We start from the raw sequence: 57,671 nt of genomic DNA on the forward strand, positions 1-57,671 counted from the left end.
CCATGCTTGACGACGTTGTTCTCTCGTGGTCATGTGGCAACCTCCTTCATTGGGTTGCCTTCATTTTCTCATGAATGGTTTGGACGTTGAAGGTGGGCTGGATTTGACGCTTACGTTTAAAGAACTCATCGAACCCAGAAAAGTTTGTTGCAAAGAAAAAATCTGTAGGCAAAAAAGTGAAAAAAGGGAAGAGAACAAATACATTATCCATGAGTTTGACGTCTGCGGAAGTCCAAGACTTGCAAAAAGACGCGGATGTTGCGTTCGTCGAATCTGATTCCATCGTCAATATTCAATCAAGAGATGGTGCTGAAAAAAATCATGATTTCGCCAAGAAAGTTAAGAAGAATGCGGAAACGATTCCGTGGGGTATTCATGCGGTGGGTGCAGATTTAACCAAAAATAAAGCGAGTGGAAAAGGAGTTAAAGTAGCTGTACTTGATACGGGAATTTCGGTACATCCCGATTTAAAAATTACTGGAGGCGTATCTTTTGTTGATGGAATCTCCAGCTATTCGGACGATAATGGTCACGGAACTCATGTAGCAGGAACGATTGCTGCTATTCAGAATAAAGAAGGTGTCGTGGGGGTTGCCGATAAAGTCGAGATCTACTCCGTTAAGGTTCTTAACGAATCGGGATCCGGTAGCTACAGTCAAGTTATCCAAGGCATCGAGTGGGCAATCGAGAACAAGATGAATGTCATTTCGATGAGCTTCGGCGGTGCCCAATTCAGTCAAGCATTGAAAAATGCAATTCAAGCTGCCGATCAAGCAGGTATTATTATCGTCGCTGCTGCCGGAAACTCAGGAAAGGGAGAAGAGACAGAATTGTACCCTGCACTCTTCTCCGAAGCGATCTCAGTAGGGGCTGTGACAAAATCGAATCAACTTGCGGGATTTTCGAGTACCGGTAATGAAGTTGATTTAGTAGCACCGGGGTCGGAAATCGTAAGTACGTTAAATGATGGTACATATGGTGTAATGTCAGGCACCTCTATGGCAGTTCCTCACGTAACGGGGGCTGTGGCTGCCTTATTGTCTGCCAATAAAAAATGGAATAGTGTACAGGTTAAAGACGCGTTATTTAACACAGCTACGCCTCTAGGTGATCAACACGAGTACGGACACGGCATGATTAACTTGGCCAGGGCATTGGGAATTAGCAACAGTCCGATCCCACCTCTTGAAGATAGTGTCCCCAATGAACCAACGACGCCACAGGAACCTGAGCCAAGTCCCACTCCTCCAAGTAACTCAGAAGGCTTCGATATTTTAAAAGCAGATGAATCCATTCTGCAGGCCTTTAATATGCTAACATTTTTAAGTGATCAGGCCAATGCGAATAACAACTTGGATTTAGCAAAGATAATTGAAAACAAAAAGAATGATTTTATCAAGATCAGCACAGAGCTGCATAGTATGCCTGCACAGATTCAAGACATTTCTAAAGACAATGTAGGGAGTTACACAGCCTCTCAGCAATCGTTCTTCTATGATAAAAGCGCAGATTTTACTAAGTTAATTGATCAAATGAATCGGGCTATCTCCGAATTCAAAAAACAACTCCCAAATTTATCAGATGAGACAGGTATTCAAGCGTACGATGTGGTTGGAAACAACCAACATATATATCCCGGTGATTCAGCTACCGTCTCGCTGAAACTCTCGAGTTCAAAACCATCAGTTACAATTGGTGTGTTTGATCCGAGCGGTACCAAAATAACCGGAACGGTTTTATCAAATGTATCAGCCAATGTACCGGTAAGTTATACTTGGACTTCTTCGTCCTCTGCCGTTACCGGAACTTATCAAATCAAATACTACTACGACACGACTAATCCTGCAGACTTATTCTACGTATACGTCGATCCTAGGCCGGCACCTTCGGCGCCTACAGGTCTATCCACCTCAGCTACGAATAATAGCATTACCCTGTTTTGGTCCGCATCATCGGGAGCGACTTCTTACACTGTAAGTCTAAACGGAAGTCCTCAGGGCAGTACGACCAGTACATCGTATACGTTTAATAATCTTACGAGCGGCGCTACTTATACAGTTGGGGTAGCAGCAGTCAATTCGAGAGGAACCAGCATCTATTCAACAACAAGTCGTGAAACACTTCCAAATGCACCGGGAGCACCTGCCGGCTTATCCGTTACCCCAAACACTAATGCGATTACCTTGACTTGGAACGGAGTGAGCGGAGCTACTTCTTATCGAGTGTACTTGAACGGATCTAACATCACATCTGTTAGTACGACGAGCTACACATTCAGCGGACTCGCGCAAGGAACTTCATATACATTAGGGGTCGCTGCAGTAAATACAAGTGGTGTAAGCGCGATTTCCACAATAAATGCTTCAACCACGATGCCGGGAGCACCAGTGGCTCCGACAGGTCTCGCTGCGACTTCTACGACGTCAAGCATCACGTTAACTTGGAATGCCGTATCGGGCGCGACTTCTTATGCTTTGAGACTGAACGGAACCAATGTTACGACCACAAGTCTTACATCGTATACGTTTACTGGTTTGACGGCGAACACAACTTATTCGCTAGGTGTCGCAGCAACTAACGCTATTGGAACGAGTGCTTATTCCACGTATAGCAAAGCGACACAAGCGGTAACAATACCGACTTTAACCTTGAACACCCCAATTGATGTCGATTTGGCATCAGGTTTAAGTCAGGTATATACATTTACACCGAGTGTTGCAAATATGTATCAGATATATACAGGACCTTTTGGCGGTACTGGAGCAAATAACGATACCGTTCTCGAGATATATTCCGATGCAGGGCTCACGTCTCTACTAGCTTCAAACGACGATTCTAACGGAACCAATTTCTCTACAATTAAAGTAAATCTTGCTGCGAGCACAACTTATTATGTAAAACTGAAAGGTTTCTCTTCGACTGCTGTTCATGCAAGAATAAATGCCATCATTGCCCCGCCGGAACCAATCGTAATTAACCTAAATAGCTCAGTAAACGTGGACGCCGTTGCTAACTTGTACAAGCTGTACAAATTTACTCCGAGTACGTCCGGAAGCTACAATATCGCTACAGGCTACTATGGTGGATCTGCTTCTTCGGGTACGAACGATACACTACTATACGCTTATTCGGATGCAGCATTATTGACTCAGATTGGTCATAACGATGACAGTAACGGAACAACTTTCTCGGAACTAAAACTTAATTTAACGGCTGGCGTTTCATATTACATTAAAGTAGCGGGATACGGGGGTCGTGCCGTTCATGCCAGTCTGACTGTCACGGCGAACACGTCCATCGAGTTCACGAATATGACAAATAAAGTGAATTATGAAATGACCAACGTTGCCGGTCAAATTTCATACTTTAAATTTACAACTCCTTCTACAGTAGGAGCAGGAAACTATCGTTTCTATACATCCCCTTACCAAGGAACGGGTGCTAATAACGATACGATAATCGAAATCTATTCTAACCAAGCTTTAACAACTCTCATTGCTAGTAACGATGACGTACCTGAGAATCCTTTCGGGGGCTATTTCTCAAAAGTGGAGCTTTGGCTATCTGCTAATACAACATATTACATCAAGGTAAGACCTTATAGTAGCACTGGTACTGTCCTTGCCCGTTTCACGGTCGAAGACGACTTTGATTCAACCCCTTCACTTGCAATTCCTGCTACATGGGAACAAATTTATTCGCAAGATCTTTCTTCTCGATTTGATACCGATTATTACAAAGTTGTTGTTACAGAACCTACATCCGTCCATCTGAACGTAACGGTAAATACGATTACTTTATTGGACAGCAGTAGCAATGTGATTGGCATTTTCACCCCTGATAACGTAGATTCTTTTGATATCACTGCGGGAACATACTATGCAAAGGTAGCTTATAACGAAGACTATGCTAGCAACTTATTATCTGCAACAGATGAAGCAACAACACTTGGCCTAGGCTATGAATTATCGCATAAGCAGGCTACCGTAAGTTACGCTTCTGCGGGCATCTCATCACAAGCGCTTCAAAGCTTTATTGATCCATCTAAAACGGATCTCTCGGACTATGCGACTATTACTTGGGGCTACTCTAGTGACCATAATGGAACCCTTGTCCAAGTCATCGACCAGCAAAACTATGTCATATATGAGGAGACATTGGGCTTCCGAGCCGGCAGTTGTACTCCTTACGGTGCACCTGATTATGTCAAGGTATCTCCATGTAAACATTCATTTGTATGGAATGGGAAAGTAAACAAAAATGTTTCCAGGGCTATTCCAGTTTACAATGTTTACAATGGTGACCTAGAGTATTACTACGCTAAGAATGGCAAGTATAGCGTCAAAATCAAGCCAACCGACCATTATTCTCAGCATGCATCGGTCCAAAAAGTTACCGTTATTAATCAGGCGACAACATTAACGGGACTCATTCCAGCTCCACCGATTAAAATGCAAAAAAAATCTGGTTTGGTGAACGTGACGGCAAGCAACAAAGATAAGTGCCTTGAATGCCGCAATTATTTCTACAAATATATCTGGAACAAAACATCTTCAACCCCTCAAGAAACACAATATGTCGGTTGGTCAGGATCCATTTACGGTCTGAATGGGCTTGAGCGGTTCTGGAAAGGCGCAGAACTGTTTGTCTACGATCCGAATAAGTCGGTGCTCGATAATGTTTTGAATCTTTCATCTATTGCAGGTATGTTTGTACCTGTATTTGATGCGGGCAATGCGGTTGTATATCTGATGAAAGGAGATGAAGTCAACGCTAGCATTTCGGCAATATCTGCTATTCCTTTCTATGGGGATGGAATAGCGGGGACTAAGCTTATACGAAGACTTCATTACTTATCAGGGTGTATTAACTGTTTTACTGCTGGTACGAAAGTAACGACGCCAGACGGTGAAGTATCCATAGAGAACATCAAAGTCAGAGATCTCGTACTTTCCAAAGATCCAGTCACAGCAGTTACAGCGTATAAGTCTGTTGAACAAGTGTTCCAGAAGGATATCGATGAATCCTGGAAAATCACGGTCGGCGGAGAAATTATCACGACAACATCAGAGCACCCATTCTGGATACTTGACAAAGGGTGGGTATTAGCCAAAGATCTGACTGTAGGGGATCAGTTCGAAACTTATGACGGCAGCAAAGTATTCGTAGAAAATATTGAAAATGTGAAAGAACACAATGTCGTCTATAACTTTGCTGTTCAAGACTTCCACACCTACTATGTCACTAATCTTAAAATTCTGACTCATAATGCCGCCTGCTTAACGGCTGCGGACTATATCGCCAAAAATATTTCAGAATACACTTCGCGTCTTACGTCGGTTACATCCGGAAATATTTTGGCCAAGGAGCTGGAGGCAGCCAATATTTCCGCTCCTGCCATTCCTGGAGTGGATAAATGGGCGGCGCATCATATTATTGCAAAAACGGTAAACAACAATCCAAACATACAAAAGGCTCAAAATATTTTTTCAACGCACGGTATCGATATCAACTCCGCAGCCAATGGCGTCTGGTTGCCGATGCGCAAAGGGGAGTCGGCAATTGACATTGACGGGACTTTCGTTTCTACTCATAACGGCTATCACGTCGGCGACTATTTCAAATATGTGGCAGACACACTGGAGCCTGTCAAGAACAACAAACAGGATGTGCTGCGTGCTATTGAATCAATCCGACAAGATCTTCTGACTGGCAAAATTCGATTAGGTAACATTGAGTAATAGAATTAGTAATTTATAACACACCCTCTCTGTGCGATAATAGTATTATCGTGCAGAGAGTCTATAATTAGTGAGGGATGAGACTATGAAAGTATGGGAGCTTGACAGCGGAAGTAAAGTTCAAATTACAACTAAAGATTTTGATGTCGATTTCAATGGTTATTTTGACTATCAGTTTATGGGAAGCCCAGTAGATAAGTGGAAAGAAATTGAGATGCATATTTACAAAGGAAAAGGGGTTGCTTGCGATTCTTTATCCTTTGTCTCGGGGAAATTGATATGGAGCAAGAAAGCAATTGACCTGCTTCAGCCGGCTATTTATGGACGCGCAGAAATTTTGCCCTTACAGCTCGAGGATTTCCCTGTCGCTGCTGTTAATGTCACTAACATTGTCGATGCGATTAACTGTGAGCAAGCAGTTGAGAAAACATTATCCAGCGGAACGTTCATTGGCTATGAATCTTATGCTTTCCATCCGGAGCGCTTGCAGGGTGAGTTTATTTTTAAAATTCCGCAGCAGCTCAGCACAAAAGTTTTCGTAACAGATGCATTTAAAGATCTCGTAGAAAGCCATCGGCTGATAGGTTTTGTATTCCATGAATTATTTGCATCGGAGTATATGAACACGCCAATACCGGCTGTATCTGAATCTGTGCCTCAATCTGGCGAGTACACTTATGAAGAAGCGATGAAGATCGTGGAGGAAGGCCAGTGGGCGGTTGTTAGCGGCGATTATAAATGGCAGAAAAACGCTAACGGAAAGGTTGTATTGGGGGATCGGCTTCCGGATGGATCATATGCTTGGTCCGTACCGGTTTATATTCCTATTCCGTTGTTAGAGATAAAATGGAAGGTGTCACCTCGATCCAACCTATAATAATAGAAGTAAGGACGTATTGCTGGGCGTTTGACCTTTATTAGGTCAAACGCTTATTTATTGGAAAATCCTCATACCAAGCATATTTTCCGTCAAATGTACTAAATGGTAAGTACTACATTCTCCAGTTTTACTTAAATCAGGAGAGTAAAACTTACTTTATTCTCTGTACCAAACATTTATTTTTAATACATTTAATTTTTCAAGATTTGATAAATTAAGATACATATAAGGTGCACCTTTATATTTTGGTAAAAAACCAAACCTACTCCAAAAATTCTCTGCTCGAGCATCTATAGCATGGAGGATGATTCTGTTGAAGCCAATGTTCTCAACGCTACTAATAAATGTATAAATTACTTGTGTTCCCAAGCCCTTTCCTTTTGGGGTTATAACTAGATCATGGATTTCAATGGCAGGAGAGTCAATATCGTAGCAAATAGTTGTAAACTTTTTTTTGGTTAAGTAAACTTAGCCAGAAACGAATCCCACCACCATTATAGTACACTCGCCAAAGTTCATCTTCTTTAATTAAATTTACAGTAACATTTGAGTTCATAATTTGTGAAAATTTATGAGCAAGAACATGAAATATTTCATCATCCATAAACTTTAACACTTTGGTTACCTTTGGATAATAAAAAAACCAACTTGTTTCCGCTAATCTAATATGACCGTCATGTCGGAGCGCACCATTGAACGGGACGGTCAGGTGCTCCTTGTCCCAGAGATCGAGCTGGCACTTTTCTGGACGACACTTAAATGCTCGGAGGAACAAATCGTCGAGTTGTACAAGGACCATGCCACAAGTGAGCAATTCCACAGTGAGATTAAATCTGAACTTGACCTTGAACGACTACCGTCAGGCAAGTTCGCTACGAATGACCTCATCTTACATATGGGATTATTCGCTTATAGGTCTGGTTGCCTTGACCGACCAAGATGCGCCAAAGAAGAAGAAGATGGTTTTCCGCCAGCGTATTCGGACCGTAATCCAAGATCTTATGCTCATTTCGGCGCGTTATGTGAAACATGCTCGAAGCTTCAAGCTTTGTTTTGGAAGATGGAGCCCTTGGTTCCGGCAGTTGCGTCGTCTATATATACACTTCGGTTAAAGACAAGCATTTCATACGACTAAGCAGAACGCTTGAGAGCAAGGGTTCTGTTTTGAGTTACCCTGAAACTGCTGAATTCGGCTATTGGGTCAGATTGGAAGATGATCCATGTGCCATACGGTTGAGATTACTGAGGTGTCACGGATTCAGGCGTTAAACAAGACAGTTATTGTCTTATTTATGGAATAAGATAAAATAAAAGGTACTGAGGGAGAGTGAGGCTGCTTATGCAAAAGTCACAGCGATTAATTCAACTAATTATGATGATCAATGCGAGGAAGTCTTTTACCGTAAGGGAGCTTGCAGATGAATTTGGTCTGTCAACCCGGACCATTACAAGGGATTTGCAAGACCTGAGCGAGCTAGGCGTTCCCATCTATTCCATACAGGGCAGAGGAGGCGGCTATAAGCTGCTGCAAGAGCGATTGCTCCCGCCGATCAGCTTCTCGGAGGGCGAGGCCATCGCTATCTTTTTTGCTTGCCAGTCCTTGAACTATTTCAGTTCTTTGCCCTTCGGCGAAGGGGCTGGCTCAGCGCTTCATAAGTTTTATCATTATTTGCCGGCTGATGTAAGGGAGCAGATTGACCGCTTGAAAGATCGGGTGATGATCTACAGCCCGCACAGGCAAATGTCCCCTGACGTTCTTCAAACCCTGCTGCAGGCGATTATGATTCGCAGCGTTGCAACGATCGAATACCGCTCGGGGAGCGGCATTTCGAAGCGGGATATTCAGCCTATCGGTATTTACGCGAGCTCTGGATATTGGTATTGCCCTGCCTATTGTTTTGTACACCAAGAAGTGAGGCAATTCAGGGCTGACCGGATTCTCTCCGCCACGATCAACGAATGGATTCCTTGCCGTGAAGACATCGAACAACAAACGCTGCTGAATGTGCCGGAGAAAGACCAGTTGGAACAAATCACGCTTCTGCTCGAATTGACGGAAAAAGGGGTGTGGCTGCTCGAGTCCGAAACCCGGTTTGCTCCCTTTATTCAACGCTCCGATGCAGGCAGCGGAACAGCATCCATTCCTATTGCGGCTGAGGATATGCCTTTTTATGCGGAACGGATCTGGCAGCTTGGCGAAGAAGCGAAAATTAGCGGGCCGGTTGCGGCTGTTGCCTACATGAAGCGAAAAAACGAAGCGATGCGACTGCTGTATTGAACGTTGTCAAGTACTACGGAAATATGGTACTAGGTGGAAACTCCGAACTCGTATATAGTTGGTTTATCCGAGAGTACAGTCAAGTTCAAGGCTGCAGGAGGCGTGCGGTGAAGATGCTTACTACACATACCAAACAATTGCTGCAGCGAAAAGCAGCTATTTTAAAGGAACACGAAATTTACGCTTACCAAGCTGCCTATTACTTGGTTGAAGACGAAGCGCTTGCTGCCGAAGCGGCAACAAAGGCGCTCATTGCGATGCTGCAGGATGAATCCTTTTTTCAACTATCCGAGCCGCTTCAGCACAACAGGGTAAAGAAAGCCGTCATGAAGCAGGCGCTGTTGGCTAAGGCAGCTGTTTTACAGCTATCCATGTAAACCCCAATCGTCCACACTCCCAAACCCCTCAGCGGTTCTTCCAACGACAAACCTGCTTCAATAAAGCGATAACGATATCTTCCTTCAGATCGTGCTATTCTCGAAAATGCAGCTTTTATGCTATAGTCGGTTAGAGCCAACACTGTCGAAGGGAGCTGTAAATCTGCGTGATTATTGATCTTACTCATCCTATTTTTCATCAAATGCCGGTATACCCAGGCGATGCGGAAACGGTACTTACGCAATCCAAGCATATTAGCAGCGATGATTACAACAATCATCAGCTGTCGATCAACATGCATGCTGGAACTCATATTGATGGTCCGATGCATTTATTGGACATGCAGCAGTATATCGATGAGTTTCCAGTGGAGCAATTTGTTGGCGACGGCGTCTTGCTGGACGTATGTGGCGTCAGCACAATTGATTATAATGAACAATACGAAGCGTTGATCAAAGAGGGGCAAATTGTCATTGTCTATACCGGACATGGGGAGCTGTATGGCCAGCCATCGTATTTTACAGATTATCCGGTGTTAACTGCGGCGTTTGTTGATCTGCTCATTCGAAAGAAAGTAAAAATGATCGGCTTGGATACGCCTTCACCGGATAAAGATCCATTTGATATACATAAAAGCTTATTCGGCAGCAGCATTCTCATCATTGAAAACTTAAAGCATGTGCACCGGCTGAAGGGCATCCAAGCATTTGAAATCATTGCGCTGCCGCTTCGCATAAAGGCTGATTCATCCATTGCTCGCGTCATCGCGCGGGTCAAACAGGAATAGGGAGGCATTTAACGGATATGGACATTATTTATCATGGTCACTCTTGTATTCAAATTCGCGCTCTGCGCAATGCTTGTTTATTGTGATGCTGCCACAGAGAAGAAACGTGATTTTTGTAGGAAAATAATATTATTCGACTTCGCGCTTCGACAACGTTTTAGTTACCGCAGAGCTATACTGAACAGGTACTATTTCATCGACAGCGGAGGGTTGCTCATGAATAATTCGAACTCAAATTTCAGAAAAAGAATTGTGTGGTTCATTAACAGTGAAATCGAGCGCGTGCTAACAAACCTAAGGAATGGGTCTGTGAATAAGGAGTATGCGCTTGGAAGCTTTAACACCCTTTATCAGATCGCCTCGTCTACGAGAGATGCCGACTCTATGATTAGCTTATGCGAGATTATGGATAAGATTAGAGAGTCTAATCATCGAACAGGCTTATTTCATTTTTCGGAAATACGCTCGGAGTCTTTTTATTGATCGAATGTCATTTTCATAGTTGATTTCAAAGAAAAGAGACCAAGTACGGTCTTTTTTTTTGATTTATCAACAAAAAAGTTTAATTATATACCCCTAATTCGGATTCGCTAATCTAATTATATTCTCATGAACCATTCCGATTCAAAAATACCGCGGCTGGTTAAGTTTCCAATATGAAAACATTAACAACCAGATTGAAAGGGGAATGAACGATGAAGAAAACGAATGAAAGCCGCAGTATAGCCAAGCTGATTTTGATCGCCATGATGAGTGTTGCTGTCGTATTTACCGCCTCGGCGTGCAATAACGACACGGATGTAAATAACAATGGCAATAGCAACGCTAATAGCAACGCTAATAGCAATGCCATTACGGAAGGAGTGAATGATACTCCAGATGCTGCGGCTGATCCGGCGGCGACAGATGAGGTCACCACTCCTTAATGCAAAGCTCGAAATGTAAAAAAAGATAGAAGAACCCTCTGCCTAGCTGCGGATAACCTCTCGTTATTCATCGCTTTGGCAGAGGGTTCTTTTTTTGCTGAGCAAAACTATTATTTTGTATTTTTAAGGGCGAATGAGAGCTGTTGGACTTCTATGAGAAGTTTGATATGATGGAACAAGACCTCTTGCGTAGAGGTCTATCTGTTTATGAGGAGGAGAAGAAAATGGTTCAATCGAATGTTCATGGGTTGCTGCTGCGTAATAGGTCTCTAGGGGGTGAAGTCTACTATGAACCATAGTGTTCAGGCAGGCAGCTTTAGGGAGCAGCTTATTCATCAGCTTATCGTTCTAGGCGAAGAGAAGCATTCGTTTCTCGACGCTTATTTTCCAAAACAAGGGGTAGAGCGAAAGCAAACGCAGCAATTTCTTGCCGAGTATGTGCAATTTGTTGAAAACGAGCTTGCCGCTGTTGAGACTGGCCTGTCACCTGCCGTTTTTATCGGATGCGAGGTTACGATCGATTATATCGATTATCAAACGACGGATACGTTCAAAATCGTTTATCCGATGGATGCCGATCCGGAGCAAAATTGCATTTCATTCCTTTCGCCAGTAGGAAAGCAGCTGCTGATGAGTCGGAGAGATGAGGTTGTAAACGTTGCTACGCCGGCTGGAGCGATGAGGGTTCGCATGCTTCATATTCACTGATATGAATAACGGTTAGCGGATTGACGCTGATACTATTGTTACGTGACAAAAAAACCGCCGGATCAAATGATCCGGCGGTTTTTCGGATTGGCTAGCCTTTTTTGGTTTGAAGACGAATGACATTCCATGAAGCTTTGCCAAGCGTCGCTTTCACATATCCGTTATCCGATTTGGCGGTGCCGCGATTATGAGGGACAACGTGGCTTGGATTCGATTTGGTGTTGATTGCTTTCAAATCTTCATTTTCCAATACAATATGCTCGGTGATGCTGACCTCGCCGAAGCTGCGAACGTCGATTTCGAGCTCCAGCCCCTCCGACAAATGACGATTGACAGCAAAGATCGTCACCTCGCCCTGCTCCTCATTGTAAACGCTGATGGCTTCGAGATAAGGAACATCCGTAAAATCCTTGGAATCGTATTTAGGCGACGAAGTGATCGGTTGAAGCACGGTGCCTCTGCCGTACAGCGACGCATGCAGGTACGGATAATAAGTCGTTTGCAGCCAAAGAGGGCCCCCGTTTTCCGTCATAATCGGCGCGATCACGTTAATCAATTGCGCGATACATGCCATCTTTACTCGGTCCGCATGCTTGAGCAGCGTAATGAGGAAGCAGCCTACGGCAAGAGCATCCTCAAGCGTATACACATCCTCAAACTCCGGAGGGGCTACTTGCCAGCGCTCATCGGCGCGGCTTGTCCCGATTGAATTCCATACATTCCATTCATCGAGAGAGAGCATAAGCTTCTTCTTGCTCCGCTTCTTCGCCTTCACATAATCGCAAATTGCGGTAACGCTGTAGATGAATTGATCCATATCGAGCGACTTCGCGAGGAAGTTGGATGAATCATTCTCATTGTTGTTGTAATAGGTGTGCAGCGACAAAAAGTCGACCTGATCGTAGGTGAGATCAAGCACCGTTGCTTCCCAATCCGCAAAGGTGCTCATGCCGCTCGAGGAGCTTCCGCATGCGACAAGCTCGATCGTTGGATCGACCCAGCGCATCGCTTTGGCGGTTTCGTTCGCGAGCCGTCCGTATTCGACCGCTGTTTTTGCCCCGATTTGCCACGGGCCATCCATTTCGTTGCCCAGGCACCAGGTTTTGAATTTATGCGGCTTTTTGTAGCCATGTGATATACGGAGATCGCTGTAGTAGGAGCCGAATGGATGATTGCAATATTCAACGAGATTGCGGGCTGCATCTACGCCGCGTGTGCCGAGATTGACGGCCATCATGACCTCCGAGCCGACCAGCTTCGCCCAATCCGCAAATTCATTTGTTCCCATTTCATTCGTTTCGGTCGTCCACCATGCGAGCTCAAGCAGCCTTCTGCGCTCTGCCTTGGGACCAACGCCGTCCTCCCAATTGTAGCCGGACACAAAGTTGCCGCCTGGGTAACGTATGATCGGAACATTTAAGGACCGAATCGCCTCCAGCGCATCGCGTCGGAAGCCATTCTCGTCAGCGGTAGGATGGCTGGGCTCATAGATGCCCCCGTAAACGGCACGCCCCAAGTGCTCGATAAAGGAGCCGTAAAGCCTGGGATCAACCTCTGAGACGGTAAAGTTTTTATCGATAAGCATCGTTGATTTCATAGACATGTAACAAGAACCTCCTAGTTGAATTAATTAATCAATTAATTCATAAGCGTTGATTTCGTATATAATATTTATCATAATAAATAAACACATGCAATAAGGTGGATATGAATTGTATTAGGATTAACTAAATTACTAATTATAAAAAGCGGATGTGGAAATGTATTTAGGCTTCGGCAATTACGATCAGGATATTGTCGTTCGCAGCTTTTACGAGTAAGTGGCTTTTCATCAAGCAAGGAAAAAAGCTTTTGAAAGCGGAGGTAAAAGGATGACTCTTTCATGTCGCGTACTTATCGTGGATGATGAAATATTAGCCAGACAAGGGATCAAGCATCTGCTGAATTGGGAGAATGAGGGCGTTGAAATTGTCGGAGAGGCGTCCAACGGCAAAGAGGCGCTTGAGCTGATCGAGCAACTGGAGCCCCATATCGTCATTACGGACATCGTCATGCCCATTATGGGGGGAGAGGAGCTGACCCGTGTAATTAAGACGAGGTTCCCGGAAATCGAAGTCATTATTTTAAGCAGCTTTGGCGAATTTGATTACGTAAGGTCAACCTTTCAAAGCGGCGTAGCCGATTATATATTAAAGCCGAAGCTGGAGGCCATTCAACTGCTTGAAATCGTGAAGCGCACAGCCCGGAAAATTCCTTCCTTGAAGCTGGTTGAAGCTGACGATGAGGCTGGGGTGTCCATCAAGCTGGTGCTCGATAAGCTCATCTCAGGCTATGAGGTCGATATAGAGGGTACGGTAATTTCGGAAGCGTTTCCACATAATGGATTCAGATTGCTGGGAGCTGATTTGAAGCTGCTGGCGGGCAAGGGGAGAGAGCGGCATACCGATTCGAAGTGGCTGGATGCAATAACGGATGAGCTCGATGCCAGCTTGCCGCATGCGGTTTATTTTCAGCTGCCTACTGAACCGAATACGGTCGTTGTGCTCGTTAACCTTGATAATTGCGAACAGGATCTTTTGACCGGCATAGCTCGAAAGCTTGCAGCAAGAACTGGGGAGCAGTTTCCCGAGATTGGTTGGACGATTGGCGAACGATTTACCGACTTGAGAGAGCTTGGAGCCAACTATAAGGACAGCTTTCTGAAAATAAACGCATACCGCTATTTTCTTCCGGCATCCCAGCATTTGATCGTTCATGGCGAGCTGCCGGCAACAAAAGGCGAGGCACGCCCCTTTAATATGACTTCCTTCACTGAGCTGATGAACCGAAGGCAATTCGAAGAAGCGTTTACTAGGCTGCTTGCGCATGTGAATGATGCAGCGAGCCAATATAAAACCGATGTCTTCGAATTTAAGTCTTTTTTGGGCAACGTTATATTTAATATTACGATCTTGTTAGGCCGTCTGGAATCCAATATAAAAAAGCTGGATGAAGCCAAATACACTTATTTCAAATCGATCGGAGAATCGACGCATGTAAGCGAGGCTCTTTCACTACTACATTCCTTTATAGCGGAAGCGAGTGACGTTATAAAAACGAGAGGTACAGCGAACAGCAATCCGAATATGGCGCAGCTGCTTCATTTTATACAGGAGCACTATGCCGAGCCTCTGAGCTTGACGGAAATTGCGAAGCATTTCCACTTTAATCCGTCGTACCTGTCGAGTTATTTCACATCGCATAATAAGGAAGGCTTTAGCGAATATTTGAACAAGATTAGAGTGGAGAAGGCAGCAGAGCTTTTGCAGCAGGATACGGCTTCGATCTCCGAAATTAGCGGAATGGTTGGATATTCGGACCATAGCTATTTTACGAAAGTGTTTAAGAAATTAACGGGCTTGTCGCCGAGCCATTACAGAAAACAATACACAGGCAAAAAGAGGGAATAGCGCCATGAGAGGCTTTTTGGACAAATTTAAATATCACGGCCTTTTTATCAAAATGTTTATCGTTACGCTGGTCAGCATCGTTTCTGTAGCACTCCTTACTTCGATTGTAATGATACAGATGTCGGAGCGTCTGTTCATGAATACATTCAGCATTACGAACTCGAAGATCATTAGCCAAATTCAAACGAATTTTGAATCTTTCAACTATTCCGTCGTAACGGCGTCTAACAATGTGCTGCAAAATGGCGCGATCAAAGGTTTTTTGACGAAGCCTGATATGGATTCGCTTTCCACGATGTACAGCTACTATTCGGCGAGCCAGCAGATGAAGCGAATTCAATCCAATGTAGCAGCGTATCCGGTTACGATTACAATCGTGGGCATCAATAAGAAGAGCCACTCGACGGACAGCTCGTATTGGCCCAAATCATTGGACAAGCTGAAAAACAGCATGTTGACCGTGAATACGCTAGTCCAGCCTAAGAAGCTTATTTATCAATTGGATAAACAATCTGTTGCCGGTTCTTCGGATGAAGATCCGGCTATCGTTGCTTCAAGGGCGTTAATGGAGCGCACCAGCGGCAACCCGTACGGCATTCTTTATTTTGCGATAAGAGAGAGCGATTTTAAACGGTTTTATTCGAGCTTTACCAGCAAAGGCAATGACGTAGTTATTTTGGATCGTGCGGGCATTGTTGTATCAAGCAACCGCCATGAGCTTATTGGCAATAAAGAGAGTAGTCTGCTTGGCTACGCCAAAGAAATAGAAGAGCAGAAGCTAAGCTTTAAAGATGTAAGCGTGATAGGACGAAGCAGTCTGGTGCTGTCCAATTATTTGCCGGTTTATGATTTTTATTTGGTCAATCTCATCGACAAGCAGGAAGTGCTGAGCGAGATGGTCGATTTCAAGACGGTCGCGCTTATTTGCGTTGCGATTGTATTCGTTGCCCTTTTCATCGTATTTCTGATTTCGAGAAGATTGACGAAATCGTTGACGATGCTGGCCAAACAAATGTCAGGCATTACGGAAAATAACTTCGATAACTATATAACCGTGACAGGCAGCCATGAGATCAAGGAGCTTGGGAATGCCTATAACTATATGCTCGTTGAGTTGAATGATTATATTAAGAAGCTGATTGAAACGCAGAAAAATCAACGCAACGCCGAGCTTTCCGCTCTGCAAATGCAGATTAACCCTCATTTCCTCTATAACACGCTGGCATCAGTCAAAATATTGGTGCAGCAGGGCAACAAGGAGAAGGCAGCAGCTACGATCAACGCGCTCATATCGCTTTTGCAAAATACGGTAAGCAACATCAGCGAGACGATCAGCGTAGCTCAGGAGCTCGTTAATTTGAAAAACTACGTTTTTATTAACCATGTACGGTATGGCGAGCAGATACTAGTTAATTATTTTGTTTCCGATGATTGCTACGGCTATCACATTCCAAAGCTCATCATCCAGCCTTTTATTGAAAATGCCTTCTTTCACGCTTTCCAAGACCGAAACGAAGGGCATATTTATGTCCTTATTTCGCGCGAGGAGGATGCATTGGTATGCGAGGTCGTCGATAACGGCGTAGGGATGAGCGGGTATGACCATGAGAATCCTGATCACGCTTCGATTAGAACGAGCCATTTCTTCTCAGGCATCGGCATTCGCAACGTACATGACCGCATAGCGCTGCTCTATGGAGAAGCATTTGGTGTTGAAATCGTGAGCGATGTTGGCGATGGAACGAGAGTGAAAATTAGATTGCCACTGAAGAAGATCTAAAGAAAGTACCAATTAACAAATTAATTTCTAATTACATATTAACGATGGGGAAGGTAACAATAGAATGACAAATCCGCACAAATATATTGCTAACGAGTCATTTTCACGAGTTGCTATAATGAATCTTGTTAGCAGGCAAACGCTTTCAGAAATAAGCAAACAGCTACTAAAAGGGGTTGAAGGTATTGAAAAAATTACTCGCCATTATGCTAGCCAGCTTCGTGCTGCTAACAGCATGCGGCAAAGAAAACAATGCACCAAATGCGAATGAAGGCGGTACGCCTGCTGAAGGAACAAAGGAAATTACGGTTTGGGCTTGGGATAAAGTATTTAATATCGGAGCGATGGAGCGTGCAAGCGAAGCTTACAAGGCTAAAAATCCGGATTCTGATTTGAAAGTAAATATTATAGAAAACGCACAGGCTGATATTATTCAAAAATTGAACGCAGGCCTAAACGCGGGTACAACAAAAAGCCTGCCGACAATCGTATTGATCGAGGACTACCGTGCTCAAAGCTTCCTGCAAGCTTTCCTTCAAATATTCGTCCGACTTTGGTTATGCGGCAACCGTGTCGTATTCGATCGTAATTATGATCATCATATTGGCGTTCATTCAGTTTAAGGCGGCAGGTGATAAAAATGGATAAATTAAAACGTGTGTTTGTGTATATTTTTCTAAGCGTCGCTGCATTTGTTTCCATCTTTCCGTTTCTATGGATGATAATCAGCGCGACTAACAAGTCGGCTGATGTCACGAAGGGAAGATTGCTGCCCGGCAGCCAGCTTATCGAAAATATTAATACGTTGTTCAGTACGGTTGATATCGTGCCCGCGCTGCTCAACTCGGCAAAAATCTCCATAACGACAACAGTGCTCGCCATGGTCATCGCATCGTTAGCCGGCTATGGCTTTGAAATTTACAGGAGCAAGGCGAAAGACGTCGTATTTACGATCCTGCTGCTCTCGATGATGATCCCGTTCGCAGCGATCATGGTTCCGTTGTATCAAATGTTTGCAGGACTATCGCAGGCGATTCCGTTTATCGGCTTGGACACGCTCTCTGGCGTCGTGCTGCCGACCTTTACGACTGCGTTTCTTATTTTCTTCTTCCGTCAAAATACGAAAATGTTTCCGCGCGAGCTGCTTGAAGCGGGCCGGATCGATGGACTAAACGAAATAAGCCTTTTCTTCCGCATCTTCATGCCAACGATGAAGACGACCTACGCGGCAGCCGGTATTATTACGTTTATGTCGAGCTGGAACAACTACCTATGGCCGCTCATCGTATTGCAATCGCCGGAGAAAAAAACGATTCCGATGCTGATTTCGAATTTGGGGTCCAGCTACTCGCCGGACTATGGCATTATAATGACCGCGATCGTCATTTCGACCATTCCGACCGCGCTTGTGTTCTTCCTTATGCAGAAGCATTTTGTAGCAGGGATGACAGGCTCGGTAAAATAAAGCAAGAGCAAAGTCAGGCGGCTGCACGCTTTATGCGCGGCTGCCTGGCTTTTAAATCAAGTTAAGGGGAAAATGCTATGAATGAGATTAAGCCGAACATAAACTGGCTCACCGATGTGAGCGTATTTGCTGTGAACCGATTGCCTGCACACTCCGATCACCGTTATTACGAATCGCTAGAGGAAGCGGCGGCGTTTGCGCCGATGGCTCTTCGTCATGACTTGAACGGGAGCTGGAAATTCAGCTATTCCGTGAAGCCTGCTGATCGTCCTGAGCGATTTTTCCAGCAGGATTATGATTGCGATGGCTGGAGAGATATCGAGGTGCCGGGACATATTCAATTGCAGGGCTATGGCAAGCCGCAATACGTCAATACGATGTACCCTTGGGACGGACATAACGATATTCGTCCACCAGCAATTCCAGAGGATCATAACCCGGTTGGCAGCTATGTGAAGTACTTTCATATGCCTGACAATATGAAGGGCAAGCCTGTATATATTTCTTTTCAAGGGGTAGAATCGGCCTTTTATTTGTGGCTGAACGGCGAATTTGTCGGCTATAGCGAGGATAGCTTTACGCCGTCTGAGTTTGAGCTTTCACCGTTTCTGCTGGAAGGCGAAAACAAGCTCGCTGTTGAAGTGTACCAACGGAGTACGGGCAGCTGGCTGGAGGATCAGGATTTTTGGCGTTTCTCGGGTATTTTCCGCGACGTTTATTTATATACCGTTCCTAGCATTCATGTCCGCGATCTGTTTGTTCATGCCGAACTTGATCAAGCTTATACAAGCGGCAGTCTTCGCGCCGATCTTAAGCTTACCGCTGCTGGGCAGCGCTATAGCGCTAAGCTTGAACTAAAGGACGCTGATGGACATATAGTCGGGACAGCATCTTCGGAATCATCAGCGAGCGATGCGTTGACGTTGTCGCTTAATGCTGGGAAAGTAACGGCATGGAGCGCCGAAAAGCCTTATTTGTACGTTCTTTATATTACGGTATATGATCAAGCAGGCAAGCTTATCGAGGCGATTCCGCAGCGGGTCGGCTTCCGCAAATTTGAAATGATCAATAAGGTCATGCATCTAAACGGCAAGCGGATCGTATTCAAGGGCGTTAACCGCCATGAGTTCAACAGCCGCAGAGGCCGGGCGATTACGAAGGAGGATATGCTATGGGATATTGCTGCGCTTAAGCGCAACAATCTGAACGCGGTTCGAACCTCACATTATCCGAATCAATCGCTGTGGTACGAGCTTTGTGATATTTACGGCATCTATGTCATTGATGAAATGAACCTGGAAACGCATGGCTCATGGCAAAAGATGGGGGCTGTCGAGCCTTCGTGGAACATCCCGGAAAACAAGCCGGAATGGCAGCCCATCGTGATGGATCGGGCGATTTCGATGGTGGAGCGGGACAAGAACCATCCGTCCATACTCATCTGGTCGGTCGGCAATGAAGCGTATGCTGGCGAGGTGCTGCTGAACGTATCGAACTATTTCCGCGAGACGGACCCGAGCAGACTCGTTCATTATGAAGGGGTATTCCATAATCGCAAGTACAATGATACTAGCGATATGGAGAGCCGGATGTACGCGAAGCCAGCCGATATTGAGCAATATTTGAATGATAACCCGGATAAGCCTTATATTAGCTGTGAATATATGCACGCCATGGGCAATTCGGTCGGCGGCATGCACAAATATACGGAGCTGGAGCAGAAATACGCGATGTATCAGGGCGGCTTCATTTGGGACTATATCGATCAAGTAATTGTGAAAAAGGATCGCTATGGCAAAGAGTTTCTTGCTTTCGGCGGCGATTTTGGAGATCGGGCTACCGATTATAATTTCTGTACGAATGGCATCGTGTACGCAGACCGCAAGGAATCGCCAAAGATGCAAGAGGTGAAGTTCCTCTACCAGAACATCAAGCTGATTCCTGACCGCCAAGGCGTGAAGGTCATCAACGAGAACCTGTTCGAAGGTACGGATGCCTATTATTTGGTCATTTCGCTTCAACATGAGGGCAAGGAAATTTTCAGGAGTGAAATGGATGTGGATGTGGCTGCGCAAAGCGAGACATATTTGCCGTTGGATCTGCCTGCAGTTGATGTGCCAGGCGAGTATGCGCTTCATGCTTCGCTCCATTTGAAGGAGAAGACGCTGTGGGCGGATGCGGGATATGAAACTTCGTTCGGACAATATGTATTTGTGATTGAAGCGGGCTTAGTAGGTGCAGTGTCCACACTGCCTAATGATTCGCTTCGAGTGGTGGAGGGAGATGTCAATATCGGCGTTCATGGCCGAGATTTCAGCATCATGTTCTCCAAGCAGGCAGGGACGCTCATTTCGTTGAACTATGCAGGCAGAGAGATGATTGCGATTCCGCCGGCTCCATTGTTTTGGCGGGCGACGACGGACAATGACAAGGGCTTTGCCCTTGGCTTTGACTCTGGCGCTTGGTTCGCGGCCAGCTTAACGCGCAAATGCATCGGTGTGGAGCTGACTGAGCAGGAAGGCAGCGCCACAGTTGCATTCCAGTACAAGCTGAGCATAAGCGCTGAGGTTCTCGTCACCGTTGCATACAAGGTGCTTGCTGATGGAAGCTTGAGCGTCACATCGCGCTACAAAGGCGCAGAAGGATTGCCGAAGCTGCCGACATTCGCCTTGTCATTCAAGGTATCGGCTGATTATTGCCATTTGGATTGGTATGCGATGGGTCCCGAAGAGAACTACATTGACCGCGCCTTTGGTGCACGGCTGGGCGTATTCCAAAATGATGCCGCCGATAACGTATCCGGCTACGTAGTTCCTCAGGAATCGGGCAACCGCACAGGCGTACGACGTGTAAGCATCACGAATGACGATGGCCGCGGCATTCGGATTACAGCGCCTGCATCGCAGCCAGTCGAATGCAACATTTCGCCGTATACCGCATTCGAGCTGGAAAATGCGTATCATCATTATGAGCTGCCGCCTGTTCACTATACGGTCGTAACGGTAGCTGGCAGACAGATGGGCGTTGGCGGTGACGACAGCTGGGGCGCGCCCGTGCATGACGAGTATTTGATCCATGCGAATCAAGATTTGACGTTTGTTTTCAACATTGATCGTTTGTAAAATAGATAAAAAGCATGAGGAGGGCACTGGAAAAAGGTTTTTTTCAGTGCCCTTTTTACATGTCAGGCAAGCTTATTATGCAGCGGATCTTCCAGTGGATTTTAGCGAATCTTTCAGTGGATATTTTCAGTACTCTTTTCTTTGACAGGAGAGCGATTTATGCTGTGGCTCTCTCTCCGCTGGGTGGGGGGATTTATGCAGCAGACGCTTTGCTTCTACTTAATGAGGCGGCTCAAGATCTCTTTCTACTCCGTGCATGCTGCCGCCTTGCGGCTGTGTTTGCTTGCAGCAGTGCGTGCTGCCGCCCTTGCGCTGTGCTTGCTTGCAGCAGTGCATGCTGCCGCCCTTGCAGCTGATTTAAGTAAATTAAAGGGAAAAACTCCCGTTAAATCACGTGATTTTGGCCGAAAATCAAGATTAGATGGATTTTCTCCCGTTAATTTTTCGTTTTTGACCCAAATTCGGTAATGGTGCTAAGAATAACGGGAGATTTTCCAGTTAAATGGTCTAACTGCCTTCTCGTTGGAAAAATAGATGGAGTTTTTCCAGTTAGTTCTACCGAAGTAGTTAGCGGATACTGGCTACAATGTCTCCCGAAACGCCAAACGAGCCTAAGAAGCGATTCTGAAGGCTCGTTTGATCTCTAATGTATCTATAAAGCTTCCTTAATGAGATTCGTTCAGCTGGTTCAATATTTGATCCTGAATGAGGTCATCCTCTCTTACAATTTGCGCACCAGCCATCAGAATATAAATAATGCCGCCGAAGAACAATGCGCTCAAAATAATAATATAAGTCACGTCAGTCTCCTTTCGTTAAAACAAGGTAATTTTAATGTTAATTTCAAATTCAAGATAAATTTCAAGATAAATTTCAAGATTAATATCCAAAGTAATAATCAGATAAATTAAAGGATCATTCAAGAGTTTAATCAAGAGATTAATTTGAAGCTCAAAAGCACTCCAATGCTTCCGAGAATGCGACTATTCCGGGATATATTTCTTCGTATTTAGGCTTCGAATAGCAAAAACGGATATAGCCGGGCTCCGAGCCGTAAACACTTCCAGGCACAAATGCCACTCCTCGTTTGATCGCTTCTTCCAGTAGCTTCGCATCATCTATTTTTTGATTAATTTTGCACCATAAGTTCAGTCCGCCGAGCGGAGGGACAAAGCTTACCTTTCCTTGAAGCGTGTCCTTTAAAGTCTGTACCATGATCTGCTGCTTCTGAAATAGAGCTTGACGCAATTGCACAATATGCTGGTCAAAATGCTCAGAGGCGAGCAGTCGTTCCGCCACCCATTGCGACAGGATGCTTAAGCCAAAATCCATTTGCTGCCTTGCATCGGTAAGACGTTCAATGACTGATTGGGGAGCTACCATCCAGCCGATCCTAAGCCCAGAAGCGGCAATTTTGGAAAGTGAGCCGATGTAGAGCACGATTCCGTCCGTATCCAGCGATTTGAGCGGTGCAGGGACATTTCCGTCAAAAGCGGTCAAGCTGAAAGGATCATCTTCTACGACTGGAATGCGCAAATCTGCAGCAATCTTAAGCAGCCGTTTTCTTTTTGAATCGCTGAGGATGGTGCCGGTTGGATTTTGGTAGTTGGGATTTAAAAAAACCATCCGAATGCGATGCTGGCGATATAAGCTCGTAATATCATCCGGATCGATCCCATCCTCATGTACGGGCAGCCGGAAGATCCGCAAGCCAGCCGATTGGAACATCGGCAGCGAATAGCTGTAAGAAGGGTCCTCAATAGCAACGGCATCGCCCGGAGACAGCAAGCATTGCGTAATTAAATATAAAGACTGCTGCGAGCCGGATGTAATCAGCATGGACGATTCCGTCGTATGAATGCCGTTGTAATGCTTGAGGGAGCCGACAAGCGTTTTTCTTAGCTGATAATAGCCCTGAGGATCGTCATAGCCGAGATGCTCTTGAAACGGCTGCTCCCGCAAAATCCGATTAACCAACTCATTTGGAAATAGATCGGACGACAGCTCTCCACTTGACATATTTATGATCGACGAGTCGTTTTGCGTAGCCTCACGAACGCGGCGCATTAGCGGGAGATTAGGAAGGAAGGTGCCGCCCTCCGTATATTGCCGCCAATTTGGCGTATTCGTAGGTGAAATGCCCCATTTGGTCAGACTGACGCGTGTGCCGCTGCCAACCGTGCTTTCCACTAATCCAGAAGCCCGCAGTTCTTCATAGGCTTGAATGATAGTGCTGCGGTTAACGCCAAGCTGCTCCGCCAGCTTGCGCTCGGAGGGCAGGCTGCTGCCAGGCGGAAGCTCCGTATAAGAGATGGCGCGCTGGATATGATCGACAATTTGCTGGTATAAGGGGGTTTGTGCTGAACGATCTGGTTTCCACATGGTCTACCAACACCTTTTGCGAATAATGACATGTCTGATCCTACCATAACGGTAATGGATTGGCTTTAATATGTACAGATCCAATTGGAAGTATTATAGACCCTCCAATTTAATTTTAACAAACGGTAGATAAAGCTTATATGCGATGTCGTATATTTTGCTGCACTAATCGTATTTTTCGTCGTCGATACGAATAATTTGATCCACAATGAGCTCTGTAGAACGACGACTCGAATTGATCTGCCGATCCTTCCGCTTCGTCATAACTCGAGCTCGACATCGCGTTCCAGTTTGTTTTGATTATAACATCTTGGCAGTTGTCCGTGATATGATAGAGGAAATGGTCATCGCAATTGAGGGGAGAATAACGTAGCATGTACGAGCATTTAGTATCGTTTAAGTTTAAAAAGGAGCTGTCCGTCAGTATGGAAAAAGAGCTGCTGGACGCATTATACGCGCTGCCTTCAGAAATTCCGGGTATCGTGGAGCTGACAGCCGGCATTAACGAAACGACGGAAACGGGCAACATCCAAGGCTATACGCTCGGACTCCGTGTGACATTTGCTGATCAGGAGGCGCTTCATGCATACGGACCGCATCCCGCTCATCAAAGCTTTGTGAGCAAGCTGGATGGCCTCATCGATAATGTTATCGTGATCGACTACCCAATTTCGAATAAACAATAGCAGCATTGCGAATGTGCTAATAAATGATACAGGCAGGGTGAATACATGGCTGACAAAGAAGAATTGGTCCGGTTTGGCGTATCGTTCCCGGCTCCGCTAATTGAACAGTTTGATCGATATGCGGATGAGCAAGGCTATTCGAATCGATCGGAGGCCATTCGCGATTTGGCAAGGCGGGCTTTGCTTGAGCCTGCCCGCATGGAAGGTCAAGAGCATGTTGCAGGTACGATTGTTCTCGTCTATGATCACCATGCGAGCGATCTACCAATCGTACTCATGGAGGTTCAGCACCGCTTCCATCATGACATCATCTCCAACATGCATGTTCATTTGAATCACGATCAATGCTTAGAGGTAATCGTTGTTAGAGGGGAGCTCTCCCGGCTTCGATCGTTGCATCAGCAAATTCAAGCACAGAAGGGCGTTATCTATGCTGAGCTTTCCGTTACTTACGCGGATAAGCATGAGCATGTCGCGGCGCATAAGCATGACACGGCACACAAGCATGACATGGCGCATAAGCATACCTAGTATTAGCGCTGGAGAGAAATGGTCACCATATTTCGATCGCACACATACGCCGATTTCACTCTATAAGCACCTATGTGTGCTTACAGCCCACAAATTCGAGCTGCTCCATAGCTGTAAGCGCAAATACGTGCTTACAGCTATTTTTCGATCGAACATATACATCGATTTACTCTATAAGCACCTAACTGTGCGAATAGACCACATAGAGCCATTTTATAAGCAAATACCGTGAAAAAGATAATGAAATGATGTGCATATCGTGTTACAATATCGCATAATTGTGTTACGAAAGTTGACATTTGAAAAGGGGAGCTACTTTGAAAAGATTTATTACAGGTATCATCTCTACCATTATCGTGATGATCGTTGTATCAGGCTGTGCCGGAGCAAAGCCGCAAGCAAGAGAAACAAACTCCGATGACCTCGTTGTTGCGATAGGCGCTGAGCCGGAAACGGGCTTTGACCCGACCAGGGGCTGGGGACGCTATGGCTCTCCGCTATTCCAAAGCACGCTGCTGAAGCGTGATGATGATCTGAAAATCGTAAATGATTTGGCAACTGGCTACGAGATTAGCGAGGATGGAAAGGTATGGACGGTCAAGCTGAGGGAGGATGTGTTGTTCTCCGATGGGAAGCCGCTCACGGCCGAGGATGTGAAATTTACCTTTGACACAGCAGCAACCAACGGAGCAGCCATTGATCTGACGAATTTGGCATCCGTTGAGGCGGGGCAAAATGAGGTTTCTTTTCACCTGAAGAAGCCGCAATCGACCTTTGTTTATTTCCTCATTACGACCGGCATAGTTCCTAAGCATACCTATAGCAGCACCTATGCAGAAAATCCAGTCGGCTCAGGTCCATATAAGTTTGTACAATGGGATCGCGGGCAGCAGTTAATCGTACAAGCAAATGACAATTACTATGGGAGCAAGCCTTATTTTCAAAAGCTGACCTTCCTATTTCTAAATGAGGATGCGGCTTTTGCAGCTGCCAAGGCGGGCACGGTTGATATTTCGTATATTCCGTCAGCCTTCAGCAAGCAGCAGGTCGCAGGCATGCATCTGGAAGCGGTGAAGTCGGTTGATAACCGCGGCATCGCGTTCCCTTATGTGAAGGCAGGCGGCAAGACAGAGGATGGCTATCCGATCGGCAATGATGTAACGGCGGATATCGCAATCCGCAAGGCCATCAACATGGTCATTAATCGTCAGCAATTGGTCGACGGCATTTTGGAAGTCTACGGCTCACCGGCCTATACGGCCAACGATGGACTTCCGTGGTGGAACGAGGAGTCTGTCTTCAAGGACAACGACGCGGAAGCTGCTGCGAAAATTTTAACGGACGGCGGATGGACGGACAGCGACAACGACGGCATCGTAGAAAAAGGGGCGCTGAAAGCGGAGTTTACGCTTCTTTATCCGTCAGGAGATGTAACGAGGCAGTCACTCGCGCTTGCTGCAGCTGAAATGGTTCAAGCAGCAGGCATTCGGATGAACGTCGAGGGCAAGAGCTGGGATGAAATCGAAAAGCTGATGAACGCAAACGCGATTCTGCTTGGCTGGGGCAGCCATGATCCGCTCGAAATGTACAACCTGTACAGCAGTTCCTTTGGCGGCGTCGATTATTACAATACAGGCTATTACAGCAATCCGTCCGTCGACAAATGGTTCGAGCAAGCGCTTGATGCCCGTACGGAAGAGGAATCACTTGCTTTTTGGAAAAAAGCGCAGTGGGACGGTCAAACGGGGCTAAGCGTCAAAGGCGATGCGCCTTGGGCATGGCTCGTTAATATCGACCATCTTTATTTGGTCAAGGATGGCCTGGATATCGGCAAGCAGCGCATACAGCCGCATGGCCACGGATGGCCGCTAACGGACAATATCGAGAGCTGGAGCAGGAAAAAGTAGCGGGCGGGAAGAGGGAATTGGGATGATGCAAGGGTTGGCCTTATTTTTAGGAAAAAAGATCATACGCCTGTTCGCGCTGCTCGCCTCTGTCAGCATCATAGCTTTTGCGCTTGTCGCCATGTCGCCGATCGATCCGGTGCAGTCGTACATCGGAGCAGATGTGATGCGAGTCGGGGCGGAGCAAAGGCAGGAAATCGCCGCTTATTGGGGGCTTGACCGGCCGTTTGCAGAGCGTTTTTTGAAGTGGGCGTCGGCTTTGCTTCAAGGCGATTTGGGAACGTCAATGATCTACCGCGAGCCTGTAACCAAAGTGATTGCCGAACGATTTATGCATTCCGCATTGCTTATGGCGTTCGCATGGATGCTGTCAGGCATTATAGGCTTCACAGCAGGCATTGCCGCCGCGTTAAAAAAAGATACCTGGGTCGACCGTCTTATCAAAAGCTATTGCTACACGCTCGCATCGACGCCCGCCTTCTGGGTCGGCTTGCTGCTTATGATGATTTTCGCCGTATGGCTGGGCTGGCTCCCGGTTGGGCTAGGAGTTCCCGCGGGCATCTTGTCAGGCAGCGTCACGATTGGCGATTATGTGAAGCATATGATCTTGCCAGCGATTACGCTTAGCGTCGTGGGTATCGCGCCTATTGCGCTTCATACGAGGCAAAAGCTTATTGATGTCATGGACAGCGACTATATTTTGTTTGCTAGAGCAAGAGGCGAAAGGGGAATGGGCTTGCTGCTGCGGCACGGGCTGCGAAATATCGCCCTGCCCGCCATTACGCTTCAGTTCGCTTCATTTGGCGAATTGTTCGGAGGCGCCGTGCTTGCGGAGCAGGTATTCTCATATCCCGGGCTCGGACAAGCTACGGTTGAGGCGGGCCTCAGAGGCGACGTGCCGCTGCTGATGGGACTTGTTCTGTGCAGCACGCTGTTCGTTTTTACGGGGAATGCGCTAGCGGATTATTTCTATCGTGTGGTTGATCCTAGGCTTCGGCTTGGGAAGGAGGTGCGGGAATGAGACAGCTTGCATCAACAAAGAAGCAAAGAGATCGAAGCTGGAACGAGAGGCGGCGTACGCTCATCTCCGCAGCAGGAGCGGCGATTCTGCTTGCAGGCATCGGACTAGGCAGCTGGCTGCTAGGCTCGGCAGGACTTGCCGTGCAGCTGGAAAATCGGAATTTGGCGCCGTCGCTTGCCCATTTGTTCGGAACGGATTGGCTCGGAAGAGATATGCTCTCCCGCACCGTGAAGGGACTCGCTTTAAGCATACAGGTGGGACTGCTAGGTGCGGCCAGCAGCGTAGTTATTGCCGCGATCATGGGCTTGATGGCGGCTACGCTTGGAAAAACGGCTGACCGAATCATTACATGGCTAATCGATGTTTTTCTGAGCGTTCCTCATCTCGTCATGCTAATCCTGATCGCCTTCGTATGCGGGGGCGGCTTGAAGGGGATTGCGATCGGCATCATGCTCACCCATTGGCCTAGCCTTGCTCGCATTATACGCGCCGAGGCGCTTCAGCTCATGTCGGCGGAATACGTGCTTGTGGCGAGAAGGCTTGGACGCTCGCGCTATCATGTTGCAGCGCGCCATTTGGCGCCTCATTTGTTTCCGCAATTGCTGGTGGGGTTTCTTATTCTATTTCCCCATGCTGTTCTTCATGAAGCAGCGATAACGTTTCTTGGCCTTGGCATGTCGCCGCATCAGCCGGCAATCGGAATCATTTTGTCCGAATCGATGCGTTATTTATCGACAGGCATGTGGTGGCTGGCCGTATTTCCAGGCTTAGGCCTGCTGGCAACGGTACGTGCGTTCGATAAGCTGGGCAACCATCTTAGGCAGCTTGTTGATCCTCGGAATACGCATCTATAATAGCAGGGGAAGGGAGGAACCAATATGCCTCTTCTTGAAGTAAGCAAACTTTCGATTTCATTCATTCAATATACAAAAGGCAGCGCGCAGCAAAAGGTTGCCGTCATGGAGGAGCTTGATTTTGCGATTAACGAAGGCGAGATCGTAGCGGTCGTTGGAGCGAGCGGATCGGGCAAAAGCCTGCTCGCCCACGCCATTATGGGCATTCTTCCGAAAAACGTCGCCATGACGGGAACCATTTCTTATGGCGGCGAGCTGCTCGACGAGGCTAAGCTGAAGCTTTACCGCGGGAAGGAAATCGCACTTGTTCCGCAGTCGGTCAGCTATTTAGATCCATTAATGCGAGTAGGCAAGCAGCTGCGGACGCAGGCTGACGGGGACGAGCAGCGCAGGGAGCGGCAAGGCTTATTCGAGCGGTTTCAACTCGGCCGACATGTGGAGAAGCTCTTTCCGTTCCAGCTCTCGGGCGGCATGGCGCGCAAGGTGCTCGTCTCGACGGCAGCGCTTGGAAGGACGCGGCTCATCATTGCAGATGAACCGACACCGGGTATGCATCCGGATGATGTAACGGAGGCGCTGGGAAGATTCAAGCAGCTGGCCGAGGGGGGCTGCGCGATCTTGTTCATTACGCATGATATTGAGGCAGCGCTTCGCATCGCGGATAAAGTAGCCGTGTTTTATGCGGGGACGGCCGTCGAGCTTGCACCCGCAGCTGATTTTCAAGGGAACGGCGAGCGGCTGCGGCATCCTTACAGCCAAGCATTATGGCGCGCGCTGCCGCAAAACGGCTTTGAACCGATTGCCGGCACGCAGCCTGCAAGAAGCTCGGATGTACAAAGCTGTCTCTTCGCTGCGCGCTGCAGCCAAGCTGTAGAATCATGCGGCGCGAGCAGACCGGAGCCTCGCGAACTAAGAGGCGGAATGGTGAGGTGCGTACATGCAACTTGAAGGCAGAAATCTTGGATGGCGTTATCCGGGCGGTGATTGGCTGTTTCAGGATTTCAGCATCGCCATTGCCCCTGGCGAAGCGGTTGGCCTCATCGGCCCAAGCGGAAGCGGCAAAACCTCGCTTGGGCGTCTATTAGCAGGCTATGCAAAGCCTATGACTGGCGAAGTTAGCGTTCCAGGCCGAAGCAATCGTGAGAGCAGCTATGATCCGGTTCAAATGATTTTTCAGCATCCGGAACGCGCGGTTAACCCAAGGTGGCGAATGGCTAAGACGCTAACGGAGGGCTGGACGCCAGATGCCGAGCTTCTTGCAGCGCTAGGCATTCAAGAGGAGTGGCTGCTCCGCTATCCGAATGAATTGTCGGGAGGCGAGCTGCAGCGCTGCTGCGTGGCGAGAGCGTTAGGTCCGGAGACCAAATTTCTAATCGCAGATGAAATGACGACGATGCTTGATGCCATCACGCAGGCACAAATCTGGCATACCGTACTGGATATCGTTCATGCCCGTCAGATCGGCCTGCTCGTTATAAGCCATGATCATGCCCTCGTAAATAAAATTTGCAGCCGCACGGTCCAATTTGGCTCATGAAAGATGATGGATGTCCACCATCCTTCATTAATCCTGCTTCTCCATAAGCCGGCGCAGCTTCGCTTCTGTCGAGGATTCAGGCGCCGGCGTATATACGCTGCACCTTAGATCCGTACTTCCCTGCACCTGAAAGGAAGTCAGGTGAAACAGCATTTTCCCTACCTTCGCATGGCGAAATTCCAGCAGCACATCGGGAGCAGAGCTAACCTGGCTTTGCTCCCAAAGATATTGAAACTCCGGATGGCTCCCCTTCATTTCTTCAATAAAACGCTCATACCAATCATCCTGCACATATTGGCCGTAGTAAGCACGAAAGATAGCAAGAAAACCGCCGACAAAATGCTCCCAATTGCCGGCAAGCCGCCGGAATTCCTTCCGAGTGAACAACAGCTGGATCATATTTCGCTGCTCGGCCGGAATTTGCTCGAAATCCATAAACACATGAGAGGCCGCTTGGTTCCAGCCGACAATCTGGCAGCGGCGATCGGAAATAATCGTCGGACAGAAGCGCAGCTCCTGCAATATTCGCTTTAGAGAAGGCGTAATCTCCGACTGTTCTTCGTTCATTTGTATGGCGCCGTGGCCGGTCTCAAGGGCGAGCGCATATAAGTACTTTCGCTCATCGTCATTCATTTGCAGCGCTGCGGCGACGCAATCAAGAACGGAGGCAGATACTTTAATATCACGGCCCTGCTCAAGCCATGTATACCAGGTTGGGCTGACGCCGGCAAGGGAAGCAACCTCCTCGCGCCTTAATCCTGGCGTTCTCCTCCGTGTTCCTGCAGGAAAACCGGCATCCTCCGGCCTAATTTTGGCGCGTTTGGACTTAAGGAAAGAAGACAGCGCTTGAAGTCTCGTTTCTCGATTAATCATAGAATCCATCCTATTTCATTATAGTAGTACTGATTATACTATAATAAACTGCAACTTGTAATAGGATAACAACTATGACAAACTACACTTCATCAAGGTATTCGTGAAGGGGGATTAACGATGGAACGGGTCGTTATTACAGGGATGGGCGTTATTTCGCCGCTCGGAAACGATGTAGAGCAGTTTTGGAATCGGTTGGTTAAAGGTGAGTCAGGCATTTCCACGATTGACACCTTCGACACAACTAGGCATAAAGCTAAAATCGCAGGTCTAGTAAAAGATTTTGATGCCGATGAGCGGTTTGGCCGCAAGGAGGCACGCCGGATGGACCGCTTCAGTCAATTTGCAATTGCGGCTGCGGAGCAAGCGCTGGAGGATGCGGCGCTTTCGCTGGATCAGACCGACCGGGAGCGCGTTGGCGTCTATGTTGGTTCCGGCATCGGCGGCATTCAGACTTTGCTGGGTCAAGCCGAGGTATTGCATGAACGCGGGCCTGAGCGGGTTAGCCCGACGCTGGTCCCGATGATGATCGCCAATATGGCTGCTGCGATGATCAGCATCCGGTTCGGCACGCAGGGGCCGTCGATGGCGCCGGTTACCGCGTGCTCGATCGGGAATACGGCAATTGGCGAAGCATGGCGCCTTATTCGGTCGGGCAGCGCGGATGTCGTGATCGCAGGGGGCTCGGAGGCAGCCATTACGGACATATCGCTTGCCAGCTTCGGCAACGCAACCTCGATTTCGACGCGAAACGAGGAGCCAGCGCTTGCAAGCCGGCCATTTGATGCGGGACGTGACGGATTTGTTATGGCAGAGGGAGCGGGCATTCTAATCCTCGAATCTTTGTCGCATGCGTTAGCAAGAGGAGCACGCATTCATGCGGAGGTGATCGGTTATGGCGCCAGCTCGGATGCGTATCACATGGTGGCGACTCATCCGGATGGCATCGGCGCGTATCAGGCGATGAAGCATGCGCTGCGCGAGGCTGGCCTGCAGCCGGAGCAAATTGATCTAATCAGCGCTCATGCGACCAGCACCGAAATAGGCGACCGTTCGGAAACGGCGGCAATCAAGAAACTGTTCGGCGAGCTTGCGTACCGCATTCCGGTGACGGCGAACAAGTCGATGACAGGCCATATGCTGGGTGCGGCAGGCGGTGTTGAAGCTATTGCTCTGGTGAAAAGCATACAGGAGGGCATCATTCCTCCGACGATTAATCAAGAGGAAGCAGATCCGATCTGCGATCTCGATTATGTGCCGAACCAAGCGCGCGAGACGAATATTGAAATCGGCATGTCCAATTCCTTTGGCTTCGGCGGCCATAATGCGGTTATTATTTTGAAGAAATATACAGCTGGTTAGAAGATCGCAGCAGGGGGCGGAGGCACCTTGCTGCGATCTTTTTTTGTTCCATAAAGTTTAAATTGACGTTCTAGCGGGTAAAAGAGGAGTAACCTATTTTTGGGGACACCGGCTGTCACAGGCTTTCTGTTTTCTGTGCCGCTTGGCTTATTATCTCATCTAAAAAGAGAAGAAGGTGAACGCATGGCCAAGCATAACCGTTTTATCAGATGGTGCTTATCGATCATTTTGGTGCTGATCATCATTTATTTGGGATCGAAGGTCGATTTTATTTTCAAGCCTATTCTGTCCCTATTCAGTATGATTATCGTACCCCTTATGCTTGCAGGATTTTTCTACTACTTGCTCCGTCCGCTCGTTAATATGATGGAGAAACGCAAGGTGAATCGTACCTTTGCCGTTTTGCTCATTTATTTGGCGTTTGCCGTCATTATGGTTGGCTTTAGCATCATCGTATGGCCTTCGTTACGAACACAATTGGTTAATTTGGTCGAAAATGCGCCTACGCTGTTCACATCGTTAAGCAAGCAAGTGGAGGAGCTGGAGCATAACGGTTTTTTATCGTCTTTTTTGCCGCAGGATTCGAATTTACTCACTAAGCTGACCGAGTATTTGAACAAAGGCTTTACGCTCCTTAAGGATTATTTATCCGGACTGTTTGCCTTTTTCTCGAATTTTGCAATCGTGCTTATTACGTTTCCGATTCTGCTGTTTTATATGCTCAAGGAAGGCGGGAAGTTTGGAGATCAGATCGTCAGCTTCATACCGAAGCGCTTCCGCAGGGACGGGACAGAGGTTATGGATGAAATCGATCATATGCTCAGCAGCTTTATCGTCGGGCGCGTCATCGTAAATTTGGCGCTTGGCGTATTGATGTATGTGGGCTTTCTCATTATCGATTTGCCATATTCGCTTCTGCTTACCGTCGTGGCGGTCATTTTAAATTTTATTCCGTTTATCGGATCATTCCTCTCATCGGTGCCTATCGTCATTATCGGATTTATTGAAGCGCCGTCCATTGCCGTCTGGTCGATTGTGATCATTACGATCGCTCAGCAAATCCAAGACAATGTGGTTGCTCCATATGTTTTTGGCAAGCAGCTGGATATCCATCCAATGACGACAATTATATTGGTGCTCGTTGGCGGAGATATAGCGGGGATTTTAGGCATTCTGCTGATCATTCCGGTTTATATGATTTTGAAAATCGTATATGGCAGAGTATATGAGCTATTCTTTAAGGAACAATGGGAAAATGCTTAATATTATTTGTCGCAGGGGATGCGTGCTAATTCTTTCTCTGGTATAATGACGTCGACTCAGGCAAATTAACCGAAAGTACGGTGGCAGAAACAATATGAGCATAAACGCTTTGAATAATAAACGAATCGTCATAGCCGGATCTCGTAAAACGGATGAAATGAGCTTAATTGTTGAAAAACAAGGCGGCATTCCGATCATTCGCTCGCTGCAGGGATTAACGATGTTTGATGAGGGCCTGCTTGCGGAGCCGCTGCGGAAATTCGCAGAGCAGGGCACCGACTGGTTGATTTTGACGACGGGGATGGGATCGGACAGCTTGATCGCCGCTGCTCATAAGCTGGATATTGGACAGGCTGTTCTGGACCGAATGTCTCAGGCGAAAATTGCAACGAGAGGCTACAAAACGTCTGCGTTTCTCAAGCGGTCAGGACTAAAGGCGATTGTCAGCGATGACGACGGGACGATGCAAGGACTCATGGACAACCTGTCGGCTCATGATTTTGATGGGCAGCGCGTATGGATTCAGCTGCATGGCGAGCCAGCGCCGGAGCTCGTGCGTTTTCTGCAATCAAAAGGCGCGATTCAAGTTGAGACCGTACTGCCGTATAAACATGTTCCGCCAGATCCAGCTGCATTAGAGACGCTTATGGCTGAGCTAGCCGAGGGATCGGTGGATACGATTTGCTTCACAACTGCGGTTCAGGTGCATTATTTGTTCAAATATGCCGCTGAAACGATTCGCACGGAATTTCTGTTGGATGCCTTTGAAGGGCGAATTGTTGCAGCTGCGGTCGGCAAAGTAACGGAGGAGGCGCTCAAAGGGTACGGGGTAAAGCGAATTGTTGTCCCGGAGCTGGAGAGAATGGGCGCTTTGATTATTGAAATTGGCCGTTATTACGAGAGTGTTGAAGACAATGAATAATACGCTTTAGAGACCATTTGGAAATAGAAGAGCGATCCTGTTTTCGACTTTTAGTCGAGTGCGGGATCGCTTTTTTTGCTTTAGTTGGTCATTTATGAAGCTTATTGCTGTACCTTTGATCGATTCAGCCACCGTTTCTCTCTTAATCAAAAGATTATTTGTTGTACTTGCTATTAATCGAAACCTCCGGAAACATGGAGTTAGCCTCCTCTAACAGCTCCACGGGTTTATTCTTCAAACGGTGCTCAAAGAAAGCCAATGAGGTTTGGTTAATTATGCTATGTGCTCGATTCACACTGATTGTTTTACCCCTCGTATACGGAAACATAAATGAAATAAGCGGCGAATACAGGGCAGCATCGCTAAACATGAAATGATGCGTTCCCGATATATTAATATCCAACCCCCCATTTTGTAAGATTAGTCTTTTTTTGGTTTCTGCATCTGAATCTATATAGCGAGATGATGTTCCACGATGATCGTTCATGTATAGAATAGGCTGCTGTAATCCGTCAGTCATATTCTTACTGCCGTAGGGATGCCCATCTAGAAATATGCCTGCTTGGAATCTGGTATCCATATGCAAAGTTTCTAGCATTGTTGCTCCCCCGAGCGAATGACCGGCCATTCCAACCCTTTCCAAATCAAACCTCCCCCAAAAATCGGATGAAGCATCCTCTTCTTGCATGAGTTGCATCTTATTCAGAACAAACACAGCATCAAGTGATTGCGTATGAACGATTGGACTTAAAGCTTGATTGATTTCGACAAAATTACCTTTCAAGCTCGTGATTCTTTTATCGAAAGTAACGACGTGCTCGTCAGATAACGGTGTTGTAAGAGCTGTGTATGGATGCTGGAGCCCTACGACAATATAACCGTTGCTGACCAAATGTTCAGTGAAATAAGAATAGGCGAAACGTGTAGCTGAAAGGCCATGGGAGAAAAAAATAATTGGATACTTTTGCTGTGAGGATGAGATCTCCGTCTGGTCATAGGCATGGGTTTTCACCAAATCGAAATGCTGGAACAACCAACCGGGTAGACGGAAGGCTTCTTGCAGCTTCCGAGTCGCTTGCACCCGGTCTGGAAAATAGGGGGAAGGGACGATCCCATTCCGGGTTTGCTTGTCAGTTGGATACCAAACTTGTACGACAACTTGCCGAGTATTTTGTTCAGCCGCTAATTCTTCTTCCCTCGTATCGTCTCTCCAAACGTAAGAAACCGTGCCGATACCGAGAGAGCCGCTTGGTTCTCTTAATGAAAATACAGGAAATAAATAGGACAGAATGGCAGAAAGGATAATAAGTAAGAAACAGAGCAGGATGATTATATGGCTGACCCACGGATAAAGCGTCTTCTGGTAATTGGTGTATAGGACGTATTGAATTAGAAGGAAGAGCGGCAGGATCGTCCCCGATCCATAGGCAGGCACCATTTGCCACCGCCAGTTTTGAAAGACTAGATGCAGGATAATTAGAAATAAGCCTAATGAGGCTGCCCATACAGCTTTTTGCTTCAATAGAATCAGTGTAATTGTCGCCACATTGGCGAGCAAAATAAAGATCTCTAAGAACAACTTGGTTCACTACCTTCCATTAGGAACGATTATCGAACTGAGTATGAAGCTACAGTCCATCTTAGCATAAACGAAACATCATGATTAGTATTTATTGGTAAATTTTATTAGAAAATGGTGGATCATGGCATCAAATCTGGAGCAGGAAAAGCTCCTATCACAGATGCGATTTCGTGCGAAGCTGTGATTTCTAAATCAAGTTCCTTCCTTTGCCTTTCGCAAGGACGATTTTCTCACTTGGACAATTTCCGCGTTGTCCCCATGCACATACAATAATGGTGTATAGCCTAATCGGTGCTGGGAGGGGAGTAGCGCTGTGAGTAAGCGGACTTTAATGATCATATCGCTTGTCATTTACGTATTGCTTGCCATCTTATTTGTGATTTTATCTATTTTTAACTAAACACATAACAGAGCAAGGGCTGCCTCAGGAGTAGAATGATCTACGATAGGCAGCCCTTGCTCGTTTTCATATCGGAAAGTAAATGGCTACTCTCTAAGCTTCACTTGGTTTAATTTGGTTTAATTTGGTTTAACTTCGTTTTACGGTAGTCCTTCGGCACGACCCCTTTCGTCTCACGGAAGATACGGGAGAACGTTTTGTAAGAGCCGTAGCCGACTTCAAGCGCGATTTCGGCGACGCTCATGTCGGTCGAGACGAGCAGGCTGCAAGCATGGCGCAAGCGCAAATCATGCAGAAAGTGGACGAAGGTCTGACCTGTCGTCTGCTTTATGACCTCGCTTATACGCGATACGCTGAGCGAGAAGCGGCTCGCAAGATCGGAGAGGGCGATCTCATCCTGATAATGGCGATGGATATAATGAATAATCGGCCATACGGATGCGCTGGACCTCGAACCAAGCGTCAATACTTCAGCAGAAGGCGCGGCTTTTCGGCGATAGCGGTCGAAGCAGGCCAATATTTCCTTTAATCGCACCTGAAGCATCGTACGGCGCCAAGGCTCCTGCCCATTATATTCTTGATACATATCTTCGATTAAATGCTTCATTCGCTCATTATCAGCGCCGCTGAGCTGAATGAAGGGCGGCAGCATATTTTGAGCGATTAGGTCCATCAGGCCGGTTTCTTGGCCAGGTTCCATCAACAAATCCATGCTGAACATGCAATTATACAGCACTAAGGTGCTGCCAGGCTCCGTAAACAGCTCATGCACCTGGTAGGGCAGCACGAATGTAAATGTGCCTGGCAGCATTTGATGCTTGGCATCATTGATTGATTCGGAGCCTCTCCCGTCGACGACATAAGAAAATTCCAAAAAATCGTGACGATGCGGGCGGAAGCCATGATAAAGCCGGTTCAGGCTAATATGAAGAGGGGAGGATGTATTCATATTTGGATACGTTTTCAAATAATCAGGTATATAAGTCATGAAATAATGGATTCCTCCGAAAAACTGAGACTTTTATCGAAAAACAAGCACGATTTCTGATCCCGTTTATTTTAACATAAAGATCAGGGTCAAGCGTTGGCGAATGTGAATGTTTGCGAAGATCGTTAGGTTAGTCGAACTTGATTAGGAGGAATTCCAGTGACCGTTGAAAATAAAATTAGAATCGGCATTATCGGCGCAGGCAATATCGGAAATGTGCATGCTGGACAATTTTCAAAGCTTGGCGACGAATGCGTCATTACGGCTATAACCGATGCCTTCTTGCCTCTAGCGGTGGAGCGGGCGAAGCAATACGGCATTGCAAACGTAGCCAATTCGGCAGAAGAGCTCATTCAGCGCTCCGACGTAGATGCGGTAATTATCGGTGTGCCTAACCAGTTCCACGCCCCGCTTGCGCTGCAAGCTTTGGCTGCTGGCAAGCATGTTCTGCTTGAGAAGCCGATGGGCATCAACGGCGACGCGGCTCGTCAAATTTTGAAAGCAAGCCAAGCTTCCGACCGTGTTGTAATGGTTGGCCATCAGATGCGCTGGGAGTCGGTGCCGATGCAAATTAAAGAGCAAATCGACCGCGGCGAGCTTGGCAAAATATATACGGCCAAAACCGGCTGGTTCCGTCGCAAAGGCATTCCGGGCTGGGGCACATGGTTTACACAAATGGATCAATCAGGCGGCGGTCCGCTTATCGATATCGGTGTTCATATGCTGGATCTTGCGCTGTACCTGATGGGCAATTCAAAGCCGGTATCCGTGTACGGGGCAACCTATGCCGAATTTGGCCCAAGCCGCAAAGGGATCGGTACTTGGGGTACGCCGAATTGGAACGGTTCTTACGATGTTGAGGATCTGGCAACCGCCTTGATCAAAATGGAAGACGGCAGCACGCTTTCGCTTGAAGTTAGCTGGGCAGTGCACATGGATACGGACAATTCGCCGTTCATTCATGTGATGGGCTCAGAGGGTGGCGCTAGCTACCGCGGAGCTGAGGGCAAGCTGCTTACAGAGAAGTTTGATCGTCCGATCGAAACGGTGCTGCGCAAAGCTGACAACGATGAAGGCGAACGCGCGCGTCTCAGCCGTCACTTCCTGGCATGTATTCGCGAGGGCAAGCAGCCGATTACTTCCGCACTGACTGGTTTTACGAACAACCTTGTGCTGGATGCGATCTATGAATCGTCCCGTACGGGCAATGAAGTGAAGCTGGATTGGAATTTAGACGAATAGCATTGCGTGTATAAGGAGGAAACCACATGTTAAGAGGATTAACCGGAGCAGGGCTTGGCCGTATTGAAAGCGATGAGCGTTTTATTGAGCTCGCTGGCTCAAATGGTTTTCAGGCAGTCGATTTGGATGCTGGATCTTTGATCGAGCGTCATGGCATTGATCAGGCACGCGAGCTGCTTGCCAAGCACGGCGTAGTTATCGGCTCGATCGGTCTGCCCGTAGAATGGAGAACCACGGAAGAAGCATTTCTGGATGGCTTGGAAAAGCTTGCGGCTTCCGCTGCCGCTGCGGCCGCGCTTGGTTGCACGAGCTGCTGCACGTACATTTTGCCATCTACGGATTTAAAAGCCGCACGCTTTATGGCTCTGGCAACACGCAGATTGCGTACTTGCGCGCAAATTCTTGGCGCTTATGGCATTCGGCTCGGCCTTGAATTCGTTGGCCCTCACCATTTGCGCACGCGCTGGGCGAATCCATTCATTTGGACGCTTGAGGAGACGCTGGAGTGGATCGACGCAATAGGCGAAAGCAATGTTGGGCTGCTGTTTGATGCGTACCACTGGTACACGAACGAATTGACCATCGCAGATATCGAGGCGCTTCGCGCCGATCAGATCGTGCATGTACATATTAATGACGCGCCAAATGTGCCGGTAGAGGAAGCGCTCGATAATGGCCGCATTTATCCGGGCGAGGGCGTTATTGATCTAGTGGGCTTCCTTCAGGCGCTTGATCGAATCGGCTACAAGGGCGCTGTGTCGCAGGAAATTTTGACGGCAGAGGCTCCATCGCAATCGCCGGAGGAGCTGATTCAGCGCTCCAAGGCTGGCTTCGATAAAGTATTTGGCGCAGCAGGACTTTAAAACGGAATTAAAAATGGTTGAGCGCTTAGTAGAGGCTGCTCAACCATTTTTTTAGTTTAGCTTTGATTGTTGCTGCTTTTGACGGTAGATTGTCTAATTTAAGCACACATAGGTGCTTACAGACCACAAACTCGGGCTGCTTTTTCACATTAAGAGCATATACGTGCTTACAGCCCCATTTCAAGGTAACTCATACGACGATTAGACACTGTAAGCACATATAGGTGCTTACAGTGCAAAAACACACGCTACTCATTCGCTGTAAGCGCATATGCGTGCTTACAGCCCCTTTTCGAGGCTACTCGAGCGCCGAAATTGCTCGATAAGCACACATAGGTGCTTATAGTGCACAATCACACGCTACTCATTCGCTGTAAGCGCATATGCGTGCTTACAGCACCATTTCGAGGCTTCTCATACGCCGAAATTGCTCGATAAGCATATATAGGTGCTTACGGCCACAAACTCATGCCACTCTTTCGCTGTAAGCGCATATGCGTGCTTACAGCATCATTTCGAGGTAACTCATACACCGATTCTGTAAGCACACATAGGTGCTTACAGAGGAACTAATCAGAACGCCGATATACAGGCAGCCTCCCGAATAAATTTGAAATTTAACCGTTACCGCAAACAAGCGCTAATTTTTATATGATTTTGCATGAAATCTGATGGGTACTGTACAAGATGACTATTCCGTTATGATGAATAATAACCGTTTTTTTAAAACAGGAGACCAAACATATGGCAAATCAAGCAGAGCAAATGCATCCGCTGAACCTTTGGTATAAGCAGCCGGCTTCAAGCTGGGAAGAAGCGCTGCCGATCGGCAATGGCCGTATAGGCGGCATGGTCTTTGGCGGCGTGAATAGGGAACGTATGCAATTAAATGAAGATACGCTATGGTCTGGCTTTCCCCGCGATACTAATAATTACGAGGCGCTGCGTTATTTGAAGCGTGCTCGGGAATTGATTGCAGAGAAGCAGTTCGTCCAGGCAGAGCAGCTCATCGAGGCGAAAATGCTCGGAACGAATACCGAATCGTATCAGCCGATGGCGGATTGGTACGTAGATCAGCATTTTGCTCAAAAGCATGATCAACCGGAACACTATATTCGCAAGCTTGATATTGATGCGGGGATTGCTTCGACTCAGTTCCAGATCGGGCAGACCGCATATATGCGAGAGACGTTTATAAGCGCAGTCGATCAAGTGCTTTGCGCGCGTTACGAAGCGGATGGGGACGAGCTTCTTGAGCTTACGGCATCGCTGCAAGCTTCAGTGCAGTTTGAGCTTTCATCGCAGGGTAACGATTCAATCGTGCTGTACGGACGCTGTCCGAGCCATGTCGCGGACAATTATATGGGCGACCATCCAAAGGCTGTTCAATATGAGCAGAATCGCGGCATTACGTTCCAGACTAAGCTTCTCGTGAAGATAGACGGAGGCGAGGTCTCGGCAAGCGACGATAAGAAGCTGCAAATTCGCGGTGCTCGTACGGCTACATTTCTGTTAAGCGCGGCAACGAGCTTTGAAGGTTTTGATCGTCAGCCGGCTATGAGTGAGGCAATGGTAAGCATGCAAAACAATCTCGTGCTGGAAGCGGCTCTTGCACATAGCTATGAAGAGCTGCGAGAACGTCATGTTGAAGATCATCGCCGTTTGCTCCAGCGCGTAGATATCCAATTAGGACATACGCCTAATGCTCAACTGCCGACGGATGAGCGTCTCGAAGCTTATAAAAGTGGTGAGCAGGACCCGCAGCTGGAAGCGTTGTATTTCCAATATGGGCGCTACCTGCTTATGGCGAGCTCTCGACCAGGTACGCAGCCGGCTAACCTGCAGGGCATTTGGAATGATCGGGTGCAGCCGCCGTGGAACAGCGATTATACGACAAATATCAATACGCAGATGAATTATTGGCCCGCCGAGTCAGGTAATTTGAGCGAGTGCCATGAGCCGCTGTTTCAGCTCATAGAGGAGCTAAGCGAGTCCGGCGCGAGAACGGCCGCGATTCATTACAACAGCGCGGGCTGGGTTGCGCATCACAATGTAGATTTATGGCGGACGTCGACGCCGACTGCCGGACATCCAAGCTGGGCATTCTGGCCGCTTGGCGGCGTATGGCTGACGCAGCATTTGTGGGAGCATTACTTATATAATCCGAACGAGTATTTTCTGAGGGAGAAAGCTTATCCACTCATGAAAGGCGCAGCGCTCTTTTGCTTGGACTGGCTGCAGGAGAACGAAGAGGGGTTGCTTATGACCTCGCCGTCTACCTCGCCGGAAAATAAATTTCTAACCGCCGAAGGAGAAGCGAGCAGTGTAGCAGAATCATCTGCCATGGACATTACGCTAATCGGCGAATTGTTTGAGCACTGTATAACGGCTGCAAGCCTGCTGCAGGATGATGAAGCATTTGCGGAACGGCTCGCCGCTGCGAGAAGCAAGCTTCCGCCGCTGCAAATTGCACCTGACGGCTTATTGCAGGAATGGCATGAGCACTTCAAGGAGCATGAACCGGGCCATCGCCATGTCTCGCATTTATACGGCTTATATCCAGGTACAACGATCAATCAAGAAGAAACGCCGGAGCTTGTAGAAGCTGGACGGTCGTCGCTTGAGAGCCGCATTAAGAACGGGGGAGGCCATACAGGCTGGAGCTGCGCTTGGCTCATCAATCTGTATGCGCGGCTTAAAGAACCAGAGTCCTCCTACCGATTCATTCATACGCTGCTCGCACGCTCGACGCATCCGAATTTGTTTGACGATCATCCGCCGTTTCAAATCGACGGCAACTTTGGCGGAGCGGCAGGTATTGCCGAGCTGCTGCTGCAAAGCCATTTGAACGGAATAGAGCTTCTGCCCGCTTTACCGGCTGCTTGGCCAAGCGGTTATATAAAAGGAATTAAGGCTCGCGGCGGCTTCGTCGTTGATATCGAATGGATGGACGGCAAGCTAATCAACGGCCGCATACGATCTACGCATGGTTTGCCATGCAGCCTGCGTTCCAAGGAAGCGCTCACGGTTCATGCTTCTGACGGCACAGCCATTGACGCTTCCGTACCGTTCCCGACGAGCAAGAACGAATGGTACAGCATCACTACGATAACCAATGAAGGGAAGTAACCATAATGACGACCCATACACGTTTTCCGTTTGAAAATATCGCGCTTCCGCTTGAAGAGCGGGTAACCGACCTTGTATCACGATTTACGCTCGATGAGAAAATCGATTCGATGGTGCAATACCAGCCTGAAATCGAGAGATTAGGCGTAAAGCCGTATAAGCACGGAACAGAAGCAGCGCATGGCATGGCATGGCTTGGCGAAGCGACGACGTTCCCGCAGCCGATCGGACTTGGCTGTACGTGGAATCCCGTGCTGCTCAAGGAAGTTGGCTCTGTTATTGGCGACGAGGCGCGCGTGTACTTTCAGCGCAATCCAGCCATTAACGGCTTGACGCTTTGGGCGCCAACTGTCGACATGGAGCGTGATCCGCGCTGGGGCAGGACGGAGGAAGCTTACGGCGAAGATCCAAAGCTGACAGGCGAGCTGACAGCTTCGCTTGTGCAGGGCATTCAAGGCGATCATCCGCTTTATTTCAAAGCGGTAGCAACGTTGAAGCATTTTATCGGCAATAACAATGAAATTAATCGCGGCAGCTGCTCGGCGAGCATTGACCCTCGCAATATGAAGGAATATTATCAAGCGGCGTTTAAGCCAGCCTTCGTGAAGGGCGGCGCGCATTCCATGATGACCTCGTACAACTCGGTTAACGGCACGCCGACTATTTTGCATGCGGATGTAAACAAAGTAGTAAAAGAGGAGTGGGGCATGAACGGCTTCATCGTAAGCGATGCAGGCGACCTGCTCGGAATCGTCAACGATCATCACTATTACGACTCCTATAAGGATGCTGTGGCGCATGCAATCAAAGCTGGAATTGACAGCATTACGGACGATAAAGAGAAATCCTGTGCCGCGATCCGCGAGGCATTGGCAGAAGGCTTGCTATCGGAGCAGCATTTGGATAAAGCGCTCATCAATACGTTCCGCGTGCGCTTCCGCTTGGGCGAGTTTGATCCAGCAGACCAAAATCCTTACGCCAACGTACCGGAATCGAAGCTTTGCGCGCCTGAGCATGGTCAATTGTCGCTGCAAGCAGCGCGTGAATCTATCGTATTGTTGAAAAACGAAAACAACGCCCTTCCCCTTAATAAAGAGAAGCTAAGCAGTATTGCTGTTATCGGGCCGCTAGCCGATGTCGTATACCGCGACTGGTATTCCGGTTCGCTTCCATACAAGGTTACGCCGCTTGAAGGCATTAAGAGCAAGCTGGCTGGCAAGTCCGTTTCGTACAGCAGCGGCAACGACCGCGTCGTATTGAAATCGGCTGCAAATGGCAAGGCTTTGCAGGCTTTCGCGGACAATGAAAACCGTCTGCAGGCTGGTGAATCGGATAATGCCGCGTCCGGCGAGACGTTTGAAGTAACCGATTGGGGCTGGGGCAGCTATACGCTCGAGAGCAAAAATTCCGGCAAGCTGCTTACAAGCGCTGACGATGTAAACATCGCTGCATCAGCAAGCGAAGCGTTCGGCTGGTATGTGAAGGAAGTGTTCAAGCTCGACGAGCAATCGAATAATCAATTTGCGATTCGGACATGGAACGGCAAGCTGGTAACGGCGCCGAATAGCGGAGCCGATCCGCTGCAAGTTACAGAAGCGGCAGAGATCGGAGCGAACGAGCTGTTCATGAAGGATGTGATTACGGATGGCATCGCGGAAGCGGTAGCGGCAGCGAAGGCAGCGGAAACCGCGATCGTATTCGTCGGCAACAATCCGCTTATTAACGGCAAGGAAGAGATCGATCGCCCGAGCCTAGATCTGGCAGCATCGCAAAATGAATTGATTAGCGCTGTATTTGCGGCCAACCCGAACACGGTTGTTGTTGTCATCGGCAGCTACCCGTTTGCGCTGAACGCGGTTAACGAGAAAATACCGGCGATCGTTTATCTGTCGCATGCCGGACAAGAGCTTGGCAACGCCATCGCTGACATGCTGTTTGGCGACTACTCACCGGCGGGACGGCTGAACATGACCTGGTACAAATCAGAAGAGCAGCTGACGGATCTGATGGACTATGACATTTTAAAAGGCAAAAGAACGTATTTGTATTTCGACGGCGAGCCATTGTACCCATTCGGCTATGGGCTCAGCTACGGTACATTCCGATATAGCCAGCTTGAAATAACGAACAACGCAACAAGCATTGACGGCAGCGTTACAGTTCAGTTACTAGTGACGAACGAATCTGGCGTTGCAGCCGATGAGGTCGTTCAATTATATGTTCGTACGGAAGGCTCAAGGGTGGAGCGTCCGCTTAAGAAGCTGGTCGGCTTTACGCGCATAGCGTTGCAGCCGGGAGAGACCAAGGCTGTGCAATTGATCGTGCCAGCGGAAGAGCTGGCGATTTGGGATGTGACGCGTGATCGGTTCTGCCTTGAAGCTGCGGAATACACATTTGCGGCTGGAGGCTCATCCGTTGACGTCAAGGTGTCCGGAACAATCACAATTGAAGGCGAAACGATTCCGCCGCGCAACCTGTCGCAGCAAACCCGCGCGGAGAACTATGATGATTATGCGCATGTTTACTTGGACGAGAGCAAGGAGGGCGGCACGGCTATTAGGCTGTCGCAATCCGGAGGCTGGATCAAGTTCAAGGATATCGATTGGTCGAGGGGTTCTTCTTCGTTTGAAGCACGCGTTAGCGGCGGTGAGCAGGGCGGCGAGCTTACTATTCTGATAGGCAGCCAAGCGGGTACCGTTATCGGTGCTTGCAACGTTGCTGCGAGCGGCGAGCAGGAATGGCAAACCGTTCGGATTGAGCTGCCAAGCATCAAGCCGGATGGCAACTTGGTTATCGGCTTGAAGGGAAGCGTGAAACTGAGCTATTTTCACATCCAATAATAACAACGTCCAATGAAAAAACTCGAGCGGAGCTGCTCAAGGCTGCAAGTCTGGCCTTAGACAGCTCCGCTTTCTTGTGCGGCTGAGGTTGCATTTTGCCAAATACGGCTTTATTGTTTAAAGGAGCATTGAACATAGGCAGAGGAGCTAGTTATAGTGAAGAACGAGATTGAAATAGACTTGTACAAGGATTGGATCGATACGGTGAAGGAAGTATTTCGAGGCTCCGGGCATCCATTGCCTGCTGCGATCAGCGACAGAGATGCTGCTTTTGCATACTTCGCGCAGACTGCCCAATCGGATGAAGAGGCCGAGCAGCAGCTTGAGGCGAATGAGGAGCGGCTTTCCTCGATGCAGCAGATCATTTTGGACCATTTTGAAACGGTGATCCTTACGGATATTCGAAGCAAGACGTGTTATACAGGCGATAGATTTAAGTTTCAATGGCTGTATAACAAAGGTGAGCATGTCGTGGAGCAGCATTCATTGTACCGCATACCGCTCTAACAGAGCGGTTTTTTTGTGCGGTTATGATGTCCTACTTTGACTATCGAAAGATACTTAAAATATCAGATACCAGAAGATCGCTATCTCATCGCATTTGCAAGCCATGAAGAGCAATGTCTAATTTCCATATGATAAAATGACGGATAAGTCATGTATGAATGCGTCCCTCTCCGCTTTATAATATAGGATGCTTCAAAACTTCGCGCAAAAAAGTAAACGCTTACCTATTGAAGGGAGGAGCAGCCTTTATGAAGAAAGGCATCCGTTCGATTGCAAACAGAATGAACAATGTACGCATCAAAAACAAGCTTATTTTTTCTTTCATCCTTGTCGTTTTTGTTCCGGTGCTTATCGTAGGCATATTTTTGACCGTTGCTTTCCGGCAAAATGTGCTTGACCAAGCAACGCAGCAAATTACGAATAACGTAGAGCGAATCAAGAAGCAGACGCTCGATATTATACGGATGCCGATTGAGATTTCAGATAAGCTGCTCGTCGACAACCGATTGACTAATGTCGTCAATACGCAATACAATTCCACCTTCGAGGTTGTAAAGGCATTTTGGGATTATCGTGATTTTCGCGACTATGTTCATCTGTACACTGAAATTTACAACATTCGTTTCTACACGACGAATATGACGATATTGGATAACTGGGAGTTTCTTAAGCTGACTGATTCCATTGCGCAGGAGCCCTGGTATAAGACCGCGATAGAGGAAGACGGCATTCATTGGGGGTATATACCCGACGAAACGAAGAACAACCGTAACTATTTGAGTTTAATTAGAAAAATTTCGTTTCCTACCTACCGGACAAGCGGTGTGCTCGTTATAGGTGTCAACCAGGACGAACTGAACGCGATGATCAGCCAGGAGCCGTTCGATACGATGATTATCGATGATAGCGGTTATATGATCGCGGCCAAGAACCCCGATTGGGTCGGCAAAAACATAGCTGAATTGGACTTTGCCAGCAAACTGACGAATAAAGCGGAAGGCACCTACGAGCTTAAATATGACGGCAAGCCTTCTAAAATCGTAATCGAGGACCTGCTTCCCGATTCAAGCCGCAACGGGCTCAAAATCGTCTCTGTATTTACGATTGAAAGCATCGTAAGCGGAGCCAATCGCATTAGCTTGCTTGGATTCGGCATCATTATGCTAAGTCTCCTTATCGCGTTCGTATTGATCTATATTTTCTCGGCGATTTTAGCGAAGCGGATGCTTGTGCTGAATAAAGATTTGAACAAGGTTGCGATGGGCGATTTGAATGTCATATCCCATGTGACAGGAAGCGACGAGATCGGCATATTATCCAAGCAATTCAACAATATGGTCGTCAGCATACGCGGCTTGATGGACGAGGTAGCGGAATCGCACAAACAGCAAGCGCAGCTGCAGCTGAGACAGAAAGAAATTAAGCTAAAAATGATGGCAAGCCAAATCAATCCTCATTTTCTGTTCAATGCGCTGGAATCGATTCGGATGAAGGCTCATATCAAGGGCGAGACCGAAATATCGTCGATCGTCCGTATGCTTGGTAAAATGATACGTCGAAATTTAGAGGTCGGAACGCGCAAAATTGCCCTGAAGGACGAGCTCGAAATGGTTCGCTGTTATTTGGAAATCCAAAAATTCAGATACGGGAACGATCGGTTAACCTTTCGCCTCGATATCGATGAATCCGGACAAGAGATTGAAATACCGCCGCTTATCATTCAGCCGCTCATCGAGAATGCTGTCGTGCATGGGCTGGAAAATGTAGCGGAGGGCGGCCTCGTTTCGTTAACGACGCTGGTGAGCGATCGATTGCTTCGCGTAGAGGTTGCTGACAATGGCGTAGGCATTAGCGAGGACAAAATCAATCAAATTAATGTAGCGCTGCATGATATGGAGGAAGAGGAGGAGTACCGGATTGGGCTGCGCAACGTTCATCAGCGGCTCGTTATGATCTACGGCGAGAGCTGCGGCTTAACGATAATGAGTGAGCTGGGATCGGGTACTCGCATTGCTTTTGAAATTCCGATAGGGGGTCATCCTTTTGCATAAGGTACTTATAGTCGACGATGAGCCGATGATTCGAGAAGGGCTGCAGACTTTAGTGGATTGGAATAAGTACGGCTACACCGTCGTTGGAGTAGGATCAAACGGACGAGAAGCCGTGGAGAAGCATGCGATGCTTCATCCCGATTTGATTTTAATCGACATTCGTATGCCTGGCATGGACGGGCTGCAGGCGATAGAGCAAATAAGGAAGACGGATACGGTTTGCCATTTTTTAATTTTGAGCGGCTATGCCGAGTTCGATTATGCGAAGCAAGCGATCGCGCATCATGTAGACGGTTATATACTGAAGCCGATCGATGAGGATGAGCTTGAGAGTTACGTTGAGCGCATCAGCACCCAGCTCAAGAAGCAAACCGAGCAGCAGCAGAATGTGGAGCAATCGACGGTGCTCCTGCGCGAGGAGATGCTTCAGCAGCTTGCCGCGGGCAAGCTCGATCCTGGCACATCGGGCAGTCAGGAGCTAAAAACGCACTTGGGCACGCCTGCGAAATATTATCAGCTGCTCTTAATCGAGCTTTACAGCAGGGAGCATTCCCTTACGATGAATGCTACCCTTAAGAAGAAGCTTGCGGACATCATCGAACAGAAGCAGCTAGGCTGGGTATTTTCTGCTGAGCCCTATGTGGGTGTGCTGCTGAAAGATTTTTTGCTGCAAAACGGCTCGCGCGAGCAAATGAAGCAATGGATCGAGGAATGCTGCGGATCGCGTGTACGCTTCGCGGCTGCCGCAAGCGATTCGGTTCGCGAGCCTGCGGAGCTGCAGAAGTGGACGCCAGCTGTTCGCGGCTTGCTGAAGCAGCGCTTTATGCTGCAGGGTCAGCAAATTCATCTGGCATCCTTATCTGATTATGACAAGCAATCGAAGGAGCCTATCCATAGCGAGGCGCCGTCGATTGACAGCCTTGCTCAGAAGCTTTATTACATGCTGGATATTGGGAGCAAGGATGGAGTGGACAAGGCGATCCAAGAGGCATCTGATCAAATTTGCGCCTATGAAACATCGGAGCAATCCATTAAGTCGAGCTGGGCGCAGCTGCTTACAATTGTGTTGAACAAAGCGGCCGCTTCTAGCCCGGGGGTTTCCGTGCAAGAGGATTTGTCGATGGTTACAGCGCTATATCTCGCGCATCATTATAATGAAATGATCGAGCAGCTGCAGAAGCGATTGTCGGATCTGGCAGCGAAGATCGGCAAATCGGACAGTCTTTCCGTAATGAAGCAGATGACGGATTTCATTGAACGGCACTATAGCGAGAACATTAAGCTGGAGACGCTGGCCGATCTATTCAATTACAATAGCGGCTATCTCGGTAAAATGTTCAAAAACTATACGGGCGAGCATTTCAATACTTATCTGGATCAAGTCCGCATTCAGCATGCGATCGAGCTGCTGCAGGAGGGACTTAAGGTGCATCAGGTATCGGAGCGGGTCGGCTATGCGAATGTCGATTACTTCCATAGCAAATTCAAAAAGTATAAGGGCGTTTCTCCTTCCTCCTTCAAGAGCGTATCTGGGAAGCCGGCTTCGGAATAAAGAAAATAGAAAGCTATTAATCCAAAAGCTATTAGGTTAAATGACGTCTATATCGCTAGGCTGATAGAGCTGGGCGAGAAATAGACGTCTTTTTTAATTGTCTCTTCGTTTGTAACCAACGGTTATGAAAGCGTTTGAAAGTGCTTATTTTGATATGATTTTAGGTCTAATTTGTCGGGTGCAAGGCAGTGGCATCCATCGTTTATGATAAGTACAGATAAGAGAGGGTAAGCTACGAGAGACAAGAAGGTAGCTTGCGAAGCCGTTTTTGCAGGACGCGAAAACATGAGGAGGAGCAACGATGAAACCGCTAACAGAAGGTGGCCTTAAAACAGGGACCACAAACAAAAAGAACCGATTCTGGTTCAGAGCTATCCAGCAGCGTTACTTGTATATGATGTCATTGCCATTCGTCATCTGGATATTCATATTCAGCTATGTACCTGTCTGGGGCTGGTTAACCGCATTTCAAAATTACAAACCGAAAAACGCCATACTGGATCAGAAGTGGGTAGGGCTTGACAACTTCATAGAGTTGTTCCAGGACGAGCGATTTTATATCGTTTTGCGAAATACGCTTGCGATGAGCACGATGGGGCTGGTTGTTAGCTTTACGATTCCAGTCATCTTCGCTCTGCTTCTGAATGAAATGAGAGGACAGTTCTTCAAGCGTTCCGTTCAAACCATTTCCTATTTGCCTCACTTTGTTTCATGGGTTGTCGTTGCCGGACTTGTATCAAAGATGCTTTCGACGGACGGCGGCGCAGTCAATCAACTGCTTATGTACTTAAATATCATTGATTCGCCGATTCAGTTCATAGCTAAGGGCGAATGGTTCTGGGGCATCGTAACGCTATCGGATCTGTGGAAGGAAATGGGCTGGAACTCGATTATCTTCCTAGCAGCGATGGCGGGTATCGATCCCGAGCTTTACGAGGCATCAACGGTAGATGGAGCAGGCCGCTTCCGTAAAATGTGGCATATCACGCTGCCGGGCATTCGGACAACCTTCATGGTATTGTTCATTCTATCGATTGGTCATTTAGTAAGCATTGGCTTTGAAAAACAGTTTTTGCTGGGCAATCCTCTCGTATCCGATTTTTCAGAGGTTCTCGATCTGTATGCGCTCAAGTACGGTATTCAGATGAGCCGGTATTCGTATGGTACGGCCATCGGTATATTCAACTCCGTAGTCAGCATCCTGCTCGTGTTTATCGCGAACGGAATATACAAACGAGTCACCAAAGAATCAATCATATAGGAGGCAGGGCATATGCAAGGAACGTCTAGAAGAGCTACCGGCGATAAAATATTCGACACATTCGTGTATGTATTCATGGCAATCGTTGCTATTGTAACGTTATATCCATTCCTTAACGTACTTGCGATTTCGTTTAACGATTCAGTGGACACCGTCAGAGGCGGTGTGACCATCTATCCTCGGGAATTTACTTTAAAAAACTACGAGACGATTTTTGGCTTCGACGGCTTGCTGGTCGGCTTTCAAAACTCCGTTATCCGTACGTTATTAGGTACTGCAATCGGTGTACTATCAGCTTCCATGATGGCTTACACGTTAAGCCGTCCTGACTTTCAGGCAAGAAGATGGATGTCAGTTGTATTCGCTCTGACGATGTATTTCACGGGCGGCCTGATCCCGGGCTTCCTGCTTATGAAAAACCTTGGATTGATCGGAACGTTCTCGGTTTACATCATTCCAGCTATTTTGAGCGTTTGGAACGTGTTCGTAGTCCGCTCCTACATTGACGGACTGCCATACGCGCTTCAAGAATCGGCCAAAATCGACGGCGCGAACGATTGGACGATATTTTGGAAGATCATCCTTCCGCTTTGCCAGCCTGTACTTGCAACAATCGCTTTGTTCATTGCAGTCGGACACTGGAATTCCTGGTTTGATACTTACCTGTACAACAACAGGAGTCCCGAGAATACGACGCTGCAGTACGAGCTGATGAAGGTGCTGCTGTCCACGCAAACGGGCAGCAATTACCGCGACCCGAATGCGCAGCAAGCGATCGCATCGGTTTCACCTGAGTCCATTAAGATGGCGATTACGATTGTTGTTACCGTCCCTATCCTAATGGTTTATCCTTTCCTTCAGAAGTATTTCGTGAAAGGGATGACGCTTGGAGCTGTAAAAAGCTAATTTTGGTAATAGCAGGTTTCCTGTTATATACATGTACATCACGCACAAGAAAAAAGGGAGGCTTTCCAGCAATGAAAAGAAAGATGCAAATGGCACTAAGCCTGATGTTGGCACTTGTATTTGTATTCGTAACAGCTTGCGGCAATTCGAATAATGAAGGCGGCACGGGCAACGGAACGACGAATGAAGGCGCAGCAGCTGAACCGATTACCATTCGCGCAGCATCGGGAGACAACAACGCGAACTGGGATGATATGCAATCCGACGTAGGTAAAGCGATTCAAGAAAAAACAGGTATTACGATTAAACAGGAATTTCCTGTTGGCGGTACCGATTCCGATATGTTCGCCCTAATGGTAGCAAGCGACGATTATCCGGACCTTGTTATGCCAAAAGGCAGCGCAGGCAAATTGGTTGATGCTGGCGCAATGATCGACCTGCGTCCTTTGATTGAGGAGCACGCGCCGAACCTGAAAAAGGTTTATGGCGAATACTTCAACCGCCTTCGGTGGAGCGAGGACGACGATGCGATTTACATGCTTCCACAAGACGGCGTAGGACAAACGTACTTTGAAGCGGGCGGCGGCTTCCAGCTGCAGCATCAAGTGCTTGAAGCAGCCGGTTATCCGGAAATCAAAACCGTACAAGATTACGAAGCGGCAATCAAAGCTTATATCGAGAAAAATCCAAAAACACCAGATGGCCAACCAACAATTGGGATGTCGCTTAACGGCGGGGAATGGCAAATTCTGATTTCCGTGACGAACCCTGCTTTCTACGCAACAGGGGCTCCGGATGACGGCGAGTTCTACGTTAACCAGGAAACGCATGAAGCGATCATGCACTATCAGCGTCCGGAAGAAAGAGAATATTTCCGCTGGTTGAACCACATGAACGATATCGGCTTGCTTGACAAAGAAAGCTTCGTTCAAAAGTACGACCAATACAAAGCTAAAGTGGCATCTGGACGGGTTCTGGGCCTTATCGACCAACAATGGGATTACGCCGATGCGGAAAACGCATTGAAAGCAGAAGGTAAATTCAAAGCAACTTACGCTCGTTTCCCAGTTACATTGAATGACACGTTCCAGGATCACTCTTTCCAAGGCACGGGATACCTTTCCGGCTACGGAATAGGGATCACAAAGGATGCTAAAGATCCTGTTCGTCTGATCAAATTCCTTGATTACCTGGCTTCCGATGAAGGCCAAGTGCTTGTTAACTGGGGTATTGAAGGCAAGCACTACAACATTGAAGACGGCAAACGCGTTATTCCTGCCGATGTTCAAGCTCAGAAGTCGAATGACAACAATACGTTTAAGAAAACGACAGGTATCGGCAACTACTTGCTGTCGGCTCGTTATGGCGACGGCGTGAAGGATCCTTCCGGCAACTATTACACGACGACGTTTCCTGAGCAAATTCAAACGGCGTATTCGGAGGTAGACAAGAAGACGCTTGCGAAATACAATGCGAAAACCTACAGAGATTTGTGGCCGGCTGACGATGCATTCCCAGAGCGCAAATACGGCGCGGCTTGGACGCTTCCGTTCGAGACGGGTTCACAAGCAAACGTTATTTTCCAAAAAACGCAAGACATTATGAAAAAACACATTCCTGAAGCGATTCTTGCTAAACCGGCTGACTTTGATAAAATCTACGATGCCTTCCTTAAGGATCTTGAGGATGCGGGCGTAGCCAAACTGAATGCTGAATTTACAAAAATGGTACAGGATCGCGTGGCGCTCTGGTCCAAATAAGTTTAAAATAAGCAGCGAAGAAGAGGGCTCATTACATGGGCTCTCTTCCCACGTTGTCAATAAGTGAAATTCGAAGGGAGAACGACAAACGCATGATCAATCATAAACTTCCAAAAATATGGTATGGTGGCGACTATAATCCTGAGCAGTGGGACGAGGAGACGATGAAAGAGGATATTCGCATGTTCAAGCTTGCGGATATTGATGTGGCGACGGTGAATGTGTTCTCATGGGCGCGTATCCAGCCAAATGAAGATTCGTATCATTTTGAAGAGTTGGACAACATAATAAACAAACTGCATCAGGACAATATTTCGGTCTGCTTGGCAACGAGTACGGGCGCTCATCCCGCATGGATGGCCAAAAGATACCCAGATGTTACACGTGTCGATTATGAAGGCCGCAAGCGCAAATTCGGCGGCCGCCACAATTCCTGCCCAAGCAGCCCGGCGTACCGCAAATATTCGCAGCTGATTGCAAGCAAATTAGCAGAGCGCTATAAGGATCATCCAGCGCTAGTAGCATGGCATATTTCCAATGAATATGGCGGCTATTGCTATTGCGACAACTGCGCCGAGGCTTTCCAAGCATGGCTGCAAAAAAGATACGGTACGATTGAGCAATTAAATAAAGCTTGGTATACGAGCTTCTGGGGCCACACGTTCTATGATTGGGATGAGATTGTTCCTCCGAACGCGCTAAGCGAGGAGTGGGGCGGAAATCGCTCGAACTTCCAAAGCATTTCGCTGGATTACCGCAGATTTCAATCGGATGCGCTGCTGGATTGCTACTTAATCGAATACGATGAGATCCGCAAGCATTCGCCTAACATACAGATCACAACGAACCTGATGGGGACCTATCCAGAGCTAGATTATTTCAAATGGGCGAAGCATATGGATGTCGTGTCTTGGGACAACTATCCTTCCATTGACACGCCTGTCAGCTATACTGCGATGACGCATGCATTGATGCGCGGCCTGAAGAGCGGACAGCCCTTCATGCTCATGGAGCAAACGCCAAGCCAGCAAAACTGGCAAGCCTATAACGCGCTGAAGCGTCCAGGCGTTATGCGGCTGTGGAGCTACCAGGCTGTGGCCCATGGCGCCGACACCGTTATGTTCTTCCAACTGCGCCGCTCGATTGGGGCATGCGAGAAATATCATGGCGCGGTCATTGAGCATGTTGGCCATGAGCATACCCGCGTATTCCGCGAATGCGCAGAGCTGGGCCGCGAGCTTACCAAGCTTTCGGATAAGCTGCTCGATTCGCGCATCGATGCGAAAGCGGCAATTGTGTTCGATTGGGAAAACCGCTGGGCTGTCGAATTATCGAGCGGGCCAAGCATCGCGCTTAAATATGTGGACGAGGTTCATAAATATTACGATGCCCTGTTCGAGCTGAACGTTCAAACCGATATGATCAGCGTGGAAGAAAGTCTTGATCAGTACGATCTCGTTATAGCGCCGGTTATGTACATGATTAAACCGGGCTTTGCAGAGAAGGTAGAAGCATTCGTCGAGCGCGGCGGCACCTTTATCACGACCTTCTTCAGCGGCATCGTAAACGAGAATGACCTTGTCACAACAGGCGGTTACCCTGGCAAGCTTCGCAAAGTACTTGGCATTTGGGCCGAGGAAATCGACGCGCTGCTGCCTGGCCAGCAAAATCAGATGGTGATGACAAAAGTAGACGGCGAGCTTAGCGGAACTTACACTTGCAGCCTGCTCTGCGACCTGATTCACGCAGAAGGAGCTGAAGTAGTCGCTGAATACGGATCTGATTTCTACAAAGGCATGCCTGCTGTTACGGTCAATAAATTCGGCAAAGGCGAGGCTTGGTATATCGCTTCCAGCCCTGACCAGCATTTCCTGCAATCGCTTCTAACGAATCTTTGCAAGGAAAAAGGAATTGAGCCGTTGCTTGCTGCACCTACTGGTGTTGAAGTTACGCGCCGGAGCAAAGACGGCAACTCGTTTACGTTTATTTTGAACCATAATGCAGAAGCTGCCGAGCTGCAGCTCGGAGCGCAGCCTCGCAATGAGCTATTGACTGAAAGTCTGGTAAGCGGGACTTACAGCTTGGCAGCCAAAGGCGTTATGATAATCGAGGGCTAACAATTGCCCAGCTTAATCGCAAGGGATAGGCTCAACTCCGGGCATTAAGCATATGCTGTAGATAAATGCCCGGTATGAGGGGAGCAGCGCCTTGTGTCCACGAAGCGGCGGCAACGTTATTTAATGAGCATATATGTGTTAGCATTGTACGTTTTGCTCGTTCTTTTATTATTTGCGAAATGCTTATAAATGAAGGATTGTCCACGACTAGACATTAGTCTGCGGGCAATCCTTTTTTTGCTGGAATATTGCTACCTCCTATTACAAATAATGAACGAGAAGAATGCAAAACGGTTACGGAGCTTCGAGTTCGCGCATATGGAGAAGCCGTAGCGGAATAGGAGGATGCTGCAATGGCTGTAAAAAGCAAAAGTAAAAACAATTACAAAAAAATGTCGATGTCGCCTAAAGAATATCAGTCCTTCGCAAAGACCATGGAGCCTCCGCGGTCGATTCTCGGGAATTGCCTGAAGGCATTTGTTTTTGGCGGAGCGATATGCGTAGTGGGACAATGCATTCAAGAGCTTTTTGTACATGGGATGGGAATGAGCGAGGTAGCGGCAAGCAACCCTACAGTTGCAACGCTTATTCTGATCTCCGTTATTTTAACAAGCCTTGGCGTATATGACAAAATCGCACAATGGGCCGGTGCTGGCTCCGCCGTCCCTGTAACAGGGTTTGCGAATTCCATGTGCTCAGCGGCGCTGGAGCACCGCAGCGAAGGACTAGTGCTTGGCGTAGGCGGAAATATGTTCAAGCTTGCAGGCTCCGTTCTTGTGTTCGGCACGGTCGCGGCTTTCTTCGTCGGTATTGCCCATCTCATACTTGGCACTGGAGGTCAATAATATGCTGCGCGGGAAACAGACATGGTGGTTCGAGAAGCGACCGGTTATTATTGGCGAAGCGACTGTGGTTGGTCCGGACGAGGGACAAGGTCCGCTGGCAGCTGAGTTTGATCTTGTCCATCCCGAGCTAGATATGCAGCAGAAGAGCTGGGAGAAGGCGGAACGGCTATTGCTTGAGCAAGCATCTGAATTCGCTATTCAGAATGCCGGCATCCAGCGCGATCAGCTTCAATTTTATTTTGGCGGCGATTTGATGAATCAGATCATTAGCAGCAGCTTTGCTGCAAGATCGCTCGGCGTTCCATATATCGGTTTGTTCGGCGCATGCTCCACCTCCATGGAGTCGCTGGCGCTCGCTTCGTTTGTCGTGAACGCGGGCGGAGGCAGCCATGTGCTTGCCGGTACGTGCAGCCACAACTGTACTGCGGAGAAGCAGTTCCGCTATCCGACGGAATATGGCTCCCAAAAGCCGCCAACGGCGCAATATACTGTCACGGGAGCAGGCGCAGCCATCATTGCCGATAAAGGCGACGGTCCGGTCGTGGAGTGCGCGACTATCGGCAAAGTCATTGATTTGGGCATTACTGATCCTTTTAATATGGGAGCTGCAATGGCGCCCGCAGCGGTCGACACGATCCAAGCCCATTTTAACGATACGGGACGCCAGCCTAAAGATTATGACTTAATCGTAACGGGCGATTTAGCCGGAGTTGGGCATCCGATTGCGAAGAAGCTTCTGATTCAAAACGGCGTACCAATGGACGATACGGTGTTTGACG

General features: G+C 47.7%; 42 protein-coding genes and 1 pseudogene (1 of these 43 running past the window's edge). 36 read left to right on the forward strand and 7 right to left on the reverse strand.

Features of this window, described 5'->3' with window-relative positions:
* Positions 1 to 176 precede the first annotated feature (176 nt).
* A complete protein-coding gene (locus tag AC1TPC_RS09515) occupies positions 177 to 5,741 on the forward strand; it encodes a S8 family serine peptidase (RefSeq protein WP_482066625.1) in 5,565 nt (1,854 codons plus the stop codon).
* Positions 5,742 to 5,826: 85 nt separating this feature from the next.
* Complete coding sequence (locus AC1TPC_RS09520) at positions 5,827 to 6,618, forward strand: imm11 family protein (protein ID WP_482066626.1); 792 nt, start codon at positions 5,827 to 5,829, stop codon at positions 6,616 to 6,618.
* A gap of 159 nt (positions 6,619 to 6,777) precedes the next feature.
* On the opposite strand, the gene AC1TPC_RS09525 is transcribed toward AC1TPC_RS09520, so the two are convergent.
* Positions 6,778 to 7,059: a GNAT family N-acetyltransferase gene (locus tag AC1TPC_RS09525; RefSeq protein WP_482066886.1), complete on the reverse strand. Its 282-nt coding sequence runs from the start codon at positions 7,057 to 7,059 to the stop codon at positions 6,778 to 6,780.
* 901 nt (positions 7,060 to 7,960) lie between these two features.
* Between AC1TPC_RS09525 and AC1TPC_RS09530 the strand changes: the two genes are divergently transcribed.
* The 5 genes from AC1TPC_RS09530 (at position 7,961) to AC1TPC_RS09550 (ending at position 11,698) form a co-directional block, all read left to right on the forward strand.
* On the forward strand, positions 7,961 to 8,899 hold the full coding sequence (locus tag AC1TPC_RS09530; protein ID WP_482066627.1) for a helix-turn-helix transcriptional regulator: 939 nt from the start codon (positions 7,961 to 7,963) through the stop codon (positions 8,897 to 8,899).
* Positions 8,900 to 9,006: 107 nt separating this feature from the next.
* Positions 9,007 to 9,276, forward strand: coding sequence for a hypothetical protein (locus AC1TPC_RS09535; RefSeq protein WP_482066628.1), 270 nt, complete (start codon positions 9,007 to 9,009; stop codon positions 9,274 to 9,276).
* 167 nt (positions 9,277 to 9,443) lie between these two features.
* Complete coding sequence (locus AC1TPC_RS09540; protein ID WP_482066629.1) at positions 9,444 to 10,064, forward strand: cyclase family protein; 621 nt, start codon at positions 9,444 to 9,446, stop codon at positions 10,062 to 10,064.
* Positions 10,065 to 10,759: 695 nt separating this feature from the next.
* Positions 10,760 to 10,990, forward strand: a complete 231-nt coding sequence (locus tag AC1TPC_RS09545; RefSeq protein WP_482066630.1) for a hypothetical protein — start codon at positions 10,760 to 10,762, stop codon at positions 10,988 to 10,990.
* A 288-nt stretch (positions 10,991 to 11,278) separates the two neighbouring features.
* Complete coding sequence (locus AC1TPC_RS09550) at positions 11,279 to 11,698, forward strand: GreA/GreB family elongation factor (RefSeq protein WP_482066631.1); 420 nt, start codon at positions 11,279 to 11,281, stop codon at positions 11,696 to 11,698.
* 91 nt (positions 11,699 to 11,789) lie between these two features.
* On the opposite strand, the gene arfA is transcribed toward AC1TPC_RS09550, so the two are convergent.
* On the reverse strand, positions 11,790 to 13,301 hold the full coding sequence (gene arfA, locus AC1TPC_RS09555) for an arabinosylfuranosidase ArfA (RefSeq protein ID WP_482066632.1): 1,512 nt from the start codon (positions 13,299 to 13,301) through the stop codon (positions 11,790 to 11,792).
* A 268-nt stretch (positions 13,302 to 13,569) separates the two neighbouring features.
* On the opposite strand from arfA, the gene AC1TPC_RS09560 reads away from it, so the two are divergent.
* The 6 genes and pseudogenes from AC1TPC_RS09560 (at position 13,570) to AC1TPC_RS09585 (ending at position 21,982) form a co-directional block, all read left to right on the forward strand.
* A complete protein-coding gene (locus AC1TPC_RS09560; protein WP_482066633.1) occupies positions 13,570 to 15,147 on the forward strand; it encodes a response regulator transcription factor in 1,578 nt (525 codons plus the stop codon).
* Between the two features lie 4 nt (positions 15,148 to 15,151).
* The gene (locus AC1TPC_RS09565; RefSeq protein WP_482066634.1) at positions 15,152 to 16,927 is read left to right on the forward strand and encodes a sensor histidine kinase; all 1,776 of its coding nucleotides are present in this window, start codon (positions 15,152 to 15,154) and stop codon (positions 16,925 to 16,927) included.
* A gap of 528 nt (positions 16,928 to 17,455) precedes the next feature.
* Positions 17,456 to 17,575, forward strand: a pseudogene (locus tag AC1TPC_RS09570) (sugar ABC transporter permease); the annotation flags it as partial.
* Complete coding sequence (locus tag AC1TPC_RS09575; RefSeq protein ID WP_482066635.1) at positions 17,568 to 18,392, forward strand: carbohydrate ABC transporter permease; 825 nt, start codon at positions 17,568 to 17,570, stop codon at positions 18,390 to 18,392. The pseudogene AC1TPC_RS09570 and the gene AC1TPC_RS09575, both read left to right, overlap by 8 nt.
* Positions 18,393 to 18,469: 77 nt before the next feature.
* A complete protein-coding gene (gene lacZ, locus AC1TPC_RS09580) occupies positions 18,470 to 21,514 on the forward strand; it encodes a beta-galactosidase, LacZ type (protein ID WP_482066636.1) in 3,045 nt (1,014 codons plus the stop codon).
* A gap of 195 nt (positions 21,515 to 21,709) precedes the next feature.
* Positions 21,710 to 21,982 carry a hypothetical protein gene (locus tag AC1TPC_RS09585; RefSeq protein WP_482066637.1) on the forward strand — a complete coding sequence of 91 codons (273 nt, stop codon included), beginning with the start codon at positions 21,710 to 21,712 and terminating at the stop codon, positions 21,980 to 21,982.
* A 197-nt stretch (positions 21,983 to 22,179) separates the two neighbouring features.
* Here the strand turns inward: AC1TPC_RS09585 and AC1TPC_RS09590 are convergent, their stop codons facing one another.
* Entirely contained in the window at positions 22,180 to 22,314 is a 135-nt protein-coding gene (locus AC1TPC_RS09590; RefSeq protein WP_482066638.1) for a hypothetical protein, read from the reverse strand.
* Between the two features lie 151 nt (positions 22,315 to 22,465).
* The gene (gene pdxR / locus AC1TPC_RS09595) at positions 22,466 to 23,896 is read right to left on the reverse strand and encodes a MocR-like pyridoxine biosynthesis transcription factor PdxR (RefSeq protein ID WP_482066639.1); all 1,431 of its coding nucleotides are present in this window, start codon (positions 23,894 to 23,896) and stop codon (positions 22,466 to 22,468) included.
* 374 nt (positions 23,897 to 24,270) lie between these two features.
* Here pdxR and AC1TPC_RS09600 point away from each other — a divergent pair, with 374 nt between their 5' ends.
* From AC1TPC_RS09600 to AC1TPC_RS09630, 7 genes are all read left to right on the forward strand, one after another.
* Positions 24,271 to 24,582, forward strand: coding sequence for a Dabb family protein (locus AC1TPC_RS09600; RefSeq protein ID WP_482066640.1), 312 nt, complete (start codon positions 24,271 to 24,273; stop codon positions 24,580 to 24,582).
* Positions 24,583 to 24,627: 45 nt separating this feature from the next.
* The gene (nikR, locus tag AC1TPC_RS09605) at positions 24,628 to 25,113 is read left to right on the forward strand and encodes a nickel-responsive transcriptional regulator NikR (RefSeq protein WP_482066641.1); all 486 of its coding nucleotides are present in this window, start codon (positions 24,628 to 24,630) and stop codon (positions 25,111 to 25,113) included.
* Positions 25,114 to 25,472: 359 nt separating this feature from the next.
* Positions 25,473 to 27,020 (forward strand): ABC transporter substrate-binding protein, encoded by a 1,548-nt coding sequence (locus tag AC1TPC_RS09610; RefSeq protein WP_482066887.1) that lies wholly within the window; start codon positions 25,473 to 25,475, stop codon positions 27,018 to 27,020.
* A gap of 25 nt (positions 27,021 to 27,045) precedes the next feature.
* Positions 27,046 to 28,038: an ABC transporter permease gene (locus AC1TPC_RS09615; RefSeq protein WP_482066888.1), complete on the forward strand. Its 993-nt coding sequence runs from the start codon at positions 27,046 to 27,048 to the stop codon at positions 28,036 to 28,038.
* Positions 28,035 to 28,892, forward strand: a complete 858-nt coding sequence (locus tag AC1TPC_RS09620) for an ABC transporter permease (RefSeq protein WP_482066642.1) — start codon at positions 28,035 to 28,037, stop codon at positions 28,890 to 28,892. The genes AC1TPC_RS09615 and AC1TPC_RS09620 overlap by 4 nt, the downstream gene beginning before the upstream one ends.
* 24 nt (positions 28,893 to 28,916) lie before the next feature.
* Positions 28,917 to 29,840, forward strand: coding sequence for an oligopeptide/dipeptide ABC transporter ATP-binding protein (locus AC1TPC_RS09625; RefSeq protein WP_482066643.1), 924 nt, complete (start codon positions 28,917 to 28,919; stop codon positions 29,838 to 29,840).
* Positions 29,830 to 30,429: an ABC transporter ATP-binding protein gene (locus AC1TPC_RS09630; RefSeq protein ID WP_482066644.1), complete on the forward strand. Its 600-nt coding sequence runs from the start codon at positions 29,830 to 29,832 to the stop codon at positions 30,427 to 30,429. The genes AC1TPC_RS09625 and AC1TPC_RS09630 overlap by 11 nt, the downstream gene beginning before the upstream one ends.
* Before the next feature lie 27 nt (positions 30,430 to 30,456).
* Here AC1TPC_RS09630 and AC1TPC_RS09635 read toward each other — a convergent pair whose 3' ends face one another.
* Entirely contained in the window at positions 30,457 to 31,299 is an 843-nt protein-coding gene (locus AC1TPC_RS09635; protein ID WP_482066889.1) for a helix-turn-helix transcriptional regulator, read from the reverse strand.
* Between the two features lie 123 nt (positions 31,300 to 31,422).
* Between AC1TPC_RS09635 and fabF the strand changes: the two genes are divergently transcribed.
* The 3 genes from fabF (at position 31,423) to AC1TPC_RS09650 (ending at position 34,849) form a co-directional block, all read left to right on the forward strand.
* Positions 31,423 to 32,664, forward strand: a complete 1,242-nt coding sequence (gene fabF / locus AC1TPC_RS09640; RefSeq protein ID WP_482066645.1) for a beta-ketoacyl-ACP synthase II — start codon at positions 31,423 to 31,425, stop codon at positions 32,662 to 32,664.
* Positions 32,665 to 32,847: 183 nt separating this feature from the next.
* On the forward strand, positions 32,848 to 33,927 hold the full coding sequence (locus AC1TPC_RS09645; protein ID WP_482066890.1) for an AI-2E family transporter: 1,080 nt from the start codon (positions 32,848 to 32,850) through the stop codon (positions 33,925 to 33,927).
* Between the two features lie 94 nt (positions 33,928 to 34,021).
* Positions 34,022 to 34,849, forward strand: a complete 828-nt coding sequence (locus AC1TPC_RS09650) for a uroporphyrinogen-III synthase (protein WP_482066646.1) — start codon at positions 34,022 to 34,024, stop codon at positions 34,847 to 34,849.
* 154 nt (positions 34,850 to 35,003) lie between these two features.
* On the opposite strand, the gene AC1TPC_RS09655 is transcribed toward AC1TPC_RS09650, so the two are convergent.
* Positions 35,004 to 36,287: an alpha/beta hydrolase family protein gene (locus tag AC1TPC_RS09655; protein ID WP_482066647.1), complete on the reverse strand. Its 1,284-nt coding sequence runs from the start codon at positions 36,285 to 36,287 to the stop codon at positions 35,004 to 35,006.
* Between the two features lie 653 nt (positions 36,288 to 36,940).
* The gene (locus tag AC1TPC_RS09660) at positions 36,941 to 37,819 is read right to left on the reverse strand and encodes a helix-turn-helix domain-containing protein (protein ID WP_482066648.1); all 879 of its coding nucleotides are present in this window, start codon (positions 37,817 to 37,819) and stop codon (positions 36,941 to 36,943) included.
* 159 nt (positions 37,820 to 37,978) lie between these two features.
* Here AC1TPC_RS09660 and AC1TPC_RS09665 point away from each other — a divergent pair, with 159 nt between their 5' ends.
* From AC1TPC_RS09665 to spoVAD, 13 genes are all read left to right on the forward strand, one after another.
* On the forward strand, positions 37,979 to 39,061 hold the full coding sequence (locus tag AC1TPC_RS09665; protein WP_482066649.1) for a Gfo/Idh/MocA family protein: 1,083 nt from the start codon (positions 37,979 to 37,981) through the stop codon (positions 39,059 to 39,061).
* 26 nt (positions 39,062 to 39,087) lie between these two features.
* Positions 39,088 to 39,924, forward strand: a complete 837-nt coding sequence (locus AC1TPC_RS09670) for a sugar phosphate isomerase/epimerase family protein (RefSeq protein WP_482066650.1) — start codon at positions 39,088 to 39,090, stop codon at positions 39,922 to 39,924.
* A gap of 744 nt (positions 39,925 to 40,668) precedes the next feature.
* Positions 40,669 to 43,053 carry a glycoside hydrolase family 95 protein gene (locus AC1TPC_RS09675; protein WP_482066651.1) on the forward strand — a complete coding sequence of 795 codons (2,385 nt, stop codon included), beginning with the start codon at positions 40,669 to 40,671 and terminating at the stop codon, positions 43,051 to 43,053.
* A gap of 5 nt (positions 43,054 to 43,058) precedes the next feature.
* Positions 43,059 to 45,893, forward strand: coding sequence for a glycoside hydrolase family 3 C-terminal domain-containing protein (locus AC1TPC_RS09680; RefSeq protein ID WP_482066652.1), 2,835 nt, complete (start codon positions 43,059 to 43,061; stop codon positions 45,891 to 45,893).
* Between the two features lie 156 nt (positions 45,894 to 46,049).
* On the forward strand, positions 46,050 to 46,400 hold the full coding sequence (locus tag AC1TPC_RS09685) for a hypothetical protein (protein WP_482066653.1): 351 nt from the start codon (positions 46,050 to 46,052) through the stop codon (positions 46,398 to 46,400).
* A gap of 248 nt (positions 46,401 to 46,648) precedes the next feature.
* A complete protein-coding gene (locus tag AC1TPC_RS09690; RefSeq protein WP_482066654.1) occupies positions 46,649 to 48,451 on the forward strand; it encodes a sensor histidine kinase in 1,803 nt (600 codons plus the stop codon).
* A complete protein-coding gene (locus AC1TPC_RS09695; protein ID WP_482066655.1) occupies positions 48,444 to 50,003 on the forward strand; it encodes a response regulator transcription factor in 1,560 nt (519 codons plus the stop codon). Before AC1TPC_RS09690 ends, AC1TPC_RS09695 begins: the two co-directional genes overlap by 8 nt.
* Positions 50,004 to 50,304: 301 nt before the next feature.
* Entirely contained in the window at positions 50,305 to 51,264 is a 960-nt protein-coding gene (locus AC1TPC_RS09700; protein WP_482066656.1) for an ABC transporter permease, read from the forward strand.
* A gap of 12 nt (positions 51,265 to 51,276) precedes the next feature.
* Positions 51,277 to 52,170, forward strand: coding sequence for a carbohydrate ABC transporter permease (locus AC1TPC_RS09705; protein ID WP_482066657.1), 894 nt, complete (start codon positions 51,277 to 51,279; stop codon positions 52,168 to 52,170).
* Between the two features lie 71 nt (positions 52,171 to 52,241).
* The gene (locus AC1TPC_RS09710) at positions 52,242 to 53,930 is read left to right on the forward strand and encodes an ABC transporter substrate-binding protein (protein WP_482066658.1); all 1,689 of its coding nucleotides are present in this window, start codon (positions 52,242 to 52,244) and stop codon (positions 53,928 to 53,930) included.
* Between the two features lie 92 nt (positions 53,931 to 54,022).
* Complete coding sequence (locus tag AC1TPC_RS09715) at positions 54,023 to 56,047, forward strand: beta-galactosidase (RefSeq protein WP_482066659.1); 2,025 nt, start codon at positions 54,023 to 54,025, stop codon at positions 56,045 to 56,047.
* A 353-nt stretch (positions 56,048 to 56,400) separates the two neighbouring features.
* Positions 56,401 to 56,892 carry a stage V sporulation protein AC gene (gene spoVAC, locus AC1TPC_RS09720; RefSeq protein ID WP_482066660.1) on the forward strand — a complete coding sequence of 164 codons (492 nt, stop codon included), beginning with the start codon at positions 56,401 to 56,403 and terminating at the stop codon, positions 56,890 to 56,892.
* A gap of 1 nt (position 56,893) precedes the next feature.
* Positions 56,894 to 57,671, forward strand: the 5' portion of a protein-coding gene (gene spoVAD, locus AC1TPC_RS09725; protein WP_482066661.1) for a stage V sporulation protein AD. The gene runs 236 nt beyond the window's last position; only the first 778 of its 1,014 coding nucleotides appear in the window; its start codon is at positions 56,894 to 56,896; its stop codon lies beyond the right edge, outside the window.

It is taken from the genome of Paenibacillus sp. Y280, from assembly GCF_056786335.1.

Excerpts from the sequence above, each read along its gene's own strand:
- AC1TPC_RS09520 (WP_482066626.1), top strand. The coding sequence starts at position 5,827 with ATGAAAGTATGGGAGCTTGACAGCGGAAGTAAAGTTCAAATTACAACT.
- AC1TPC_RS09530 (WP_482066627.1), top strand. The coding sequence starts at position 7,961 with ATGCAAAAGTCACAGCGATTAATTCAACTAATTATGATGATCAATGCG.
- AC1TPC_RS09545 (WP_482066630.1), top strand. The coding sequence starts at position 10,760 with ATGAAGAAAACGAATGAAAGCCGCAGTATAGCCAAGCTGATTTTGATC.
- AC1TPC_RS09550 (WP_482066631.1), top strand. The coding sequence starts at position 11,279 with ATGAACCATAGTGTTCAGGCAGGCAGCTTTAGGGAGCAGCTTATTCAT.
- arfA (WP_482066632.1), bottom strand. The coding sequence starts at position 13,301 with ATGTCTATGAAATCAACGATGCTTATCGATAAAAACTTTACCGTCTCA.
- AC1TPC_RS09560 (WP_482066633.1), top strand. The coding sequence starts at position 13,570 with ATGACTCTTTCATGTCGCGTACTTATCGTGGATGATGAAATATTAGCC.
- AC1TPC_RS09565 (WP_482066634.1), top strand. The coding sequence starts at position 15,152 with ATGAGAGGCTTTTTGGACAAATTTAAATATCACGGCCTTTTTATCAAA.
- AC1TPC_RS09575 (WP_482066635.1), top strand. The coding sequence starts at position 17,568 with ATGGATAAATTAAAACGTGTGTTTGTGTATATTTTTCTAAGCGTCGCT.
- lacZ (WP_482066636.1), top strand. The coding sequence starts at position 18,470 with ATGAATGAGATTAAGCCGAACATAAACTGGCTCACCGATGTGAGCGTA.
- AC1TPC_RS09585 (WP_482066637.1), top strand. The coding sequence starts at position 21,710 with ATGCAGCAGACGCTTTGCTTCTACTTAATGAGGCGGCTCAAGATCTCT.
- pdxR (WP_482066639.1), bottom strand. The coding sequence starts at position 23,896 with ATGTGGAAACCAGATCGTTCAGCACAAACCCCCTTATACCAGCAAATT.
- AC1TPC_RS09600 (WP_482066640.1), top strand. The coding sequence starts at position 24,271 with ATGTACGAGCATTTAGTATCGTTTAAGTTTAAAAAGGAGCTGTCCGTC.
- nikR (WP_482066641.1), top strand. The coding sequence starts at position 24,628 with ATGGCTGACAAAGAAGAATTGGTCCGGTTTGGCGTATCGTTCCCGGCT.
- AC1TPC_RS09610 (WP_482066887.1), top strand. The coding sequence starts at position 25,473 with ATGATCGTTGTATCAGGCTGTGCCGGAGCAAAGCCGCAAGCAAGAGAA.
- AC1TPC_RS09615 (WP_482066888.1), top strand. The coding sequence starts at position 27,046 with ATGCAAGGGTTGGCCTTATTTTTAGGAAAAAAGATCATACGCCTGTTC.
- AC1TPC_RS09620 (WP_482066642.1), top strand. The coding sequence starts at position 28,035 with ATGAGACAGCTTGCATCAACAAAGAAGCAAAGAGATCGAAGCTGGAAC.
- AC1TPC_RS09625 (WP_482066643.1), top strand. The coding sequence starts at position 28,917 with ATGCCTCTTCTTGAAGTAAGCAAACTTTCGATTTCATTCATTCAATAT.
- AC1TPC_RS09630 (WP_482066644.1), top strand. The coding sequence starts at position 29,830 with ATGCAACTTGAAGGCAGAAATCTTGGATGGCGTTATCCGGGCGGTGAT.
- fabF (WP_482066645.1), top strand. The coding sequence starts at position 31,423 with ATGGAACGGGTCGTTATTACAGGGATGGGCGTTATTTCGCCGCTCGGA.
- AC1TPC_RS09645 (WP_482066890.1), top strand. The coding sequence starts at position 32,848 with ATGGCCAAGCATAACCGTTTTATCAGATGGTGCTTATCGATCATTTTG.
- AC1TPC_RS09650 (WP_482066646.1), top strand. The coding sequence starts at position 34,022 with ATGAGCATAAACGCTTTGAATAATAAACGAATCGTCATAGCCGGATCT.
- AC1TPC_RS09655 (WP_482066647.1), bottom strand. The coding sequence starts at position 36,287 with ATGGTGCCTGCCTATGGATCGGGGACGATCCTGCCGCTCTTCCTTCTA.
- AC1TPC_RS09660 (WP_482066648.1), bottom strand. The coding sequence starts at position 37,819 with ATGACTTATATACCTGATTATTTGAAAACGTATCCAAATATGAATACA.
- AC1TPC_RS09670 (WP_482066650.1), top strand. The coding sequence starts at position 39,088 with ATGTTAAGAGGATTAACCGGAGCAGGGCTTGGCCGTATTGAAAGCGAT.
- AC1TPC_RS09675 (WP_482066651.1), top strand. The coding sequence starts at position 40,669 with ATGGCAAATCAAGCAGAGCAAATGCATCCGCTGAACCTTTGGTATAAG.
- AC1TPC_RS09680 (WP_482066652.1), top strand. The coding sequence starts at position 43,059 with ATGACGACCCATACACGTTTTCCGTTTGAAAATATCGCGCTTCCGCTT.
- AC1TPC_RS09690 (WP_482066654.1), top strand. The coding sequence starts at position 46,649 with ATGAAGAAAGGCATCCGTTCGATTGCAAACAGAATGAACAATGTACGC.
- AC1TPC_RS09700 (WP_482066656.1), top strand. The coding sequence starts at position 50,305 with ATGAAACCGCTAACAGAAGGTGGCCTTAAAACAGGGACCACAAACAAA.
- AC1TPC_RS09705 (WP_482066657.1), top strand. The coding sequence starts at position 51,277 with ATGCAAGGAACGTCTAGAAGAGCTACCGGCGATAAAATATTCGACACA.
- AC1TPC_RS09710 (WP_482066658.1), top strand. The coding sequence starts at position 52,242 with ATGAAAAGAAAGATGCAAATGGCACTAAGCCTGATGTTGGCACTTGTA.
- AC1TPC_RS09715 (WP_482066659.1), top strand. The coding sequence starts at position 54,023 with ATGATCAATCATAAACTTCCAAAAATATGGTATGGTGGCGACTATAAT.
- spoVAC (WP_482066660.1), top strand. The coding sequence starts at position 56,401 with ATGGCTGTAAAAAGCAAAAGTAAAAACAATTACAAAAAAATGTCGATG.